General features: G+C 69.1%; 40 protein-coding genes (1 of these 40 running past the window's edge). 25 read left to right on the top strand and 15 right to left on the bottom strand.

Translation table 11 applies throughout. The features are described 5' to 3' along the window. The 3 genes in view from DBV14_RS07945 to DBV14_RS33800 are tightly spaced (at most 41 nt apart) and all read left to right on the top strand, a layout consistent with a single transcriptional unit that may run on beyond the window. A protein-coding gene (locus tag DBV14_RS07945) for a hypothetical protein (RefSeq protein ID WP_124458644.1) crosses the window boundary here: on the top strand, positions 1–278 show its final stretch. Its footprint begins 367 nt before the window's first position; only the last 278 of its 645 coding nucleotides appear in the window; the start codon falls outside the window, past its left edge; its stop codon occupies positions 276–278. 41 nt (positions 279–319) lie between these two features. Next, positions 320–832 carry a tyrosine-protein phosphatase gene (locus DBV14_RS07940; protein WP_124458643.1) on the top strand — a complete coding sequence of 171 codons (513 nt, stop codon included), beginning with the start codon at positions 320–322 and terminating at the stop codon, positions 830–832. Continuing rightward, entirely contained in the window at positions 829–1,521 is a 693-nt protein-coding gene (locus DBV14_RS33800) for a VOC family protein (protein WP_260396871.1), read from the top strand. The genes DBV14_RS07940 and DBV14_RS33800 overlap by 4 nt, the downstream gene beginning before the upstream one ends. Here DBV14_RS33800 and DBV14_RS07930 read toward each other — a convergent pair. Next, positions 1,501–2,199 carry a TetR/AcrR family transcriptional regulator gene (locus DBV14_RS07930; RefSeq protein ID WP_124458642.1) on the bottom strand — a complete coding sequence of 233 codons (699 nt, stop codon included), beginning with the start codon at positions 2,197–2,199 and terminating at the stop codon, positions 1,501–1,503. The two genes, DBV14_RS33800 and DBV14_RS07930, sit on opposite strands and share 21 nt — an antisense overlap. 51 nt (positions 2,200–2,250) lie before the next feature. Here DBV14_RS07930 and DBV14_RS07925 point away from each other — a divergent pair, with 51 nt between their 5' ends. The 4 genes from DBV14_RS07925 to DBV14_RS07910 all read left to right on the top strand — a co-directional run bounded on the left by DBV14_RS07925 (position 2,251) and on the right by DBV14_RS07910 (position 4,182). Next, positions 2,251–2,709: a VOC family protein gene (locus tag DBV14_RS07925; protein WP_124458641.1), complete on the top strand. Its 459-nt coding sequence runs from the start codon at positions 2,251–2,253 to the stop codon at positions 2,707–2,709. Between the two features lie 61 nt (positions 2,710–2,770). Beyond that, on the top strand, positions 2,771–3,331 hold the full coding sequence (locus DBV14_RS07920) for a hypothetical protein (protein ID WP_124458640.1): 561 nt from the start codon (positions 2,771–2,773) through the stop codon (positions 3,329–3,331). Positions 3,332–3,345: 14 nt separating this feature from the next. Continuing rightward, entirely contained in the window at positions 3,346–3,693 is a 348-nt protein-coding gene (locus tag DBV14_RS07915) for an NIPSNAP family protein (RefSeq protein WP_124458639.1), read from the top strand. 120 nt (positions 3,694–3,813) lie between these two features. After that, a complete protein-coding gene (locus tag DBV14_RS07910; RefSeq protein WP_124458638.1) occupies positions 3,814–4,182 on the top strand; it encodes a nuclear transport factor 2 family protein in 369 nt (122 codons plus the stop codon). A gap of 33 nt (positions 4,183–4,215) precedes the next feature. Here DBV14_RS07910 and DBV14_RS07905 read toward each other — a convergent pair whose 3' ends face one another. Next, complete coding sequence (locus DBV14_RS07905; RefSeq protein WP_124458637.1) at positions 4,216–4,884, bottom strand: MSMEG_1061 family FMN-dependent PPOX-type flavoprotein; 669 nt, start codon at positions 4,882–4,884, stop codon at positions 4,216–4,218. Positions 4,885–4,995: 111 nt separating this feature from the next. Between DBV14_RS07905 and DBV14_RS07900 the strand changes: the two genes are divergently transcribed. Next, the gene (locus DBV14_RS07900; protein ID WP_124458636.1) at positions 4,996–5,772 is read left to right on the top strand and encodes a helix-turn-helix transcriptional regulator; all 777 of its coding nucleotides are present in this window, start codon (positions 4,996–4,998) and stop codon (positions 5,770–5,772) included. Here DBV14_RS07900 and DBV14_RS07895 read toward each other — a convergent pair. Beyond that, complete coding sequence (locus DBV14_RS07895) at positions 5,769–6,770, bottom strand: PHB depolymerase family esterase (protein WP_185545962.1); 1,002 nt, start codon at positions 6,768–6,770, stop codon at positions 5,769–5,771. The two genes, DBV14_RS07900 and DBV14_RS07895, sit on opposite strands and share 4 nt — an antisense overlap. Before the next feature lie 277 nt (positions 6,771–7,047). Here DBV14_RS07895 and blaOXA point away from each other — a divergent pair, with 277 nt between their 5' ends. From blaOXA to DBV14_RS33795, 11 genes are all read left to right on the top strand, one after another. Further along, on the top strand, positions 7,048–7,929 hold the full coding sequence (gene blaOXA, locus DBV14_RS07890) for a class D beta-lactamase (protein ID WP_124458634.1): 882 nt from the start codon (positions 7,048–7,050) through the stop codon (positions 7,927–7,929). After that, complete coding sequence (locus tag DBV14_RS07885; RefSeq protein ID WP_124458633.1) at positions 7,926–9,092, top strand: serine hydrolase; 1,167 nt, start codon at positions 7,926–7,928, stop codon at positions 9,090–9,092. The genes blaOXA and DBV14_RS07885 overlap by 4 nt, the downstream gene beginning before the upstream one ends. A 76-nt stretch (positions 9,093–9,168) precedes the next feature. Beyond that, positions 9,169–10,086 carry a LysR family transcriptional regulator gene (locus tag DBV14_RS07880; protein ID WP_124458632.1) on the top strand — a complete coding sequence of 306 codons (918 nt, stop codon included), beginning with the start codon at positions 9,169–9,171 and terminating at the stop codon, positions 10,084–10,086. A 144-nt stretch (positions 10,087–10,230) separates the two neighbouring features. Further along, positions 10,231–10,920, top strand: a complete 690-nt coding sequence (locus tag DBV14_RS07875; RefSeq protein WP_124458631.1) for a DUF4286 family protein — start codon at positions 10,231–10,233, stop codon at positions 10,918–10,920. 45 nt (positions 10,921–10,965) lie between these two features. Then, on the top strand, positions 10,966–12,282 hold the full coding sequence (locus DBV14_RS07870; RefSeq protein ID WP_124458630.1) for an MFS transporter: 1,317 nt from the start codon (positions 10,966–10,968) through the stop codon (positions 12,280–12,282). A gap of 7 nt (positions 12,283–12,289) precedes the next feature. Further along, positions 12,290–13,003 (top strand): DUF2848 domain-containing protein, encoded by a 714-nt coding sequence (locus DBV14_RS07865; protein WP_124458629.1) that lies wholly within the window; start codon positions 12,290–12,292, stop codon positions 13,001–13,003. Beyond that, positions 13,000–14,364, top strand: coding sequence for an amidase (locus tag DBV14_RS07860; protein WP_260396870.1), 1,365 nt, complete (start codon positions 13,000–13,002; stop codon positions 14,362–14,364). Before DBV14_RS07865 ends, DBV14_RS07860 begins: the two co-directional genes overlap by 4 nt. A 76-nt stretch (positions 14,365–14,440) precedes the next feature. Next, positions 14,441–15,043, top strand: a complete 603-nt coding sequence (locus DBV14_RS07855; RefSeq protein WP_124458628.1) for a GNAT family N-acetyltransferase — start codon at positions 14,441–14,443, stop codon at positions 15,041–15,043. Continuing rightward, positions 15,040–15,546: a GNAT family N-acetyltransferase gene (locus DBV14_RS07850; RefSeq protein WP_124458627.1), complete on the top strand. Its 507-nt coding sequence runs from the start codon at positions 15,040–15,042 to the stop codon at positions 15,544–15,546. Before DBV14_RS07855 ends, DBV14_RS07850 begins: the two co-directional genes overlap by 4 nt. Positions 15,547–15,581: 35 nt before the next feature. After that, positions 15,582–15,857 carry a DUF2277 domain-containing protein gene (locus DBV14_RS07845; RefSeq protein WP_124458626.1) on the top strand — a complete coding sequence of 92 codons (276 nt, stop codon included), beginning with the start codon at positions 15,582–15,584 and terminating at the stop codon, positions 15,855–15,857. After that, complete coding sequence (locus DBV14_RS33795) at positions 15,854–15,988, top strand: hypothetical protein (protein ID WP_260396869.1); 135 nt, start codon at positions 15,854–15,856, stop codon at positions 15,986–15,988. The genes DBV14_RS07845 and DBV14_RS33795 overlap by 4 nt, the downstream gene beginning before the upstream one ends. 21 nt (positions 15,989–16,009) lie before the next feature. On the opposite strand, the gene DBV14_RS07840 is transcribed toward DBV14_RS33795, so the two are convergent. From DBV14_RS07840 to DBV14_RS07820, 5 genes are all read right to left on the bottom strand, one after another. After that, entirely contained in the window at positions 16,010–16,552 is a 543-nt protein-coding gene (locus tag DBV14_RS07840) for a sigma-70 family RNA polymerase sigma factor (RefSeq protein ID WP_185545961.1), read from the bottom strand. A 139-nt stretch (positions 16,553–16,691) separates the two neighbouring features. Then, positions 16,692–28,031: a filamentous haemagglutinin family protein gene (locus DBV14_RS07835; RefSeq protein WP_124458624.1), complete on the bottom strand. Its 11,340-nt coding sequence runs from the start codon at positions 28,029–28,031 to the stop codon at positions 16,692–16,694. A 249-nt stretch (positions 28,032–28,280) separates the two neighbouring features. After that, the gene (locus DBV14_RS07830) at positions 28,281–29,333 is read right to left on the bottom strand and encodes a FecR domain-containing protein (protein ID WP_124458623.1); all 1,053 of its coding nucleotides are present in this window, start codon (positions 29,331–29,333) and stop codon (positions 28,281–28,283) included. 78 nt (positions 29,334–29,411) lie between these two features. After that, positions 29,412–29,921 carry an RNA polymerase sigma factor gene (locus DBV14_RS07825; protein WP_124458622.1) on the bottom strand — a complete coding sequence of 170 codons (510 nt, stop codon included), beginning with the start codon at positions 29,919–29,921 and terminating at the stop codon, positions 29,412–29,414. A 2-nt stretch (positions 29,922–29,923) separates the two neighbouring features. Continuing rightward, complete coding sequence (locus tag DBV14_RS07820) at positions 29,924–30,703, bottom strand: secretin and TonB N-terminal domain-containing protein (RefSeq protein ID WP_124458621.1); 780 nt, start codon at positions 30,701–30,703, stop codon at positions 29,924–29,926. Between the two features lie 274 nt (positions 30,704–30,977). Between DBV14_RS07820 and DBV14_RS07815 the strand changes: the two genes are divergently transcribed. Continuing rightward, positions 30,978–31,379 carry a GFA family protein gene (locus DBV14_RS07815; RefSeq protein ID WP_124458620.1) on the top strand — a complete coding sequence of 134 codons (402 nt, stop codon included), beginning with the start codon at positions 30,978–30,980 and terminating at the stop codon, positions 31,377–31,379. Positions 31,380–31,447: 68 nt separating this feature from the next. Further along, positions 31,448–32,074: a LysE family translocator gene (locus DBV14_RS07810; RefSeq protein ID WP_124458619.1), complete on the top strand. Its 627-nt coding sequence runs from the start codon at positions 31,448–31,450 to the stop codon at positions 32,072–32,074. Positions 32,075–32,180: 106 nt separating this feature from the next. On the opposite strand, the gene DBV14_RS07805 is transcribed toward DBV14_RS07810, so the two are convergent. Then, on the bottom strand, positions 32,181–32,393 hold the full coding sequence (locus tag DBV14_RS07805) for a hypothetical protein (RefSeq protein ID WP_124458618.1): 213 nt from the start codon (positions 32,391–32,393) through the stop codon (positions 32,181–32,183). A gap of 315 nt (positions 32,394–32,708) precedes the next feature. Here DBV14_RS07805 and pbpC point away from each other — a divergent pair, with 315 nt between their 5' ends. After that, positions 32,709–34,997 (top strand): penicillin-binding protein 1C, encoded by a 2,289-nt coding sequence (pbpC, locus tag DBV14_RS07800; RefSeq protein WP_260396868.1) that lies wholly within the window; start codon positions 32,709–32,711, stop codon positions 34,995–34,997. A gap of 62 nt (positions 34,998–35,059) precedes the next feature. Continuing rightward, a complete protein-coding gene (locus DBV14_RS33600; RefSeq protein WP_124458649.1) occupies positions 35,060–36,526 on the top strand; it encodes a TPM domain-containing protein in 1,467 nt (488 codons plus the stop codon). A gap of 18 nt (positions 36,527–36,544) precedes the next feature. On the opposite strand, the gene DBV14_RS07790 is transcribed toward DBV14_RS33600, so the two are convergent. The 5 genes from DBV14_RS07790 to DBV14_RS07765 all read right to left on the bottom strand — a co-directional run bounded on the left by DBV14_RS07790 (position 36,545) and on the right by DBV14_RS07765 (position 54,536). Beyond that, positions 36,545–41,860 (bottom strand): Ig-like domain-containing protein, encoded by a 5,316-nt coding sequence (locus DBV14_RS07790; RefSeq protein ID WP_311732744.1) that lies wholly within the window; start codon positions 41,858–41,860, stop codon positions 36,545–36,547. Positions 41,861–41,882: 22 nt separating this feature from the next. Beyond that, positions 41,883–49,076 carry a DUF11 domain-containing protein gene (locus DBV14_RS07780; RefSeq protein ID WP_124458648.1) on the bottom strand — a complete coding sequence of 2,398 codons (7,194 nt, stop codon included), beginning with the start codon at positions 49,074–49,076 and terminating at the stop codon, positions 41,883–41,885. Between the two features lie 365 nt (positions 49,077–49,441). Beyond that, positions 49,442–52,348 (bottom strand): DUF11 domain-containing protein, encoded by a 2,907-nt coding sequence (locus DBV14_RS07775; RefSeq protein WP_124458617.1) that lies wholly within the window; start codon positions 52,346–52,348, stop codon positions 49,442–49,444. Between the two features lie 95 nt (positions 52,349–52,443). Next, positions 52,444–53,046 carry a hypothetical protein gene (locus DBV14_RS07770; RefSeq protein ID WP_260396867.1) on the bottom strand — a complete coding sequence of 201 codons (603 nt, stop codon included), beginning with the start codon at positions 53,044–53,046 and terminating at the stop codon, positions 52,444–52,446. Positions 53,047–53,543: 497 nt separating this feature from the next. Continuing rightward, entirely contained in the window at positions 53,544–54,536 is a 993-nt protein-coding gene (locus tag DBV14_RS07765; RefSeq protein ID WP_260396866.1) for a LysR family transcriptional regulator, read from the bottom strand. 243 nt (positions 54,537–54,779) lie between these two features. Between DBV14_RS07765 and DBV14_RS07760 the strand changes: the two genes are divergently transcribed. Both DBV14_RS07760 and DBV14_RS07755 read left to right on the top strand, forming a co-directional pair. Beyond that, positions 54,780–55,460: a FadR/GntR family transcriptional regulator gene (locus DBV14_RS07760; RefSeq protein WP_124458615.1), complete on the top strand. Its 681-nt coding sequence runs from the start codon at positions 54,780–54,782 to the stop codon at positions 55,458–55,460. After that, positions 55,457–56,803, top strand: a complete 1,347-nt coding sequence (locus tag DBV14_RS07755) for an MFS transporter (RefSeq protein ID WP_260396865.1) — start codon at positions 55,457–55,459, stop codon at positions 56,801–56,803. The genes DBV14_RS07760 and DBV14_RS07755 overlap by 4 nt, the downstream gene beginning before the upstream one ends. 42 nt (positions 56,804–56,845) lie before the next feature. Here DBV14_RS07755 and DBV14_RS07750 read toward each other — a convergent pair whose 3' ends face one another. Next, positions 56,846–57,283, bottom strand: coding sequence for a hypothetical protein (locus tag DBV14_RS07750; RefSeq protein ID WP_124458614.1), 438 nt, complete (start codon positions 57,281–57,283; stop codon positions 56,846–56,848). Between the last annotated feature and the right edge of the window lie 388 nt (positions 57,284–57,671).

Below are 57,671 nucleotides of genomic sequence, written 5' to 3'. Positions count from 1 at the left end.
TCGAATTCGACGAGGTGCTGTTCTCCGACTCGGACGACGAAGAACTGAGCGGCGGCATGCTCGGCTCTTCGTACCGCCTGCGCGACGAACTGGTGCTGGTCGCGCCCGCGCTCGGCATCGCCCTCACCGACGGCCAGTTGTCGGACGAGGAAGCCGAACGCATCGACGGCCTGATCGACGACGACGAAGGCCTCTACCGCGAACATGCGTCGTGGCTGCTGCTGTACGAATCGGCGCGGCTGAGCATCGCGCACAAGACGGTCATTGTTTTTTCCTGAAGGCGATCCGCCCAATCGACCGGTTGTGAGGTCCGCAGACCATGTTCGAGACAACCATTCACTGGGTTCGCGACATACCGCCGCACCGGCTGGGGCTGATGGCGCGCCCACGCGGCGGTGATTCGCTTCGCGAAGAAGTTGCTGCCTGGCAGCGTGCGTCGCTGAACATCGTTGTCTCCTTGCTCGAGGCAAAGGAAATCAGGGAGCTTGAACTCCAGGAAGAACCTGCGCTCTGTGCCGAACATGGCATCGTGTTCCGGCATTTCCCGATTCCGGACAGAGGCACGCCGGCATCGCAACGGGACGCAGCCACCCTGATTGCCGAACTGGGCTCCGAACTTGCGGCTGGAAAGGCCGTCGCCATTCACTGTCGTGCAGGCATCGGCCGAACAGGCCTTATCGCGGGCAGTCTGCTCCATGGGCTCGGGGTTCCGGGCCCAAACATCTTCCGCCTGCTGAGTCGCTCACGTGGGGTCGCCATGCCCGACACATCGGAACAGGCGGACTGGGTCGTGCAATACGCAATTGGCGCACGCCGCACGCCGCCACGATGAAGAAATCCATCCGCATCGGTCGCGCGCCGGGCGCTCCGCAAGAGCAATCGAAAAGCGATCACGACGAATCGCTCTCGTGCTCCAAGCCCTGGGACGCGCTCGAAAAAACATCCACGCCCGGCGTGCGCTACTGCGGCGATTGCCGCAAGAACGTGCTCTGGGTCGACACCCGGGAGCAGATGCATGCCGCCGCCGAGCAGGCCCGTTGCATCGCCATCACGGACGACAACGCCCGTCTGAAAGACGCCGATGCGTCCCCAACCTCTTCGCCCATGACCCGCCAACTCGCCACCGTCACCCTCCTCGTTCGCGATTACGACGAAGCCATCCGCTTCTTCACCGAGGCGCTGCGCTTCGAGCTGGTCGAAGACACGCCGCGCGGGCCGGGCAAGCGCTGGGTGGTGGTGGCGCCGGCACGCAATGCAGGCGCCGCGCTGCTGCTGGCCAAGGCCGTGACCGACGAGCAGGCCGCCAGCATCGGCAAGCAGGCGGGCGGGCGCGTTTTCCTGTTCCTGCACACCACCGACTTCGCGTCCGACCACGCGCACATGACATCCCACGGCGTGCGCTTTCTCGAAGCACCGCGCCAAGAGGCTCACGGCATGGTGGCCGTGTTTCTCGACCTGTGCGGGAACCGGTGGGACCTGCTTCAGCCCGCCGGCACCGATTCAGGCGGCCTTGCTCCGTGACGCGCGAACTGCGGCGGTAGGCGCGACGGCCTTCCTCTTTTTCTCGGGGTCCGTGCGAAGCCCCGCAAGCAGACTCCCGATCAGTCCTTCGACAAAGCCCTCGTCGAGCGGCGCATGCCCCATCAGGAGCCGGAAGAACAGCGGGCCATAGATCTGGTCGAGCACGATCTCCAGGTCGGCATCCGCGCGGATCTCGCCCGCCTCGGCGGCCTGCTGCAACAGCACCCTCCCTTCGTCACGGCGCGACAGGATGAAGTGATTGCGAAAGGCCTTCGACAGCTCTGTGTCGGGGTCGGCCGCCGCGATGATCGTCGTGACGTTGCGCCCCATGTGCGACGACAGCGTGCGCACCACCATGTTCAGCTGCAGCGACAGCGCACGCAGCGGCGAGGCCGATGCGGCGGGCGCCTTTTTTCTCTTCTTCTGGCTCTCTTGCTCGCTCGATGCCATCAGCGCGTCCATCGTCACGGCGTGCCGGTTCGGCCACCACCGGTAGACCGTGGGCTTGCCGACACCGGCCCTTGCCGCCACCGCCTCCATCGTGACGCCCGACGGACCAAGCTGCGCCAGCAGTTCGCGCGCCGCATCGAGCACGGCGTGCCGCAGTTGCAGGTTGCGCGGCCGGCCACGCGCGGCGGGAGGCGGTGCCTCCACAGCGTCTTTGACAAGGGGATTCATTTATGGAACGATGCGTAACGTAATTAAATTCTAAACCCGCAAGGACAAGCCATGCGCACTCTCCACCCCATCCCGGCGCAATGCCTTGCGCCCTACCTCATTGTTGCCGACGCCTCCCGCGCGATCGACTTCTACGTCCACGCGTTCGGCGCCGAAGAACTGTTCCGGCTCGCGGAACCCAGCGGCAAGGTCGGGCACGCCGAGTTGCGCATCGGCGATGCCAAGCTGCTGCTGGCCGACGAGTACCCCGACTTCGGCGCGCTGGGTCCGGCGCGCGTCGGCGGCACGCCGGTGTCGATCCACCTGTATGTGGCGGACGTCGACGCCACCATGGCACTGGCCGAGGAAGCCGGTGCCACGGTGTTGCGCGGCGCCAAGGACGAATTTTTCGGCGACAGGGCGGGCTTGCTGCTCGACCCTTTCGGGCACCGCTGGCACCTGGCCACGCGCATCGAGGAAGTCAGCCCCCAGGAGATGCAGCGCCGCTGGAGCGCCGCCATGCAGGGGTAGCCGACGCGCGAGTTGTCGCGGACACTGTGCGGCGTTCATTGCACCGAATCACGCCCACCCCATGACGACGCCTCGCGACCGAATTCATTTCTCCGGCAACCCCTGGCCCGAAGGCCACCCCATCAAGGAGTTCCGCTGGACGGCTTCCGTCAGGAACAACGAGGTGTGGTTCGACCTGCACCTGCGCAGCGAAGACTACGACGCCGAGCGTGAGATCGACGAGCCCGAAGACGAGGACGTCGACCACCCCTCCGACTGGGACGCGCCCGGGGTCTGGAACAACTACCACCGCTGCACGCTGTCATCGACCGCCTGGGGAGACGGCGGCGGCTTCGCGGTCTGCGCGCTGCCCGACTTCAGCCTGGCGCGGATCGATGGCATGGAGGCCAGCATCGACACGCCGGCGCCCGAAGATATGGAAGACAACGTCTTCCACATCTACCTGCTCGGACACGACGCCGCGGCCCAGCACCGCATCCGCTTCGACCGCATCGCGGGCACCGACCGCTTCAACATCACCTGGACCGGAAAGATCGCGCTGGCCTATGCGGGCGACTGCGAATACAGGTACGACTTCAGCGCGCGGCTGCACGACGTCGAAGCGCCGCGCATCGCCACCTGACGAAAGCCACGCCCATGAAGCGCCTCATCGAAATCCGCACCTACAGGCTGAAGCCCGGCACCCTGTCCGCCTTTCATGAAGCGGTGCACACGCAGGCAGTGCCGATGCTGCGGCGCAAGGGCGTGGACGTGGTCACCTACGGTCGTTGCGACCACGAAGAAGAAACGTATCACCTGGTGCGCGCCTACGACAGCCGCGAGGCCCTGGAGGCCCAGCAGTCCGCGTTCTACGGCTCCGCCGAATGGCGCGAGGGCCCGCGCAGCGCGCTGGTCGACCGCATCGAGACCTACCTGAACACGCTGCTGTGGGTGTCGCCGGAAGGCATCGACAGCATGCGACTGTCCGACGCGCCGGACGCGTAACGGACGGCATCCAACGGGCTCTGGCAGCCCCTGACACGCGTTTTTCATGCGCCGGGTGGCGCGCGGGCCTACACTCGCCCTCCCGCCCATTCCCCATCTTTCCTCTCCAGGAGAAAACGCATGAACACAACGGAAATCGCCAGCAAGCTCGTGGCGCTGTGCAAGCAAGGGAAATTCGAGGACGCGAAGGTGCTCTACGCACCCGAAGCCGTCAGCGTCGAGGCCAGCGCCCCACCAGGCGGGCAGCGTGAATCGGTGGGCCTGGCGGCCATCCAGGCCAAGAGCGAATGGTGGACCGCCAACCACGAAGTGCACTCGATGCAGGTCGTGGGCCCGTGGCCGCACGACGACCGCTTCATCGTCGGCTTTCGCTTCGACGTGACGATGAAGCCCACCGGCCAGCGCCTCACGATGGAAGAGATGGCCCTCTACACCGTCAAGGACGGCAAGATCGTGCGCGAAGAGTTTTTCTATTCGGGCGGCGCATAGGCCACACAGGGCGTTGAGCGCAGAGCAGCCCTTTCAATACAGGTCGTTGCGCACCCCCTGCGCATAGTGCGCATCGACCTGTGCAATCTGCGCCTCGTCCATCCGCGCTTGCGCGTCGGCGAGCTTCGCCAGCTCGGCCATCATCCTCCCCACCGAGGGCAGCGTGTCGCGGTCGATGCGCGCATCGTCCTGCCAGAGCCGGGCCCGGTTGATGGCCTTGCCGCAATGCAGCAGCACTTCGTCGATCAGCACCACGGTCGCCGTCTTGGGCACGCGCTCGCCTTCCCGCAGTTCCGACAGCAGGCCGGGGTCGGTCGAGATCCGGCCGCGGCCGTTGATGCGCATGAAGATCTCCAGCCCGGGAAAGAGAAACACCATGCCCAGGCGCTCGTCGCTCTGCAGGTTGCGCATGGACTCGATGCGGTTGTTGCCGGGCCAGTCGGCATAGGCCACGGTGTGTGGGTCGAGCACGTGGACAAAGCCCGGCGGGCCGCCGCGCGGTGAGGCGTCGAGCCCGCGTTGGCTGCCTGTCGCCAGGCAGAAGAAGGTGGCGGCTTTCAGGTATTCCTCGTGAAACCCGACCAGGTGATCGAGCACGGCCTTCTGGATTTTTTCTGGCGGCGGATCGTAGAGCGCGTCCAGGTCCGGCGGCACGGAAGCACCACGGCCCTGGCTGTCTTGAGGTTGTCTGTTGGCACCCATCTGTCGATCTCCTGGCATTTCCTGGTGGTTCCTGAATCAATGCCAGGGACGATAGGGGCAATCGCTTGGCGGCTATAAACCACACCCGACAACCAATATCAAGATTCCGCCATGGCCGACCTCACCCTGGACGTCGCGGCAAGGGACCGCGCGGACGGCCCCGTTCTGTTCGTCATGACCGCGAACACCGACGAAGAACATTCGTCGGAACCGCACCGGCACGCGCGCGGGCAGTTGTTCGGGTCGCTGCGCGGCCTGTTGACGGTGGTGCTCGACGAAGGCATGTGGGTGGTTCCCGCCATCCACGCCGTCTGGCTTCCGCCGCGCTACCTGCACGCCGGCACCACGCACGGCCCCTTCCACGGATGGAGCGCCTATGTCGCCGAGCATGCGTGCGAAAGCCTGCCCCAGCGCCCTTGCACGCTGCGCACGTCCGGCCTGCTGCGCGAGGCGGTGCTGCGCGCGAGCACGTGGAACCTGGAGCCGCTCGACGAGCCCCGGACACGGCTTGCCGAAGTCATCCTGGATGAAATCCGCACGCTGCCCGTCGAGCCGTTCGGCCTGCCCCTGCCGCGCGATCCGCGCCTGCAGAAGATCGCCAGGGCCATGCTCGCCGACCCGGCCGACGACTGCGACCTGGAGGGCTGGGCAAGCCGCGCCTCGATGAGTTCGCGCACCCTGAGCCGCCGCTTCGTGACGGAGACGGGGTTCAACTTCACGGCCTGGCGCCAGCGTGCGCGCCTGATGCGTTCGCTGGAAATGCTGGCAGCGGGCGTGCCGGTCACGGCAATTGCCATCGACCTGGGCTATTCCACGGCAAGCGCGTTCATCGGGCTCTTCAAGCGCATGTTCGGTGCAACGCCGGCCGCGTACCGGTCGCGCCTCTAGCAGCGAAGGGACCGCGAGGCCGCGCGCTGCTTCGGGCAGGGCTTGGCGTGCGCCTTGAAAAATGCGACGACCGTTTCGCTCGCATCGAGTTGCCGCGACACGCGGTTGTCCGGCGTCGAGGCCAGTGCGCTGCCGGGCCAGGTGTGGCCTCCACCTTCGATGCGGTACAGCACCACGGCCTGCGGGTCGCTGGCCGTGGCGTGGCGCACGCGCGTGACCGAGGTGCCGTCGTCGCCCGCTGGCGAGCGCAGTTTTTCCGCGCCCTGCGCACGCGCATCCATTGCGGCGGCCCAACGCGCGACGGCCGCCTCCACCGCGAGGCGCGGTGCGCCTGTGCTGGCCTTGCGGCCGATACCGCCGGCATAGGGCACGTACGGATCGTCGGTGCCGTGGATGTGCAGCACCGGCAGCCCCTCGCGCACCAGCGCCGGATCGATGTCGAGCGTGGCGGACACCGCGGCCACCGCGCGCAAGGTGCCCGGTGCCTGCGCCGCCCAGCGGTAGGCCATCATTCCGCCGTTCGAAAAGCCGACGGCGAACACGCGCGCCGGATCCGCACGGCCCTGGCTCACGAGCCGCGCGACCAGGGCTTGCAGATGCGCCACGTCGTCCACGTTGCGCGCCTTCGCGTAGCCGCAGCAGGCGCCGGAGTTCCATGTGTAGGCGTCCGCCGCCGCCCCGCTGCCATTCGGATAGGCCACGAGAAATCCCGCGTCGCGCGCGGCCTTCGACAGGCCCGTGGCCGCCGCCAGCAACGCCGCATTGGAGCCACCGCCGTGCAGCGCGACGATCAGCGGACGAGGCTGCTTCGGCTTGTCGTCGTCGGACAGGAAGTAGCTGCGCGACGCACCACCACCACCGGCCGTCCATGTCTGGACGACAGGCGGCGGCGCTTCCGCCCGCGCGGCGATGGCACCGAGAAATGCGATGGCGGCCACGACGCGCAGCGCGGCTGCGCGCATCGCCCTCGCACGGGGAATGAATGAGATCGAAGACATGAGAAAGGATTTGATGAACGAACGGCGGCGCGCATCGTAGGCAGGCACCGGGCACCGCGTCGCGGCACTCGCGCGGCGCATCCGTCCCGTCCGTAACAGGCGTCACCGTTACGGGCGTTACGGCCGTGACGAAGCGCCCCGCCGCCCGGCTTGTTGCCGTGCGCCGTGCCCCGGATGATTCCCGGCAACCGCCCCTGCACTGCTTGCTCTGCTTGCACCGCTTGCTTGTTCAGCGCCTCGGGCATCGCGCCACAACAATCACCAGGACACAGATCGAATGATCCACCCCCAGCGCCGACGCGCCTTTCTTGCCGCGAGCAGCAGCGGCATGCTGGCCGCACTGCTCGGCCCCCGGTTCGCCGACGCGGCCACGCCCAAGCCCACGCTCCCGGTCACCACCGCGGCCATCGAGGAACGCCCCGACCTCGCCAGCTACTTCAAGCAGGCGGGCACCACGGGGACCTGGGCGGTGCTCGACAGCGCCACGTCGAAGCTCACGGTGGTCGACCGCCGCCGTGCCGAACGCCGCTACAGCCCCGCATCGACTTTCAAGATTCCGAACAGCCTGATCGCGCTGGAGACAGGCGCGGTGAAAGACATCGACGAAGTGCTGCCCTACGGTGGCAAGCCCCAGCGCCGCAAGGAATGGGAGCGCGACATGAACCTGCGCGACGCCATTCGCGTCTCCCACCTTCCGATCTACCGCGAGGTGGCACGCCGCATCGGCCTTGCGCGCATGAACGAATGGATCGAGAAGCTGCACTACGGCAACGAGATGCTGGGCCCGCAGGTCGATGAGTTCTGGGTCAACGACACGCTGAAGATCTCGGCCGTCGAACAGGTTCGATTCCTGTCGCGGCTGGCGCAGCGCGCGCTGCCGATGTCCGCGCGCAGCCAGGACATGGTGCACGACATCACGCTGATCGAGAAGACGCCCGCCTATGCCCTGCATGCGAAGACCGGCTGGTACTACGAGCCCAGGCTGTCGATCGGCTGGTGGGTGGGCTGGGTGGCTTTGGCCGACGGCGGCGTGAAGAGCTTTGCGCTGAACATCGACATGCACGGCGAAGCCGACGTGGCCAAGCGCATTCCGCTGGGCCGCGCGCTGCTGGCGCGGATGGACATTCTTCCGGCGGAAGCCGGCAAGGCGCGCTCGTGAAGAAGACCCGGTTCCGCCGCGCGGCTTCATCACGCTTCACGGCATGGCCGTTGGCCGCGCTGGTGCTGGCCACGTCCGCGCTGCATGCCGCGTACGCCACACCCGCCGCACCACCCGATGCGCCCCTGGGCTTTGCCACGCCCCCTGCGGAAATCGCGGCCCGCGTGATGAACAACGCACCGGGCAGCATCGTGGTGGGTGTCTCGCGCCAGGGCCGCACGCAGTTCGCGATGCAGCGCAACACCACGGCGCAGGCCGGCCCGGTGCAGGAAATTACAGCCGACGGGCAGCCGATCTTCGAGGTCGGCTCCATCAGCAAGCTCTTCACCGGCGTGCTGCTGGCGCAGGCGGTCGAGCGCGGCGACCTCTCGCTCGACGACACGGTGGGCCAGTTGCTGGCGGGCCAGGTCACGCTGCCGCCGGACATCGCGGCCATCACGCTGCGCCGGCTGGTCACGCACACGGCCTGCCTGCCCGGCATGCTGCCGGGCTCACCATCTTCATCCCTGAGCGGCGGCAACCCTTTTGCGCGCACCGACCGCGCGCAGCTGCTGGCCGGCCTCTCGACACTGAAGCTCGACCGCGTGCCGCCCTGCAAGGGGCCGTACAGCAGCCTCGGGCTGGGCCTGCTCGGCCAGTTGCTCGCCGACCGCTACGGCAAGCCCTGGGACATGCTGGTGCACGAGAACATCGCCGCGCCGCTGGGCATGAAAGACACCCTGCAGTACCTTACCGGCGCCGACGCCCAGCGGCTCCCTCCGGGCTACGAAGACCAGTCGCCGCGCACGCCGTGGGAGTTCGGTGCGCTGGCCGGTGCCGGTGCGCTGCGCTCCACGGCGGCCGACCTGCTGGTGTTCGCCCGCGCGCTGATGGCGGGGCGCAAGGGCCCGCTGGGCGCCGCGGCCGAGCGCGCGCTGGCGCCGCTGGGCCATGACGACAAGTACGAGCTGGGCTATGCCGTGCGCATGCGCGGACCGGCGGACCACCGCACCTACTTCCACACCGGCCAGACCGGCGGCTACCGCGCGCTGCTGGTGTTCGACCCCACGACGCAGGAGGCGGCGGTGATGGTGGCCAGCAATGCCTCGGCCGCGGCGGTGCGCATGGTCGACGACATCACGGTCGTGCCACCGCCGCCCAAGGCAGCGCGCAGGCACAGGTAGGCAGTAACAGCGAGGCCAACCAAGGCACCCGGGCCGGCGCCGTCGATTACCGGCAAAATGCCCCGCAGGTGCCCTCATGAATACAAGATTTGTCGAAGCCTTTCTCTGGGCCGCGCGACTCGGCAGCTTCCGCGCGGCGAGCGACCGGCTCCACATCACGCAGGCGGCGGTGTCCAACCGCGTCGCGTCGCTCGAAGAAGACATCGGCGCGCGGCTGTTCGAGCGCGACGCCCGCGAGCTGCGGCTCACGCCCGTCGGCGTGCGGCTGATGGACTACGGCGAGCGCCTGCTGGAGCTGCGCCGCGAGATCGTTTCGCTGGGCCGCCCGCGCGGCGACATCCTGGGGCTGGTGCGCATCGGCGCCATCGAGACGGTGGTCCACACCTGGCTGCTGGGCTTCCTGACCAACCTGCGCTCGACCTACCCCGGCATCGAGGTGCAGCTCACCTCCGAGACCACGCGCGCTCTGCACCGCGGCCTGCGCGAAGGCGCGCTCGACATCGCCCTGCAGACCGACCACATCGCCGGCGCGGGCATAGTCAGCACGCCCTGCCTGCCGATGCCGATGGGCTGGGTCGGCCCGACGGGCGCCGAAGGCACGCAGACCGTCGAGCAGTTGCTGCGCCAGCCGGTGCTGACCATGAGCCCCGGCTCGCAGCCGCACGAGGCGCTGAAGAACCTGTACCGCGCGGCCGGCATTCCGCTGGGCAAGGTGCACTGCGTCAGCTCGATCTCGGCGCTGGCGCGGCTGGTGAAGGCGGGCTTCGGCAATGCGCTGGTGCCGCTGCCGCCCTGCTATGAATACGTGGCCAGCGGCGACGTGCGCATCATCGAGTGCGACGCGCTCATCTCGCCGCAGCGCATCGTGGTGAGCCACCTGGAAGCGGCCGACTCCGACGCGATCCGGCTGGTGGCCGAACTGGCCTGCCGCGCATCCGACCAGTTCACGGCCTCTGCAATCGCACCAACCTGGAGCGCGACAGCAGAGGGATAACCCTCGAAAAAGCGCATTCAGGCCCCACAAAGGGGCCAGTAATTCTTGTGGCTGTCGCCCAGAAAAACTCGTTTGTGACAGCACCACCCTGCGACGGAAGATCGCGCCTTCATTTTTCGAAGGCCCGCCCGCTCTTCCGCCGCCATGCAAACCACCGCCCCTTCTTTTCCTGAAACCGCCGCAGCGAACGATGCGAACGGCCTGCTGTTCGTCGCCGCCGACGTGGCACCGGCCGACGAGGCCGACTTCAACCGCTGGTACGACAAGGAGCACGTCGAAGAGCGCGTGCGCATTCCCGGCTTCCTGTCGGGTGCGCGCTATACCTCGCTCGAAGGCGGCCGCAAATACCTCGGCCTGTACCGCACCGAATCGCTGGCCGTGTTCGGCACCGCCGGCTACCGCGCCGCATTCGAGAAGCAGACGCCGTGGTCCATTGCCAACCTCGACCGCATGCGCCAGCCGGTGCGCCGCGTCTGCGCCGTGCGTGCCGTCACGGGCTTCGGCAGCGGCAGCCACGTGGTCGTGCTGCCGTTGCCAGTGGCCGCCGATGCACAAGCGCTGATTGCACAGGCGGCCGGCGTCGGTCTGCAGTTGTCGGAGCAGGCAGGCTTCGTGCAGTCGTACCTGCTGATGCCCGACCCCACGCTCAGCACGCCGCTGCCGCGCGAAACCACCGAAGGCCGCGTGCTGCAGCCGATGCTGGTGGTGGAAACCAGCGGCGCCGACGCCGCGCGCACCGCACGCGCATCGGCCGCCGCGGCCTTCGACGCCGACCCCGCCAGCGGCTGGCTGCTCGCCCTCGGCTGGAAGCTGACGGCGGCCGAGCTGAACTGACACCACCGCGCCCATTTCAACGTCTTCACCGAACAAGGTAATTCCATGACCGAACACGTGCTTCCCGCAACAGCGGCCGCCCCCGCCGGCGCCCCGGCCAAGATGGGCCGGCTGGCCATGGCCAGCTCCGTCGGCACCACGCTCGAGTGGTACGACTTCACCGTCTACAACATCATGGCCGCGCTGGTCTTCAACGCGGTGTTCTTCCCGTCGTTCGACCCGCTGACCGGCACCATCCTCGCCTTCTCGACCTATGCGGTCGGCTACATCTCGCGGCCCCTGGGCGGCGTGGTGTTCGGGCACCTGGGCGACCGGCTCGGCCGGCGCTTCGTGCTGGTGGCCACGCTGGTCATCATGGGCGTGTCCACCGGGCTGATGGGCCTGCTGCCGACCTACGCCACCTGGGGCATCTGGGCGCCGGTGGCACTGGTCGCGCTGCGCTTCGTGCAGGGCGTGGCGCTGGGCGGCGAATGGGCCGGCGCGGTGCTGCTGTCGATGGAACACGGCAAGCCCGACGAGCGCGGCCGCAACGCCTCGTTCACGCAGGTCGGCCCGTCGTGCGGCACGCTCATCGGCACCGGCTTCATCGCCATCGTGTCGGCCTGGCTGACGCCGGAAGACTTCCAGACCTGGGGCTGGCGCATTCCGTTCATCTCCAGCGTGGCGCTGGTGATCTTCGGCCTGTGGCTGCGCAGCGGCGTGGAAGAAACGCCGGTGTTCCGCGAGATGGAAGAAAAGAAGGCCACGGCCAAGACGCCCATCAAGGAAGTGCTCACGCAGCACTGGCGCCGCCTGCTGGTGGCCGGCGGTTCGCGCATCGGCTCCGACGTTCTGTATGCGCTGGTCGTGGTGTTCACGCTCACCTACGTGACGACGGTGCTGCACCTGTCGCGTCCGCTGGCGCTCACCGCCACGATGATCGGCGCGGCCTGCAACGCCATCGCCGTGCCGTGGTTCGGCAGCCTGTCGGACCGCATCGGCCGCCGGCCGGTGTACATGGCCGGCGCGTTGCTGGGCATCGTCTGGGCCTTCGTGTTCTTCGTGCTCATGAACAGCGCGCACCCCATTGCCATCTGCGTGGCGGTGGTGGTCGGCCTGATCATCCACGCGATGATGTACGGCCCGCAGGCCGCCTTCGTGACCGAGCAGTTCCCGGGCCGCGTGCGCTACGCCGGTTCGTCGCTGGCCTACACGCTGGCCGGCATCCTGGGCGGGGGCTTCGCGCCGCTCATCATCGCCAGCCTGTTCAAGTCGTGGGGCAGCACGGTGGCCGTGTCGCTGTATGTGGCGGGCGCGCTGTGCGTCACGCTGGTCGCGCTCTTCGTGGCCCGCGAGACCGCCAAGAAACCGCTGGAAGCCTGAGACCGCCATGCCATTGCGTTTTGCCTGCGAAACCGTGAGCGCCGACGGCGCCCGGTCCATCGAATTGCGTTCCATCGAACCCACCGCGCTGGTGGTGGCCGGATGGACCGGCCGCGACACCGCGGCCATCGAACACCACATCGAGGAACTGGCGGCGCTCGGCGTGCCGCGCCCTTCGAGCGTGCCGCTGTACTACCGTGTCGCGGCCCAGTTGCTGACGCAATCGCCGGCCATCGAGGCACTGGGCGACCAGAGCTCCGGCGAGGCCGAGCCCGTGCTCTTCTTCTCGCAGGGCGAGTGGTGGCTGAGCGTGGCCTCCGACCACACCGACCGCCACGTCGAAAGCTACTCGGTCGCCGTCTCCAAGCAGATGTGCGCCAAGCCCGTCGCCCAGGTGGCCTGGCGCTGGCGCGACGTGCAGGCGCATCAGGACGAGATCGAACTGCACTCGCGCATTCACGAAGACGGCCGCTGGGTGGACTACCAGCGCGGCACGCTGGCATCGATCCGGCCGCTGGCCGCGCTGCGCGACGGCATGCCCGACGCCCATGCCGCGCCCGAAGGCCTGTTCATGACCTGCGGCACGCTGGGCGCGCTGCCCAATGCCAGGGGCGAGGGCATCCGCCCCGCCGCGCAAATGGAAATCGAGCTGCACGATGCGCGGCTGCAGCGGCGCATCGTGCACCGCTATGCGGTCGAGGCACTGCCGGTGGTGGCATGACGATGGCGAATGACACCTTCACCCTCACCATCGCCGCCCTGCGCGAGCGCATCGCGCGCGGCACGCTGTCGCATGAAGCGCTCGTCGAGCAGGTGCTCGAAGCGGCCACGCTGCCCGCCGCGCAGCATGTGTTCACGCGCCTGTACGCCGACGCCGCGCGCGCCGCGGCCCGGCATGCCGATGCGGCGCACAAGGCCGGCGTGCAGCTCGGCCCGCTCGCCGGCCTGCCGGTGTCCATCAAGGACCTGTACGACGTTGCCGGCGAAACCACCATGGCCGGTTCCGCCGTGTGCGCGGGCGAGCCGCCCGCCGAGCGCGACGCGGTGGCCGTGGCGCGGCTGCGCACGCAGGGCGCGGCCATCGTCGGCAAGACCAACATGACCGAGTTCGCGTTCTCCGGCGTGGGCATCAACCCGCACTACGGCACGCCACGCAACCCGGCGGATGCGGGCACTGCGCGCATTCCGGGCGGCTCTTCTTCAGGGGCCGCGGTGTCTGTGGCGCTCGGCCTCGCGGTGGCCGGCCTCGGGTCGGACACCGGCGGCTCCATCCGCATCCCGGCCGCGCTGTGCGGGCTCGTCGGTTTCAAGAGCACGCAGTCGCGCGTGCCGCGCACGGGTGCCTTCGAACTGGCACGTTCGCTCGACACCGTTTGCGCCATGGCGCGCAGCGTGGAAGACTGCCTGGCCGTGGATGCAGCGATTGCCGATGTGCCGCTGGCCGTGCGCAGGCGCCCGCTGCAAGGCCTGCGCCTCGCGGTGCCGGCCACGCTGATGTTCGACGGCATCGAGCCGGCTGTGGCGCGCGCCTTCGAGCGCGCCGTGCAAACGCTGTCGGCAGCGGGTGCGCAGGTGGTGGACATCACGCTGGCCGAGCTCGGCGAGATCGGCACGGTCAATGCGCCCGGCGGCTTCTCGCCGGTCGAGGCCTCGGCCGTGCACCGCGAACGCTTCGCCGCGCGCCGCGAAGGTTTCGATTCGCGCGTGGCCGCGCGCATTGCGCTGGGCACCGAGGTGCGCGCCGCCGACTACATCGCCATGCAGGACCGCCGGCGCGACTGGATCGTTCGCGTCGAACGCGCACTCGAAGGCTTCGACGCGCTGCTCTGCCCGACCGTGCCCATCGTTGCGCCGCCCATCGACGCGCTGGCCGAAGACGCCGCCTTCTTCCGGGCCAACGGCCTGCTGCTGCGCAACACCTTCGCCATCAACCTGCTCGACGGTTGCGCCTTCAGCCTGCCCTGCCATGCACCGGGCGAACTGCCGGTGGGGCTGATGCTGTCATCGGTGCGGGGTGACGATGCGCGGCTGGCGGCCGTGGCGCTGGCGGTGGAGTCGGCGCTGCAATTACGCTCGAGCTAGCGCTTGCGCTGACCACGGCGATATCCGGCGGGGCCGTGCTGGCGGTGCGGCTCCCGGTTCGGCTATCGTCTTGCGCATGCCGCGCCAACAACCCTCCCTGACCGGTCCCCGGATTCTTCTTCGCCCGCTGCTCGCGTCCGACGCGGCGGCACTCGTGGAGGCCGCCGCCGACGGCGAACTCTGGAACCTGCCGTTCACCGTGGTGCCCTCGGCCGCCACGGTCGATGCCTACCTGCGCACAGCCCTCGACGGCCGCGCGGTGGGCACCGTCATGCCCTTCGCGACGGTGATCCGCGACACCGGCCGCGTGATCGGCTCGACACGCTTCTGGAAGATCGACCGCAACAACCGCAAGCTGGAAATCGGCAGCACCTGGATTGCCGCCTCGTGGCAGAAGACCTTCGTCAACACCGAGGCCAAGTACCTGATGCTGCGGCATGCCTTCGAAGAAATGGCCTGCGTGCGCGTGCAGCTCACCACCGACGAGATCAATGCAAAGTCTCGCGCGGCCATCTTGCGGCTGGGCGCCAGGCAGGAAGGCATCGTGCGCCACGAACGGATCATGCCGGACGGCCGCAAGCGCAACTCGGTGCGCTTCAGCATCATCGACGACGAGTGGCCGGGAGTGAAGGCGCAACTCGAAGCAAGGCTTCGCGCATCGGAGGAATCCCGGCCATGAGCCACAACGCCACCATCGCTGTCGTGCCCACGGACGAATCGCATTTCGAGAGCCTGCACCGCGCGCTCGACGTTGTCGCGCGCGAACTGAAATACCTCGCCCTCACCGAAGCGCCGCCGCTGGCGCGGTCGATTGCCTTCTACCGCGACGTGATCGCCAACGACTTCCCGCATTTCGTGGCGGTGGACGACAGCGGCAAGGTGGTGGGCTGGTGCGACGTGGCACCGGCCTTCGGGCATTCGCGGGCGCACATCGGCATCCTGGGCATTGCCCTGCTGCCCGAGGCACGCGGACAAGGGCTCGGCGCCAGGCTGCTGCAGGCCGCCATCGACAAGTCGTGGTCGCGCGGGCTGACGCGCATCGCGCTGAACGTTCGCGCGGACAACCTCAATGCCAAGGCCCTGTACGAGCGGCTCGGCTTCGAACACGAAGGCCTCGTGCGCCGCGCCAGCCTGATCGATGGCATTTACCACGATGCCTATGCGATGGCGCTGCTTCGCTAGACTGGCGCAAGACAGTCATCGAACGGAGAGCGCCCATGTGCCGGAGCATCAAGACCCTCTACAACTTCGAGCCCCCCGCCACTGAGCAGGAAATACGCGCCGCCGCCTTGCAGTTCGTGCGCAAGCTCAGCGGCTTCAGCGTGCCATCGAAGGCCAACGAGCAGGCCTTCGAACGCGCGGTCGATGAAGTGGCCGCCACGGCGGCGCGCCTGATCGAATCGCTGGTGACCACGGCCGAGCCGAAAGACCGCGCGGTCGAGGCCGAGCGAGCCAGGGCCCGCTCGGCCGCCCGCTTCGGTAGCGCCGCGTGATCGAGGTCACCCTCGACGGCACGCCCCAGGCCATCGCCACCACGGAGGCCTTTCATCGCGCCCTGGCGCACCTGGAAACCGAGCCCCGGTTCGAACTCTGGCTCTCGGTGCCCGACGGCCCGACGCCGTGACCTGGCGCGAGAGCTGAAGCCTCAGCGCAACGACTGCGCGCAATGCGCCAGTGCCTGGCGCAAGGTGGTGTCCACGCGCCGCAGCGAAAGCCCGTGCCGGGCGGCCACCTCGTCCCGCGTCAGCTCGTGAACGCGAAGGCCCATGAAGACGGCCTGGTGGCGCTGCGGCAGGCCACGCATGGCGCGCTCCACGGCCAGCAGGCCCGAGCGGGCCTCGGCAATGGGCTCGGGGCCGGGCGACGGGTCCGCAAAGCTTTCCAGCTCGATGGCCGTGTCGCCGCTGTACTGCCAGGGCCGGTCGGCGCGCAGGCGGTCCACCGCCACGTTGCAGGCCACGCGGAACACATAGGCTTCGGGGCTCTCCACCGCATCGGGAACAGCGCCGTCGCCCAGCCGCAGCCATGCATCGTGCAGGCAGTCGCTGGCCCGGTCGGCACAGCCCAGGCGGCGCAGCAGGCGCCGGTGAAGCCGCTGGTAGTTGGCCACCAGGCAGTCGCGCAGCAGCGCAACGCCCTGGCCAGCGTCGCCTTCTTCGGAAGACGCCAGGCAAAGTTGAATGCTCATGTCCATGACGGATGTGCCTTCGTGACTGCATCTGCAAGAAAGGTCCGGGGCCGGCGCAGCGGCCGAAGAGCACCCCTTCCCTCGCGCGCAAGCACGCGAGGAAAGGAGAGCCGCACCCCGTGGCGCCCCGGTGGCGGTCCTAGTCGGGCTGCTGCAGGCGGCGGCGCTCGCCTTCGGTCAGGCGCGCGAGCTGTTCCGGCTTGAGGTTCTGCCCATGGCCGATGACCTGCACGCGGTGGTTCGGATCGTGGCTCGCCACGCCCGGCGGCCGTGCATCCGGCCCGGCGGGCGGCGACAGCGCGCCACCTCGCTCGGCCGCGTCGTTGCCGAAGCCGAGCACCCGCACGGTGAAGACCGAGGGCAGCGACTGGCGGCTCGCGGCGCGATCGCGCTGCACCGCGTCCTGCGCGGCCATCGCCGCCTGCGAGGCCGCGGCGCTGGCGTTGGCGAGCGCGCCCACGTTCACCGCCGCCACCACCGGAATGCCCTTCGACTCGCCCTTGACCTGGATGTTGTCGGCATTGAGCACCTGCAGCGCCGCGATGTTCAGGTTGCCCGCCACGCGCACGCCCGCGTCGCCGGCGTTGACGGTGCCGCGCGGTGCCACCAGGTCGACGTCGCCGTCGCCCACGGTGCCGATGCCGCTGCCGCTCATGTCGGACTTCTCGCGCACGATGGTGTTGCCGTCCAGGTCGGTCACCACCTCGGGCGCCGAAGGCACGCGCACGGTCTTGGAGCCGCGGCCCGCATCGATGTCGCCCTTGCTCGACCAGATGATCTGGTCGCTGCCGCGCGAGGTGGCTTCGGGCACGAACGACAGGATGCGCGAGCGGTTCACCGTCACGTCGTCGCGCACGAACACGTTGATGTGGCCCGAGCCCAGCGTCACCAGCCCGTGGCCGTCGGGCACCGTGGTGCCCAGCGCCGCCACCTGCAGGCCACCGCCGGGCGAGAGCACGTCGATGTCGCCGCCGGCCATGGTGCGCAGCATCATCTGGTTGGCCGCGACGTTGCCCTTCCACTGCTCGCCCGGGAACAGCGTCTCGATGGCGGCATAGCCGCGGTTGTAGCCGCCGTTGCGCGGCAGGCCGCCAGCGCCCGGCTCGTTCTGGTCGCGGCCGGCATCGCGCAGCTCCAGCAGCAATATCTGGCGCAGGAACTGCTGCTGCGCGAGCTGCGGCAGCGCCTGGAAGCGCTGCCATGCCGCCAGGGGCGCCAGCGTCTCGCCGGTCATGTCCTTCATGTACGACACGAGGCCGCGGCGCGTGACCTTCTCGCGCCCGGCGCGCATCTCGGTGCCGTCGACCAGGTACAGCGGCAGCGTGTTGCCGTCGGGGCCGCGGGTCTTCAGGTGGTCGGGCATGGCCGAGACCTTCGACGGGTCGAGGTAGGCCCCGGCAAAGGCGTCGTAGGCCGGCGCGCCGTTCATGCCCGCCATCACGGTGATGGTGGCGCCCTGCTCGGGCAGGCCCTTGACCTGCGTCTTCGGGATCGGCCGGTTGTCGGTGGCGTTGTACTGCTGGTTGCCCAGCGTCGTGATCCGCAGGTCGTTGGCGTACACATCGCGCCCCGCCGACAGCACCAGCGAACCCGGGCCCTCCACCAGGATGCTGCCGGAGCCGTGGATCGTCCCGTTCAGCCCGCTGCGCACACGCGTCACCGCGAGGATGTCGTTGCCGGCTTCCAGCAACGTCGTGTCGTCGGCATGCACGTTGCGCGCGCTCATCTGGATGCCGCGGATGTCGGTGCCGGCACGCAGCCAGGTCTGCTCGTTGGTGGCGATGTTGGCGCCCAGGATGGAACCCCGCGCGGCATAGATGCGGCTCGGCGCATGGTCGTCGGCCAGGGTCAGTACATCCGGATTGCTCATGTCGGTGAAGTACTCCCCGCCAAGGTAGACATTCGGCGACATCGCGTTGCGCAGCACCGGGTCCATGCGGATCTGGTGCGAATAGCCGGAGGCACCCGCCGGAAGGAACGGCGACGGCACCATCAGCGGCGTGCCCCGGGCCATGATGATCTCCGCGTCGTTGTCGTGGCGTGCCCAGGTCTTCAGCAGCGCGGCATCCTGGCTGTTGAAGCGCACGTCGCGCTGCGCCATCAACTGCACGTCGTTGGTGGCGGCGGGCATGACGTACAGCGCGCCCTGTATCTGCAGGCCGCCATTCATGGCCGTGGCATGCAGGCGGGCCGGGTAGCGGTTGCCGCCATTGCCCACGAGATTGTCCTCGGCCGTCACGCTGTTGCGCAGCACCACGTCGCGGAAGATGAAGTCGGCCTGGTTGACCAGCGTGATGTCGCCGCCGGTCGAGACCAGGCTCAGGCCGCTGCGCCCGGTGTAGCCGGTCATGTAGGCGCCGTGATCGACCACACGCCCGTCGGGTGTCGTGCCGTTGCCGTAGCGCACCAGCAATGGATCGACCACCGACTGCAGGCGCAGGTCGCCTGCCGTGCGCAGGCTGAGCGTGGCGTCGCCCAGCGCCAGCACGGGCGCCACCATGAAGGTCTTCGAAGTGGAGGTGGTGTCGCCCGTCATCGTCGCGGTCACCGAATGGCCGGTGGTGGTTTCGCCGGCGCGTATGTCGCCGGTGCCGCGCCCGATGTAGTACTGGCCGCCGCGGATCGCACCGCCGGCCTCGACCGTCATCGCGCCGCCGTTGCGCACCTCCATGTTCATGGCCTCGCCGACGCTGCGCCCGCCACGCATGCGCATGTTGCTGGTCAGCGCCACCACCAGGTTGCCGAGGTCGCCACCGGCGCTGACGTTCACGTTGCCGCCGCCTAAGGCCGCCACGCCCTGCCTGAACTCGCCATGGTTGACCCACCAGCTCGCCTGCTCGGTCGGGCGAAAGTTCGGCACGCAAACGCCGCTGTCGCAGGTGCTGGTGGTGTCCTGGTACGGGCCGAACACGCGGTCGCCGTTGACGTTGCCCTGCCGGTTGAGCCACTCGGTGAAGCGCTGTCCCGAGGGTTGGGCTTCGATGCCGCCCTGCGCGGCGATGTCCAGGTTGCCGCCGGCCACGCCGTAGGCGGCATTGGCCGGGGCGCTGCTGAAGTCGCTCCAGGTGGTGGTGTCCTTGCGGCCCGCGGTGTAGATCGCCGAGTCCTTGTGCGCCAGCTTCAGGTCGCGCCCCGCGCGCACTTCGAGGTCGCCGGTGCCGGTGCGCACCAGCTTGCCGGCGCCGTTGTCGACTGCCGCATCGGGGTCGGTGTCGGCGGTCCCGATGCGGACCGTGCCGCTGCCCGCGGCCTGGCCCGCCAGCGGCTTGAGCGCCAGCGCATTGGCCGAGTCCATGTCGCCACCGGCAACCAGCCGCAGGTTCCACGACGCGGACTCCTGCAGCGTGCCGGTGCGGCCGGCCATGTTGAATCCATCGCTCAGGTGGCCGTCGATCAGCAGGTTGCCTGCCGCGCGCAGCGTCAGGCTGCCTTCGCGGGCGTTGGCGAAATCGGTGAACAGGTTCCAGTCGCTGTTCATCGCAAGGTCGCCGGTGCTGCTGATCTCTATGCCGGGCATCACGCGCAGGCCCGGCGCCAGGCCCAGCCGGCCGGCGATGGCGCCACCGTTGCCAGCGAAGGTGGTTGCATCGGCAATTGCCGTGGCCTTGATGGCATCGACCGAGGTCTGGTTTTCGTAGACGGCCATGCCTTCGAGCACGGCCGAACGCGCACCGACGATGCCGGCCTTCACGGCCACGGCGGCCAGGTCGTCGTGGCTCGCGTTCTGGCGCGCGCGCAGGCGCACCTTGCCGCCGTCGGCACCGGCCACGTCGATGGTGCCGCCGCGCAGGTCGAGCGAGCCGCCCGCCGCTTCGAGCATGACGCGGCCGCTGCCCAGCGCGCCGGTGGCGCCGGCCAGCAGTTGCGCACCGTCCTGCATCGACACGCCGTTGCCGCCGGTGACGCGGATGGCGCCGCCGTAGGCCGCGCGCGCATCGACACGGCCGGTGATGTTCACGCTGCCGCGGTCGGCGGCAAGGCCGAAGTCTTCCACCGTGGTGGTGCCATCGAGCGTCACGTCGCCCTGGCGGATGCGGAACTGGCGCGAACGGTAGAAGCCCGCGTCGTTCAGCCGTCGGTTGAAGCCCGCGAAGTCGCCCAGCGCGGCGATGTCCAGCGAGAAGGCACCGGCCTTGCCGCCGTTGCCCGCCTGCGCCGCGATGCGGCCGTCGAGCACCACCGTGCCGCCGTTCGATGCTGCCAGCGCCAGCGTGCCGGCGTTGCCGCCGTCCGCGTGCGCGGCAAGGTGGAGCACGCTGCCGGCATCCAGCCGCACGTCGCCGCCCACGGCCGACAGGTTGATGCGGCCCGCATCGGCGTACGCGGCCATGTCGAAGAAGTTCTTGGCGAAGCCGCCCACGTCGACCTGCGCCCCGCTGGCCAGCACCACGCTGCCGGCGGAAGCCGTCATGTCCACGCTGCCGCCCAATGCCACGGCGCGGCTGCCGAACAGCACGCTGCCGCCGCCCAGGCTCAGGCGCGTGCCCAGGCTGTCCTGCAGGCCCGGGTCCGATGCGCCGTTGCCGCCGGCGCCCAGCACCTGCAGCGCGCCCCGCGTGACGATCGATTGCGCGGCACCGCCGCGGCCGGTCAGCAGCGGCGTGGTCAGCGTCAGTGCCGAGCCGCCGGCATCGATGCCGCCGTTGCCTTCGCCGATGGTGCGGTCGCGGCCATGCATCGCGATCGTGCCGAAGCCCGAGAGGGTCTTTCGCCCCGCGCCCAGCACCAGCGTGCCGGCGTCCAGCGTCAGGCCACCGGTGCCCGTGCCGTCCACGCCCGTGGCGGCGGCGCCGCTGTTCATCAAGGTGATGGTGTCGCCGCGCAGCACGACGTCGCCGTTGCCCGTGCCGGACAGCCGCGCGCCATCGAGCGTCAGCGAGGCCATGCCCGCGGCACCGAGGTCGAGCGACTTGTAGAAGTCGAAGCTCGAATAGCTGCGCAGCGTCAGGCGCTGCGAGTTCGCCAGCTGCGCCAGCGCGCCTTCGTCCAGCACCATGCCTTCGGTGCCACCACCGAAGCCGATGCGGCCCGAGGCCACTGAAAGGTCGGTGCCGGCAATGCGCGCCGAGGCGGCCAGCTCGGTGTTGCGCGTGGCGTCCAGCAACAGTGCCGCGCCGCCGTTCACGTCGGCGCCGGCACCGATGCGCACCATGCCGCCGGTCGTGGTGTCGACGTTCTGGCGCAGCACCTTCGCCACGCTGCCGTTGGCCACGCGCACCAGCGCACCCCAGTCGCGGGCTGGCGTCACGAGCACGTCGTCGTCGGTGGTGGCCGTGCCCTTGGTGTCGTATACCTCGCGCTGTTGCGGCGCCACGATCAGGTCGCCCACGGTGCTGGCGCCGGTACCGTGGGCGCTCACCACGCTGCCCGCGTCGATGGCCACCTGGCCGCTGGCGGCCAGGATGATCTCGGGGCCGTACAGCGCCGAGCCCGCATCGTTGCGCACCACGATGTCGCTGGCCGTCACGTTCAGCCCCACGCCCAGCGGGTCGCCCTTGCGTGTGCCGCCCACCAGCAGACTGCCGGCGCCGAAGCTCGACAACGCCGCCGCATCGATCACCAGGTAGCCGTCGCCGCGCAGCGTGCCGGCGTCCTGCCCGGCGCCGACGATGGCGATCTTCTTGCCCGCGATGTCGACCAGCCCGCCACGCCCCCCACGATCGGGCTGCGAGCGCAGCGTGCCGTCCAGCACCAGGCTGCGGGTGGCGTCGAACACCACCGCGCCGCCGTCGCGTGCCAGGCGCGGCGTGACCACGCGCTGGCCCGTCAGGCGGTACTGCGTGAGCTTGAAGGCTTCCGACGCGAAGAAGTCGTTGGCAAAGGCTTCGTTGTATTCGCTGTAGCGGCGCAGCGTGTCGCCGGACATCACGCGCCACACCGAGGCGGTGGCCTGCTGCGTGCCGCCGTAGGCATTGCCGGTCTTGCCCTGCATGACGATGCCGCCGTCGGGGGCCTTGAAGCCGGCCTTCGCCGGCCCGGTCCACGCCGTGCCGGTGGACTGCACCGTCATCGCGCCGGGCAGCAGCGCGTAGCGCGCGGGCAGCAGGTCGTACCAGCCGGCGGCAAGGCCGGGACCGCCGGACAGCCAGATGCGCTGGCCGGCCTCGATGGCGCTGGCCGGCGCCGTGCCGCTGCGGCCCGGCAGGATGGCGTAGGTGCCGGGCATCGACAGCACGTCGTGCGAGCCGCCGGGGCCGGGCACGAACTCCCAGGCATAAAGGTCGCCGCCGCCGGAGATGTCGACCACCGCGCCCTTGGCCAGCGCCACGTCGGGCGCCTTCATGGTGATGCGCTTCTCGGGTGGGGCCACCAGTGCGCTGTCGGAAGGGCTGCCGTCGTCGCGCCGGCGGGTCGGGTCGAGCCAGTGCTCGTTGTTCGACAGCGTGCCGTAGGGAATGGCCATGCCGCTGCCGGTGACCGAGGTGATGCTGTCGCTGCCCAGCGCCAGGCTCTTGCCGGCGTTGAGCTCGATCTGGCCCAGCGGCGCGCGCAGCACGCCGTTCTGCGCAATCACCGGTGCCTCAAGGCGCAGCGTGCCGCCGGCCGACAACGCGGGCGGGCCCGCATCGCCCAGTCGCTCGATGGCGATCGACTCGCCGGCCCGCACCACCGCCGTCATCGCGGTGGACGGGTAGACCTGGCCGGCCTTCATGACCAGCTGGCCGTCGACGTCGAGGTTGACCTGCAGCGACGTGGCGGCCGTCATCGTCGCCGGCAGTGCGCCGCCAAGCCGGACGTCGTCGGCCTGCAGCACGGTGCGCCCGAACCCGGTGATGCGCATGCCGCCCGTGCCTTCGGGCACGGCCCTGCGCAGGTCGATCAGCGAGCCCGACAGGGTCAGTTGCCCGCCGAGCGCCGCGGGGTTGGCCCAACCGGTCGATGCGAAGAGCGGCAGCGCATCGAGCGAGATGTGCGCGGCCGACAACTGCGCGCTGCCCCGCCCACCGCCGTTGCCCAGCTTCGAGGTGGCAAGCGACAGGCTGCGGCCGGCTTTCACGTGCACGCCGTCGGCCAGCGAAATACCCTTGGCAGCATTCAGCGTCACCGCATCGAAGCCGCCTTGTGAGATGGAGGCGGCCTGGATGCGCGAGGTCGACTGCACCTTCACGTCGGGCACCACGACATGCGTGGTCAGCGCCGCGCTCGTGTAGAAGTGGCGCGCCAGCAGGTCGAGCACGACCGGGCTGATGGCGGTGTTGGCCTCCCACGGCCGGACCACGGCCGAGAGCCCGGGTGCATCGAGGTCGTTGACGATCTCCATGCCGCCGCCCACCACGCCCGGCAAGCCGGCAATGGCCGAGCGCATCTGCAACGTGAACTTCAGCGGCGCGGTGCCGTATTCGTCGTACAGGTCGAGGTCGGGCACCTGGCTGTAGATCTTGCTCATGACCTTGCTGGTGACCGGATCGCGCCAGTACAGCGTGGTGGGCACCGTCACGCCGCCCGGCGTGGCGGGCGGGCCTTCGCTGGAATCGACGATGCTCAGCGAGCCACCCGATGCGCCCGCGCCGCCGCTGCGGCCCTGCAGGTCGGCGGCCACGCGCATCGTGCCGCGGCTGCCGCCCTTGAGCAGAATCGTGCCGCCATCGCTGGACAGCGCCACGTTCTCCCAACCCACCGAACCCAGCCGCGCACCGGCGACGGGAACCTGCACCTCGCCCGAGGCGCCGGACACATCGATGCGCGCACCGGCCTGCAACTGAAGGGCGCTGCTGCCGACCAGCGAAACGTCGCCGCCGGCCAGCACCTGGCCCGTCAGCGTGCCGCGCGAATCGGCCTGGATGACCGGCACGCCGCGCGCCAGCAATTGCGACCCGGCCTCCAGCGTGAGGTCGGCTGCGCTGAGTTCGATGCGCCCCGCCGGCGCCTCCAGCGTGCCCTTGATGCTCATCTTGCCGGTAGCACCGCCCGCGGACATGGCCAGCTTGCCGCCGGTGTCGGCACGCACCACCGCACCGGCGCCCACGTCGATCGGACCGTCGACGGTGCCGAGCTCGAGCGATGCGGGCTTGCGCGCCAGCCGCTCCTGCGGACGCAGCACGCCTACCGGCGCGACCTGCGCCAGCGTTGCACCGGTGGCCACATCGCGGTAGGGGAAGGTTGCCAGGTCGATGCTCGCCGCGGGACGCATCACGCTGGCGCCTTCGGCAATCGCAATGCCCGCCTTGTCGCCCACGTTCACCGCCACCGCGCCGAAGCCGCGCTCGCTGTAAAGGGCTTCCGGCAGCACCACGGTCTTGGCGTCGGGTGCCGTGCCGCCGATCTGCACCGGAGACAAGGTGGCCAGCTCGAAGCGCGCGGCCGAGCCGGCCGCGTAGCCGCGAATGTCGAGTGCCGCCAGGTCGGCCTGCGGCGTCACGCCGCCCAGCGACACGGTGCCGCCATTGCCCACGCGCAGCTTCGGCAGGCCCTGCTTGCCGGCATCGACCCGTCCGCCGCCCGACACGTCGAGCACCACGCCGGGATCGATCGCGAACTTGGCCGCGCTCAGGGCCAGCGTGCCGCCGTCCATGGCCCACTGCGCGGGTGCCGTGCCGTCGCGCCAGGCATTGATCCACTGGCCGCGCACGTCGAGTGCGCTGGCCGCGCCGATGGCGAGCGTGCCGTTGAACGAGTCGAGCGCTATCTTGCCGCCGGGCGCGCGAATGGTGCCGTCCACCTTGAGGTTGATGGTCGCGGCCTCCCCGCCGCTCGCCATGAAGGTGCTGCCCGGCGCCAGGTTCAGCACCGCGCCGGGTTCGAGAATGAAGTCGCCCGAGACATTGAACAACAGGCGCCCCATGCCCGAGCGGTTGAGCACTTCGTCGGACAGATAGGTCAGCTTGCCGGGCTCCTTGACGCCCGAGTCGGGCACGGGCGGCACGCGGAAGTCGTCACCCAGCGCCGACTGCGCGTTGAAGCCCGCGGCCAGGCGGTGCGGGTCGCGGCTCACCACAAGTTGGCCGGCCCACCAGGGGCGGTCGTCCTTGATGCCGTTGCCCAGTTGCAGCTCGCCGCCCAGGTTTTTCGTGGGCTGCATCTGCTGGCGTTCGCCGACCAGGCTGCCGCCCCAGTAGTCGCCTTCGAGCACCATCGCGCCGCCCGCGAAGATCTGGATCGCACCGGCCTTGCGGCCCTCGGTGTAGCCGGCCTCGGGCATGTCGGCGCCAATCAGCGGATTGCGCCACGTGGTCTTCACGCCCCAGCGCGCGTGGTTCTGCAGGTACTGGCCGGCAATGCCCACGTAGTCCATGTCGGGCATGGCCTGCTGCATGCCGTAGACGCGGCCGTCCGCGCCCATCAGCTTGGTGCTGGTGTTGCGGCCATCGGCATAGCGCACCGAGCCGCCCGCCACGTCGAGCAGCGAACCGGCCCGCGTGATGACGGCGCCGCCCGCGCGCAGCGTGATCTTTCCGGCCTCGGCCGACAGCTCCTGCAGGTCGGTCTTGCCGACGCCGATCCAGCCCGTCATGTCGCCCAGCGGCGTGCCGACCCAGGCACCTGGGATGTAGGTCTTGCCGTCGCTGCCCAGCACCCATTCCACGCCGCCCATGGGGCCACCCGCGAACACGCCGTTGGCACGGCGGTCGACGATCACCTTCTTGCCGCGCACCCACGAGTTCGCCAGCAGCGGAGAGTCGCGCAGTTCGTTGATGCGCAGGTCGGCCTCGATGAAGTTGCGCGACATCGGCAGCAGGATGTCCTGCACGCCCGCCACGCTCAGGAAGGCCTCGCTGTCCAGGTAGATGCGGCTCTCGTCGCGCAGGCTGCCCTTGTAGTAGGGCAACTGCGTGAAGATGGGGTTGACGGCCGACTCCACGTTGATGGTGCCCGAGGGCACGATCACGCCCGCGCGCGGCTGCACGTCGATGAGCTTGCCGTACATCTCGACGCGCCCCGGCATGTAGCGCGTGGCAAGCGCCGCGGCCTCGATCTGCGACCTGTCGCTGGCGTCGGGCAGCACCTGCGTCACGCTGTTCGGCGCCAGCGTGAGCGTGCCGGCCGACCAGTTCAGTATCTCCTCGAGGTCCCCGGTGCGGGCATCCACGCCCTGGCCCCAGGCACGCAGCACGATCGAGCCGCTGCGGTTGTTCAGCGCCGTGGTCGCGGTGAGCACGCCGCCCTGGCGCACGTCGCGGGCCTGCAGCGTGATGTTGCCGCGGTCGGACTGCACGATGCCGGTGTTGGCCACCTCGTAGCCGACCTGCGCGGCGCGCGCGGCCATCTCGGGCAGCACCACGTCGCGCACCGACGCCACGTAGCTGGCGTCGGCATAGGCCGGCATCAGCCCGTGAGCACCGAGCACCTGGTTGAAGCTGAAGCCCCAGCCCGGCACGGCCGACACCGCCACGTCGAGCCCGCGCACGCCGTTCGGGTCGTTGCCGCGCGGCGTCTTCAGGTAGACGTTCTCTCCCGCCGCCATGATGACCTGGCCGTCGGGCGCCGACAGGTGGCCGGCGTTGCGCACCTTGGGCGCGAACAGCATGAGCTTGCCGCCCGGGTCCACCGCCAGCCGCGCGCCCGCATCGACCCGAACCTCGCCGGGCGGCGCGCCCGGATCGAAGCGGTCCAGGCCTCCCATCTTGTCGGGCGCGCCGCCGACGCCGGCCTTGAACCCCGCATCGCCATAGACCTCGGGCTTGGTCGCATTGAATTCGCCGAACTGCGGAATGCCGAAGTCGTTGCCCGGGTTGAGCGTGATCTGCCGGTTGTTGATGCCGAGCTTGAACTGCTTGTCCGACAGCGCGAGGCTCGACGCCACCAGCGTGCGCGTGTTGACCTGGCTGCTGCCGGTGAAGACGATGCCGTTGCGGTTGACCAGGTACACCGCGCCGTCGGCCTTGATCTGCCCCGCGATCTGGCTGGGTTTGCCGCTCGGATCGTTGATGCGGTTCAGCGCGATCCAGGGGTTGGTGCCGTCGGGCCTGGCGCCCGCGCGCTGGTCGAACTGCACGACGGTGTTGCGCCCGACGTTGAAGGTCTCCCAGTTCAGGATGGCCTTCTCGGCCGTCTGCTCGATCTTCACTTCGGTCTTGCCGCCGGCCGCGCTCTGCACCGGCGCATTGGCGTTGGCCCAGCCGGCGCTGAGGCTGTTGCTATCGACCTTCAGGCCGCCGTCGGCCAGGCCGTCGGGCACCGAGCCGTCGTTCTGCGCCGCCTGCCTTGCCGCGGCTTGCGCGGCCTGCTGCGCCGCGATGGTCTGCGCGGCCAGGTTCAGGTTGTTGATGGAGCGTTGCCACTGCGGGTTGTCGGCCTTCTGGCGCGCCACCGGGTTGGTGAGGCTGGACGCGGGCTGGCCATTGGGCAGGTAGCCCGTGAGCGCGGCGGTGCTCTGCGCCGTGCCCTTGGCGTTGAACCACGCACCACTGAAGGCGCGCTGCGCCTGTGCATGGCCGGCCATGCCGCTGGCCACCAGCATCAGCGCCATGGCGCGCGCCACCGGCGCCAGCCTGAAGTTCCCCTGTCGTCGATCCCCGTTCCCGCGCATGCCCGTGTTCATGTGAAGTTCCCGCCAATGATTGGTTCGATGTTCTTGAAGGGCTTCGCATCGCTGGCCACGTTGCAGAGCAATGCAAGGTGGCACGACGAAAACCCGTTACTGCCAAGACACCGGACGCCGCCGGATTCCGCCAACATTTTTTGAACACCGCGCAGGGGGCGATGCGTGGTTTTGCGAGAGTCACACGGTGGTCATGCGGCCGTCACGCGAGTGCCATGCCGATGCCGCGCTCTGGAAAAAAAAGCGCTCTCAGCTCAAGACGAGCAAGCCGCCCGGCAACGCGCGCGCACGCAGATCGAAGCTGTGCTGGATCTGCAGCAACGCCTCGTCGAGCACGGCAATGGAGAAGCGCCCGCTCACGGCACTGTCGCGCCGCGCATCGGCCATCAGCACCACGCGGCCGGGCCGGTAGCGGTTGATTTCGTCGAGCACCTGCGCAAGCGGCGTCTGCCTGAACACCAGTTCGCCCTTGCGCCAGGCCGACAGGTCCGCCGGCTCGACGGCTTGCACGCCACCGAGCGAGGTGGCGTCGTACACCGTCTGCTGCCGCGCCTGCAGCAGCTTGTGCCCCGCGGCATGCGCCACTCGCACCGAGCCTTCGATGCAGGTCACGCACACCTTGCTGCCCTGCAGGTGCCGCACCTGGAAGCGCGAGGCGCCTTGCGCGCTGCTGCGGCCCGCGCCCGCGGTCACGACGAAGGGCCGGCCGCCGGTCTCGGGCACCGGTTGCAGGTCGATGGCGGCTTCGCCCGCGAGCAGGTCGATGCCGATGGTGTCGCCGTTGGCCGACGTCTCGCGGCGAACGCTGGTCTGCGTGTTCAGCGTCACGCGGACGTGGCCGGCCAGGCCCAGCGTTCGCTGCTCGCCAGTGGCGGTGCGCTCGTCCGCGCCCCATGCGCCGGGTGCGGGCCACAGGCCGAGCGGCGGATAGGCCACCACCGCCACGCCGGCCACCGCGGCCGCGCTCATGGCCGCACCCAGGAAGGCACGGCGGCCCGGCTGCGCGGCGCGCGGATTGCCCCGCGCCAGTTGCCGGTAGCGCGCCGCCGCTTTCGGGTCGGCGCGAAGGCCGCCGTCGATGGCCAGCTTCATCGCATGCCACTGGCGCTTCGCCTCGTCGAAGGCCACTTCGTGCGCGGGGCTGGTGCGCTGCCAGCGCTTGAAGGCCTGCACGTCCATCTGCGTCACTTCGGCCAGTGCCAGACGGCCGAGCCAGATGCGCGCCTCTTCCCGCAGCACTTCGGGCACTGCGTGGCGGGGGTCGGCGGCGGACGGCGGCGCTATCGGAGGCTTGGAAGACATGGTGTTCACGAGGCCGCGCCGCACCGGGGTGCGGAACTCCTCCTGTTCAAGACAACTGGCACGGCGCGAATCCTCCAACTATTTTTTCCGGCCCATGTGGGCCGCGCAGAAATCGTGCGCCCGCTTCAGCTCGTGCTCGACCGTGTTCAGCGAAACGCCCAGGCGCTCGGCCACCTCTTTCTGCGGCAGGCCCTGCCAGCGCACCAGCACCAGGATGTCGCGGCGGCGCTTCGGCATGCGGGCGATCACCTTGTAGAGCGCCTCCATTTCCGAGCGCGCCTCGGCAATCTCGGCCGGGCCCGGCGCGGTGTCGGCCACGTCCAGCAGCGCATCGACCTCGCTGCGCGGCACGATGCGGCTCTGGCTGCGCAGGTTGTTCACGGCAATGTTGACGGCCATGCGCAGCAGGAAGGCGCGCGGGTGCTGCACCGGCCCCTGGTCTTCCAGCCGGCGCAGTCGCAGCCAGGTGTCTTGCAGGGCATCGCCCGCCAGGTCGTCGCTGCCCAGCAGGCGCGTCAGGCGGCGCTTCAGCTCGCCGTAGCGCTGCGACAGGAAGTCGAGCAAAACCAGTCGGACTTCTTCGGACACGGCTAGGGCCTTGCTGCGGCGTCTTCGCAGGAGGGCCCGCCCGCCTGCGCCGGCAGGATGAGCATGGCCAGCGGCTGCTTCATGTCGGGCGGCGGTGGCCGGCCGATGCGCACGCGCTCCAGCGTGGCCACCAGCAAGGCATCGCGCCGGCTGTCGCCGGTGCTGCCGAGCAGTTGCGCACGGTGCACGCGGCCCGCCGGGTCGACGCGAAAGCGCAGCAGCGAGCGGTAGTTGCCTTGCGCCGTGCGCGGATCGGCGCACAGTGCATCCCACACGCGGGCCTGCACCTGGCCGTCGTAGGACTCCAGCCGCGCGCGTGCGCTCGCTGCCGCCTCGGCTTGCGCGTCGAGCGGCTTCAGCACAAAGGCATTGACGCGTCCCGCACTCACTTCCTGCATTGCCAGGCCGGTGCCTTCGAGCAGGCGCTGCAGCGCTTCGCGTGGCGTGAACTGCCCCTGCGCCGGCGACGCCGTGCGGCCCGCCACCAGCGTGCTGCTGAACAGCGCCGCGCGGCCCGACACATCGGCGAAGCGGTTCAGCGCGGACGCGAGCGGCTGGGCCGCCAGGTCGAAGTCGAACCGTGGCTCCGCGGAGCTGGAGGAAGAGGAAGAAAGTGTCACGCGCGGATCGTCGGGTGGCGGCGGGCTGCCGATGTCATCGGCGGCAAGGGCGGCAAGGGCTGCATGCACGGGAAAGATCGACGTCCATGCCGCCAGGCCGCACAGCCCCCAGCGTGCAGGGCGCTGGCACGTCAACACGCCACGCGCACGAAACAACGCCATGGCCGCTCGTCGCACCCTGCTGCATTCCCGCGCACGCCGTCACGCCCGCAGCCAGGCTGCGGAAAATGGAGTGGAAGGGGAAACGCGTCGAGCCGGCAAAGACTTGCACCTTTAGGTAACAGTGCATGGTCGCATCGGCCAGTGACGCTTTTGTTACGCCCATCGCACCCGCCGCGCAAAGGGTTTGCGGCGGCGCGCCCGGCGCCTCGCGACAGCCTTTGGTATGGTGACCGGCGACGGCCTGACAGCGGCCCAACACCGTGACATCCAGCGTATGAAAAAGACCTATACCGGCGGCTGCCACTGCGGCGCCGTGCGATTCGAAGCCGACATCGACCTGAGCCTGGGCACCCTGCGGTGCAACTGCGCCATCTGCACCCAGACGCGCTTCTGGCCGGCCATCGTCGCGACGGATTCCTTCCGCCTGCTCGAAGGCGAGTCCGAGCTCAGCGAGCAGATGCTCGACACCCGCAACAGCCACTACATCGTGTGCCGGCACTGCCGCGTGCGCTCCTTCGGCGTGGGCCATTCACCCGAGACCGGCGCGAGCGCGTACGGCGTGAACGTGATCTGCCTGGACGACGCGGACCTCGACGACCTGGCCAACTCGCCGATCAGCTACGTGGACGGGCACCGCGGCACCTGGCACGTCGCGCGCACCGCCATCGGGCACTGACGACGAGAATCGCTTCCACAACGATACCCAACGATCCCCAACGACAAACACCCTCTGGAGACAACCGCATGCCCTTCGAACTCTGGCTCGCCTTCGTCGCGGCCTCGGCCGTCCTGCTGATCATTCCGGGGCCGACGATCCTCACGGTCATCAGCTATTCCATGTCGCACGGCAGGCGCGCCAACGTGCCGTTGGTAGCAGCGGTGGCGCTGGGCGACTCGACCGCGCTGGTGGTGTCGCTGCTGGGCCTGGGCGCGCTGCTGGCCACCTCGGCGTTCTGGTTCACGGTGGTGAAGTGGGTCGGCGGGCTGTACCTGCTGTACCTGGGCATCAAGCTGCTGCGTGCCGGCATCTCGTCCACCGAGATGGCCGCGCCGGCCGCGCCCGCCTCGCACTGGCGCCTGTTCGCCAACACCTACCTGGTGACGGCGCTCAACCCCAAGGGCATCGTGTTCTTCGTGGCCTTCCTGCCGCAGTTCATCAGCCCGGCAGCCGACGTGACGCACCAGATGTGGGTGCTGGCCATGACCTTCGTGGCGCTGGCCGCGACCAACGCCACGCTCTATGCGGTGTTTGCCGGCTCGGCGCGCAAGCTGCTGTCGTCGCCGCGCGCGCAGCGGCGCTTCAACTTCGCGGGTGGCTCGCTGCTGAGCGTGGCGGGCATCTGGGCGCTGATGGCGCGCCGGCCGGGTTGAAGCAACACGCCAACCTGCTTACGCGGTTGAACCGCGCATCAAAGAAAAACGGCCGCGAAGCATCGAGCTTCGCGGCCGTTTTCTTTGATCCGTCGATCAGTTGCGATCAGTTGCGGTACGGGTTGTTCGGGTTGCGGTCGTAGCGGTTGGGCACGCCGTCGCCATCGCGGTCCCGGTCGACGCGGTTCGGCACGCCGTCACGGTCGCGGTCGCCGCCGTACTGGTGGCCGCGCGGCGGTGGCGGACGGTCGTAGGGTGCGACGACGCAGCCGGCCAGGATGGCCGATGCGGCCAGCAAGAGCGCCAATGTCTTCTTCATGATGCGTTTCTCCTTGGAGTGGTTGTGGAACCGGGCCCGCCTCCAGCGGGCCGGTGATGCATTGAAGGCCACGCCGGTAGCGCGCAGGTTGCTTCATTGAAGCGCGCACGTGAAGTTCGTTACCGGATGTGGACCTTTCCCGCACCGCATGAAAGCCACTCTGGCCGCCGGCCCGGCAACGACGCGGCGGCCACGGCCCCGTTCGCGGGTAGGTGCAAATCCCGTCGTGCATCAGCCCGGCCGGTGCGCACTTCGCATCGCAGAGAATGCCGAGGGTCGCCTTTCGCGCTTTAGAGATATCCCGCAGTGCCCTTCATGCCGTTCGCGTCCTTCATGTTCCGCCGCAAGGCCCTTGCCGCAGCCGCGCTGCTGGCAACCGCCTGCGCACACCCGGCCTGGGCTCTCGGAGGTGTCGTCAGCTTCGACGAGGTGAAGCGCGACTTCCGCTCTTCCGACACCGCGGTGCTCGACCGCAATGGCGAGCTGCTGCAACGCGTGCGCACCGACGCCACCGTGCGGCGCGGCCAATGGACCGCGCTGGCCGATGTGTCGCCCGCCCTGCGCACGGCCATGGTGCTGAGCGAAGACAAGCGCTTCTACGAACACAGCGGCATCGACTGGCGTGCCGTGTCGGCCGCGGCCTGGGGCAACCTGTGGAACACGCGCACGCGCGGCGCATCGACCATCACGATGCAGCTGTCGGGCCTGCTCGACGACGACCTGCGTCGCGCCGCCGGCGGACGCAGCTTCACGCAGAAGATCGGCCAGACGGTGGCGGCCGCACAGCTGGAGCGCAGCTGGCGCAAGGACCAGATCCTCGAGGCGTACCTGAACACCGTGCCCTTCCGCGGCGAGATCGTCGGCATCGACGCGCTGTCGCGCACGCTGTTCAGCAAGGCGCCGAGCGGACTCGATGCACGCGAAGCCGCCGTGGCCGCCGCGCTGGTGCGCGCGCCCAATGCAAAGCCTGCCGTGGTGGCGCAGCGCGCCTGCGAAGTGCTGCGCGTGATGGAGCCCGAGCAGAAGGTCGATTGCGAGGCGCTCGACATGTTCACCAGCGCGGCAGTGCAGCGGCGTGCGTTCGAGGCCAATGAGGGGATTGCGCCGCATGCGGCTCGGCGTGTGCTGCGGGAGATGCGGGATGCGGGTGGGGCTGCGAATTCGGGGGCAGCCCCCACCCCGGCCCTCCCCCAGAGGGGGAGGGAGAAAGACAAAGAGGTGGGTGTGCGCACGACCTTGCGCGCGCCGCTGCAGCGCTTTGCGCTCGACACCTTGCAGCGGCATCTGCGCGAACTGCGTGGCCGCCATGTCGAGGACGGCGCGCTGGTGGTGCTCGACAACGCCAGCGGCGAAGTGCTGGCCTGGGTCGGTTCTTCCGGCCCGCTGAGCCAGGCGGCCGAGGTCGATGGGGTGGTCGCGCTGCGCCAGCCGGGCTCCACGCTCAAGCCGCTGCTGTATGGCCAGGCGATTGCCGAGCGCAGGCTCACCGCGGCCTCGCTGATCGACGACTCATCGGCGCAGATCAACACCGCCAACGGTCTCTACATTCCGCAGAACTACGACCGCCAGTTCAAAGGCCCGGTGTCGGCGCGCACCGCGCTGGCCGCTTCGCTCAATGTGCCGGCGGTGCGCACGCTGGTGATGGTGTCGCCCGAATCCTTCGCGCGCGAGCTGCGCGCCGCCGGCCTGCCGCTGCGCGAAAGCGGCGACTATTACGGCTACAGCCTCGCGCTGGGCAGCGCCGAAGTGTCGCTGCTGTCGCTCACCAACGCCTACCGCATGATGGCCAACGGCGGGCGCTACGGCACCCCCACACTCACCGCGCGACCGCCCGCGACTGCCGCCGAGAAGAACAAGCCGGCCGCCCCGCCGCTGCTCGATGCGCGCGCCGCCTTCATCGTCGGCGACATCCTCTCCGACCCGAATGCGCGCACGCGCACCTTCGGCCTCGACAGCATTCTCTCGACCCGCTTCTGGACCGCCGTGAAGACCGGCACCAGCAAGGACATGCGCGACAACTGGGCGGTGGGCTGGTCGCAGCGCTACACGGTGGGCGTGTGGGTCGGCAACGCCAGCGGCGCGTCGATGTGGGACGTGAGCGGCACCAGCGGCGCCGCGCCCATCTGGGCTGAGGTGATGCGCTTCCTGCATGCGCGCGAGCCGAGCCGCGCGCCCGTGCCGCCCGCCGGGCTGGTCGAGGCGCGCGTGAGCTTCGGCCCCGGCGCCGACGGCAACGCGCTCGAAGCGCCGCGCAGCGAATGGTTTTTGCAGGGCACGGAGCAGCCGCTGTTTGCGCTCGACACCGGCGCGGGCACGTCGTCGGATGGGCCTTCGGCGCGCATCACCTCGCCGGCCGACGGCACCATCCTCGCGCTCGACCCCGACATTCCGCCGCTGCGCCAGCGCGTGCGTTTCGAATCCGAAGGCCGCGGCGTGCAATGGCGCATCGACGGCAAGCCCTTTGCACGCGGCAACACCGCGCAGTGGCTGCCATGGCCGGGACGCCATGTGATCGAGCTGGTGGACGCCAGCGGCAAGGTGGTCGACCAGCGCCGGCTCGAAGTGCGCGGCGCGGGCGTGGTGACGAAAAGCGCGCGCCGATGAGGATGCACGGCGCCGCGACAACGACAGCAACAACAAGAGCTGCAACTGGGAGATCGATTCCGATGCAATGTCGCAAGGGGGTGAAGGCTGCCTGGCCATCTCAGTGGCTGTGGCTGTGGTGGGTGGGCATCCTGTTCATCGCGATGCTGGCCTGGCATGGCAGCGCGCAAGCAAAACCAGTCCCCGTGCCAACCATGGATTCGCGCGTGGTGGACCTCACCAAGACGCTGGGCACGGCCGAGGCGGACGCGATTCGCAGCGACATCCGCAGCCTCGAGCAGAACACGCAGGCCCAGCTGGCGGTGCTGATCGTGCCGACCACGGGCGACGATTCCATCGAGCAGTACGCCACCCGTGTCTTTGCGCAATGGAAGCTCGGCCGCAAGGACGAGGACGACGGCGTGCTGCTGCTGGTGGCCCTGAAAGACCGCAAGATGCGCATCGAGGTCGGCACCGGCCTTGAAGGCACGATCACCGACATCCAGGCCGCCCGCATCATCGACCAGCAGATGACGCCGCGCTTTCGCGACAACGACTACGCGGGCGGCATCCAGCTGGCCGTGCGGTCGCTGTCGCGAATGATCGATCCGCCGGGTGCCATGGAGGCCGCCGGGCCCGAAGCGGAGGAGCCGCGCAAGAAGCACCCGCTGGCGGCGGTGCTTCAGCCGATCGAAGACTCGCAGATGCGCTGGTCGCTCATCGGCGTGATGCTCTGGACGCTGGCCGTCGGCGCCTGGTACGGGCGCTCCGCGCCGGCTTCCGGCACCGGCCCCCGCGTGGTGGCACGCGGCTCCGGCAAGCGGGGCCGCAAGGTGCGTCGCGCCGCCGGGCGCGATGCCGCGCTGTGGGCCGACCTGCAGACCGAAATGCCCGCGCCGCGCAAGCGGCCCGGCAAGCTGACGGTGCTGGGGCTGGTGCTCGCCGGCCATGCCGCCGCTTCGGTGGCGGTGATGAACCTCGCCTTGCCGATGTTCCTGCTCATGCCCGCCAGCCTGGTGTACGGCATCGGCTACCTGAGCGGCCGGTTCAAGGGAGTGCGCACTTTCTTCATCGGCCTCGCGGTGCTGGTCGTCGGCCTGGTCGCGCTCATCGTCTACCTGGGAAGCGACCGCTTTTTCTGGGGCCTGCTGTGGTTCATGTGCGGCGGCGGCGTGCTGCTGTTCGCCAGCCTCATCGTCATCGGCATCCGCAAGAGCTGGCAACGCAGCCTGCTCGGCTTCTTCATCCGCTGGGTCATCGTGCTCGGTGTGCTCGGCTTCATGCTGATGGAAACGAACCCGGGCCCAGTGCCCGACGAGAGCTGGATTCCCGCAGCGCTGGCGACCTTCCTTGCGATGCTGTTCGCGTTCCTGCCGTTCGGGGGAAACCGCGGCGGACCTGACGACGACGACAGATACAGCGATGGCAACGACAGTGGCTGGAGCAGCAGTTCGTCGAGCAGCAGCAGTTCATCAAGCAGCAGCTCGTCGTCGTCCGACAGCGGCGGTGGCGGCTCCAGCAGCGGCGGCGGCGCTTCGGGAAGCTGGTAGTCCAGCCGCCTTTGCCGTTCAGTCCACCTTCACGCTGAACAACACCGTGCCCGTGCCGCCCGGTGCGAGCGAACCGGTGAAGGCCCAGCGCAGGCCGCCGGTGCCACCGGCCGCCTGCGCGACGGCGCAGGCCACCGCCGGCGCGGGGGCCGCATTGGCGGGCGTGTTCTTGCTGCAGGCCGTCAGCGAAGCCGGCGTGGTGCCGGCCTGCGCCGCAACGAAGCTGGTGTACTGCGGCGTTGCGTCGTTCACCGTCATGCCGGTGATGGGCGTCATGCCGTTGTTGGTGTAGGTGACGCGGTACTCCAGCGTCTCGCCCGACTTGGCCTGGTTGTTGACGCCGAAGCTGTCGCCCTTCGTCACGTTGCGCACTTCCTTCTTCAGCTCCAGCGCGCTGTTCGACACCGTCGTGATGTCGAGCAACGTGTAGGTCGCGTTCAGCGCGGGGCCGGCGTTGGTGAAGTCGAAGCTGGCCTGCACGGTGCTGCGGTTGGTGCTGCCATTGGCCGCGTTGGCCGGAATGAATTCCTGCATGACCAGGCACACGTTCTGCCCCGCCACCACCGTGACGGGCACGGCCGGCGGATACAGCTGCGCGGCGCCGGGCTGCAACGCGCCGGTGCAGCCGGTGTCGGCAAAGATCTTGCCGCTCCAGCCGCCGATGGCCGGCGTATCGACCGACGCAGAAATGCTGAAGCTCACGCTGCCGCCGGTGCGCGCGATGAAGGTGTGCGCATAGCTCACGGTGCTGCCCGGCAGGCCGCTCTTGGCGCCGTCCGCGGCCAGCGTGTTGGGCTCCACGTCGCCGAAGTTCAGGCCCGCATGGCCGCTGCCGTTCCACGTGAATGCGATGCGGTCGGGCGTACTGGCGCGCGTGTAGGTGTAGGTGGTGCCGCCGCTGGCCACGGCCGAACCCGAGGGCAGCTTCACGTTGCCGAACGAGGCACCGGTCGACAGGCGCGACGCGGTGTTGGCCTGCTCCACGCACAGCGGCGCGTTGGCGGCGGTGGCAAAGGGCACGTCGAGCGCGTAGTTGCCGGCGCCGTCGGTGGTGGCGGTGGAAATCACCGTGGCGCCGCAGTTGGTCAGCCGCACGGCCGCGCCGGCAATGCCGCCTTCGCCGCCGTTGACCAGCCCGTCGTTCGCGATGCCCGTGCCGATGCCGTTGTCGAGAAACACGCGCCCCGTCACGCTGTAGCCGAAACCGTTGACGAACGTGCAACTGATGTCGGCGCCCGCCACCATGCGCGCCGCGGGCAGCGTCAGCTGGTTGCCCACGAGCGTGCCGAAGGGCGTGGTGGGCGTGGCGCTGGCGGCATCGACGCAGCTCGCGCTGATCGGGTTGGCGGGCCAACCGGCGGGCACGCTTTCCTTGATGGTCGCTTCAAGGCCGGCCGTGCCTGTCAGGTTGGTGGCGCCGCTCACGGTGTCGGCCCCGGTGACGGTGATGCTGTCGGTCGATGCCGACAGGCCGCTGAGCGCGAAGGTGAACACGTTGGCGCCGCTGCCGCCGGTGGTGGTCTTCACGATGCGCACCTTGGGGTACGGCGGCGTGTAAGTGTTGGTGAAGGTGCAGGCAATGTTGCTGCCCGCCGCAGTGGCCGCCGCGTCGAGCGTGACCTTGCGGTTGGGCAGGTCGGGCGTGGCGGTGCCGCCCGCGCCCAGGCCGGTGCAGCTCACGCCGGTGAGCGCGTAGTTGGCGGGCGGCGCGTCTTCGGTGATGGTGGTGGCCACGCCCGGCGCGGCGAGCGTCTGGATCGCCCCGGCGACCGCGGTGCCGGCGGTGGCCGTGGTGATGGTCTGCGCGGCCAGGCCGTTGCTGCCCGTGAAGCCGAAGGCGCCGGTGCCGCCGTTGCTCACCTTGCTGATCGTCACCGTGGCGGACGCCGCGTTGGTGAACACGCATTGCAGCGGCTTGCCGTACTGCACGCTTTCGGCGGGGATGGTGTAGGTGCGTGCATTGGCGCCGCTGCCCAGGCTGCCGATCGGCGTGCCGGCATCGGTGCACAGGGCGCTCGCCAGGTTCCAGCCCGGCACCGCCGGCTCGGTGATGGTGATGGGCGTGGCCGCGGCCGTGGCCGAGAAGGGCTGCGTGCCCGCCGCCGTCGTGTTGCCATCGACCTGCACCGCCGTGCCGGCCGCCATGGTGCTGACCACGCCGTTGGTCTGGGTGGTGTTGCTCAGCGTGAAGTTGAAGGGCCCGCCCGCGCCGCCGGTGGTGGTCTTCGACAGCGCCACGGTCGGCGCCACGCAGACGGCGGCGGTAGTGGCCTGTGCCAGGAAGCCTTCGTTGGGCAGCCCGCTCTTGACGTGCACGACGACCGTGTTGCTGCCGGTGCGCCAGTTGCTCGACAGCGTGGCGCTGGCCTGCCGGCCGGCCTGGTAGCCGGTGTAGTTGTAGGGGTCCGAGCCGCCTTGCGGCACGCCCGGCACGCTTTGCAGCACGCCGTTGACGAACACCTCGGCCACCGAGTTGTCCGAGTAGAAATCCAGCTTCAGCGAGAACGTTGCGGGGTTCACCGTTCCGTCCATGTTGAAGGTGAAGCGGTGGTACACGTCCACGTTGCCCGCATGGCTGGGGTCGTAGTTGGAGTTCCAGTTGGCGTTGCTGAAGGGCGAGTTGATCCACGCGCCGGGCGCCTTGTTGCCCACGTACGAGCGCTGCCACGCGCCCACGCTGCCGGGGCCGCCGGTGGCTGTGCCTTCGCCCGATTCCCACACGCTGTCGCGGCCGCTGGACAGCGGCGGTCCGTTGGGGCCGGCGTAAGCGGTGTTGAAGACGGCCGCGTTGGTGGCACAGCTCACCGTCGGCGGAATCGGCGGCGAAGTGGGGCCGGTGGCGCCGGTGTTGGTGAAAGTACAGACGATGTTGCTGCCCGGCGCGGTGGCCGCCGCATTGAGCGTGAGCACGCGGCCCGACAGCGTGGCCGTGCCGCCCGCGGCCATGCCGGTGCAGGTGGCCGTGGTCAGCGAAAAACCTGCCGGCGGCGCGCCCTCGGTGATGGTGGTGGCGGTGCTGGCCGCCGTAAGCGTCTGCGTCGGCGCGCTCGTCACCGTGTTGGGGGCCGGCGTGGTGATGCTCTGCGCCGCCAGGCCGTTGCTGCCGGTGAAGTCGAAGGTGCCGGTGCCGTTGAGCGAGTTCACCTGGACCGTCACCGTCGGCATTGCGCCGAACCTGTAGGGCTGCGGGCTGGGCTGGTAGGCGTTGCCGCCGGCCGTGAAGCTGCCGGCCAGCTCATCGCCGGCAACGGTCACCGTCGTGTTGGCGTAGCTGCCGGGCACCGAACTGGCGGCCGTCATGTCGCACAGGCTTGCGCTGGTGGTGGTGCAACTGCCGGCCGCGCCCACGGCGCCGGTGCCGAAGGCCACGTTGGGCGTGGCGCCGAAAGTGACGACCACGCCCGCGCCCACTGGGTTGCCGCTGGCGTCGCGCACGTAGGCCTGCAACACGTCCTTGGCGATGCCGTTGGCAAGCTGGTTGTCGGTGACGACGCGCAGGCCCGACTGCGCGGCGCTCGGCGTGCCGACCACGAATGCGTAGCTGGCCGGGCTCGGGCCGTAGCTGTTTGCGCCTATGGTGAAGCTGCCCGTCAGGGCGCCGGTCGAGGTGCTGACGACGGTGCTCTTGTTGCCCGCGATGGTGCTGGTCGCCATCACGCTGCACAGGCCGTTGGCGTCGGTGGTGCAGGTGCCCGCCGCGCCGACGGCGCCGCCGTTGAATGCCACGCCCGACGTCGCGGCGAAGGTCACCACGATGCCCGGCAATGGGTTGCTGGACGCATCGCGCACCATGGCTTCGAGCACGTCCTGGTCGGTGCCGTTGGCCGTCATGTTGTTGACGACGGTGCGTTCGCCCGAGCGAGCCGGCGCGGCCGGTCCGACCACGAGGGTGGCCGCGCTGTCGCAACTGATCGTGGCGCTCGATGTGCAGCCGCTGGTGGGGATCGTGGGGGGCGTTCCGTTGCCGTCGACTTCGGCACTCGCGTAGTTGGTGACCACGGTGTTCGCGGTCGCTGGCGCCGTGGCGGTGAGCGTGAAGCTGCGCGTCTCGCCGATCGGTATGCCGCTGGCGGGCAGTGTCATCGTGCAGGTCAGCGCAACACCTGTCCCGCTGGGCATCGTGCCGCAATTCACGGACGAAACACCGGCTCCCGCGGCGGCCGCGGTGGCCCTCACCCCCGTCGGCAGCCGGTCGCGAACGACCACCGTGGTGCCCGTGGCGGCCGTGCCGTTGTTGGTCAGGCTCAGGGTGTAGACGATGGACCCGCTCTGCGTCACCGTCGGCGGTGCCGTCTTGCTCAGGGCGAGCTCGGGCATCGGCGCGTTGTACTGGATCACCACGAGCCCGCTGCCGCCGCTGGCATTGCCGCCACCGCCCACGGCGATGCCGGACGTGTAGTGCGGGTCGCCCGTATTGGCCGCCGCGCCGCCGGTGTTGTCGGCCGCGGAGTTCGACCCGCTGAGGATGTTCGTGCCGGTGAGCGATGACCACAGGTAGCCGGAGCCGCCGCCGCCCATGCCGTTGGGATCGGTGCCCTGGCAGATGCCGCCCCCGCCGCCGTAGTAGCCGCCGCCGCCGCCGCCGCCGCCTTCGTTCTGGTTCTGGTTGGTCGAAGCGCCCTGCCCGCCCTTCAGTGCGGTGCCCCCGGTGGCATTGGCGACGTTGCAGGAGCCGCCGCTGCCCGCCACGCCGCCCGCGGACTGCGTGCCGCCCTTGCCGCTGCCGGTCGTTCCGTCGCTGCCGCCGGTGAGCCCGCCGCCACCGGCGCCGCTCGGCGTGTTCACGTCCGCCCCGGGCGACGAACCACCGCCCGCGCCGGCAATGAGCCGGGCATTGCCCTGCGTGAGCGTCGTGCTCGCGAACACGCCCGACAGGCCGCCGCCGCTGGCGCCGCGGCTGATGGTGGCGCCGTTGCCGCCCGCGCCGCCGCCGCCGTAGACACCCACGATGTCGTTCATGCGGCCGCCCTGGCCGACGACGACGCCCAGCGTCGAGCCGGCCGTCACCGCCAGCGTGCCGGAGGCGAAGCCGCCGCCACCGCCGCCGCGTTGCGTTGTGTAGTAGCTGGTGTTGGGCCCGCCGCCGCCCGCGCCCCATGCCTTCAGGAACACGGCGCTCACGCCGGCCGGCACGGTGAAGGTCTGGTCCGCACCGCTGTAGGTGATCTGGAAGCAGGTGTTGTAGCCCGTCTGCGGCGTGCAGGTCACCTGGGCGGCGCCGGCGGGTGCCGAAAGAAACAGGGCCGGCAATGCAAGCGCACCGGCCCACAGCCATCGAAGGCGGCGAAGGCCTTGCGCCAGCCGGGCGCGATGCGAGGTTGAAATTTGAGTCATCTGTTCCGCCTTCGAGGCCGAATCATTTCTTGTCATCCGCGTTCGCCGATGTCGATGCAGCCTTGGCCGCACCGGCCGAGGGGAAGCCCAGCCCCGTCTCGTCGAACTTGAAGCGCAGGCGGATGTACGCGCCCTTGCTGGTGTATTCGTTGGCCGTCAGGTCGCGGTCCTTCAGCCCCACGAAGTTGTAGCCCGCCGAGATCCACAGGTCCTTCATGACCTGGTAGCCCAGCTCCACGCCCATCGTCTTCTGCAGCGCGCCGCCCTTGCCGTACAGCAGCCCGGCCTGCACGCCGAAGTCCCAGTCCTTGTTGATGTCCTGCGTGTAGCGCGCCTGCAGCAGGTGCGCCCAGTAGGTGCTCTTGAGCAGGCCGTCGTCGGCGCGCGACCACTTGGCCGCGTAGCGCCCGTTGATCACCGTGCCGGGGCGCGGGTTGTAGTTCAGGTGCGCCGACACGATGTCGGCGCTGGTGGCGCCCGGCAGGCTCGCATTGCCGTAACCGCTGCCGAACACGCTGCCGCCATCGAGCGCACCGGTCGAGCTGCCCGTGCCCACCACGCGCTCGCTGCGCCGCTCGTAGCGCATCAGCGCATTCCATGTGTCGGTGTCCACCGGGCGGTAGGCCAGCCCGATCTGGTGGCGCGACAGGTGGCGCTCGTTGCCGGCGTTGGTGCCCTGCCCTTCGCTGTCGCTGATCACGCTGCGCGCCAGCAGGCTCCAGGAGCGGTCGAGCTTGTAGCCGAAGCCGGCGCTGAACAGGCGCGTGTTGGCGTCGTCGCCGCGCCGCGCTTCGAGCACGCCGCTGGTCTTCATGCGCTCGGTGAGGTATTCCACGCCGCCGGTGATGGCGGTCGACTGGCCCAGGCCGCTGCCGTTCGCGTAGCCGGTGCCGTTGTTGCCGCTGTTGCGGTAGCCGCCGAGCTGCCGCGTGTGCTCGATACCGCCGGTCACGCTCAGGCCTTCGCTGATCTTGAAGGTGTTGCGCACGCCCGTGGCCGCCTGCGCGGCGCGGCCGTCGAGGCTGTCGGCCAGGCGGTACTCGCTGTACACGCGACCGCCCTCCATGTAGCTGCTCTCGATGCCCAGGATGCCGACGTTGTTGGAGCTGCTCGCCGTGAGTTCGTCCGGGCCGTAGAGGCTGGAGACCAGCTCGTAGCGGCCGTAGATGCGGGTCTTGTCGGTCACCGCGTAGTTGCCGCCCACGGCCAGCACGTGCCGGTCGGACTTGCGGATGTCCTGCTCGCCTTCGACGAACACGTTGGCCTGCGGCAGGCCCGGCACCTGTGCCGAGATGCGCGCGCGAAGGGTGGTCAGGTCTTCGGCATGCGCGTTGGCATTGGCATTGGCCGCCCCGCCCAGCGAGGTGACGTTGTTCGCGCCGACGCTGCCGCCCAGGTTGCCGTTGTAGGTCGAGATCTGCCCGTAGTCGAAGCCCGAGCTGGTGCCCATCGCGGCGCCGCTCTGGCCGTGGCGCAGGCCCACTTCGCCCACCAGCTGTTCGCCGAACTTCTTCTGCACGCTGGCCGTGAAGCCGCGGCGGCTGCCTTCGAGCAATGCGTCCTGGCTGTAGACGGCTTCACCGCGCAACGCGGTGCTGGCGTCCAGCCGGTACTCGGCGCGTGCCGAGGCTTCGGTGCGCCCGGCCGAGAAGCTCGCGCCGGGGTTGTCGAAGCCGGTGCTGGTCTTGCTGGCCAGCGCCACCACGGCCAGGTCGGCGGTCTGGTGGCGCAACTCGACGCGCCCGGCGTTGCCCTTGCCATTCTTGTCGGACTCGGTGCGCACCCACTCGCCGGCCATGGTGGTGTTGTCGCCCACGCGCGCCACCGCCGTGAGGGCGCCCAGCTTGCGGCGGTTCTCGGGGTTCTCGTCGGTGCTGGCGACCACGCCCAGCTGCAGGTTGTCGGTCACCTTCACCTGCACGTCGGTGCCGGCCACGTTGAACTTGGGCCCGCCTGCATCGACTTCGTAGGTCACGCGAATCGACTGTGGATTGAGGTTCGCATCGGCCGAGGCAATGGCATGCGTGAACAGCAGGCGGCGCGTGAGCGGCTCGATGGTGTAGTCGACGAAGCGCGCCACGGTCGTGCGCTGCAACACCAGGTTGGGTTGGTTGCGGTCGCGCACCACGATCTCGACCTGCTCGCTGTTGTCGACGAACTCGCCGCCCTTGGCGCTCAGGTAGTACGGGCCCGAGGTGCCCACCGCGCGGAACTCTTCCACCTGCTGCGTCTGCGCGGTGCGCGAGAAGAAGCTGGTGGCCCGCACATTGCCGTCGTCGTACACGTGCTTCAGGCCCGTGAGCGCGCGGTTGTTCTGGCTCAGGTTGCGCACCTCGGTGCTGCTGGCGGTGGTGAAGTCGCCGTACAGCAGGTAGGAGCGGTTCTTGTCGATGCGCACGTAGAGCTTCTGCGTGCTCTGCGCGTCGAAACCCTTGACCGACGAGTCGCCGTACACGGGGTAGAACTCGTCGGGGCGGATGTCGCGGAACAGGCGGTCGTTGCGCGTCTTGTTGGAGTCGTAGGCGGCCGTGAGCAGGTACTCGCCCTTGACGGTGCCCTTCAGGAAGAAGGCGGTGCGCGCCGAGGTGCGACGGTTGTTGCCGTGGCCCTCGTCGGCCAGGCCGGTCAGCTCGGCCTCGAAGGCGGCGCCGGCGGGCATGGCGCCCAGCGGCACGCCGCCGCGCTTGGTGAGGTCGAGCACGCCTTCGACGATGCCCACGGCGATCATCGGGCGCATCTCCGGCATCAGTGCCAGGCGCACTTCCTTCACGAAGGTGCCGGCGCTCACGCGGATGCGCGCGTCGCCGGGCTCGCCGGGCGGCAGCAGGCGGAACTCGGCCACGCCGCCGTCCATGAAGACCTGTGTGCCCGGCTCGGCGGGGTTCAGGTCTTCGTCGAGCCAGCGGCCACGGTCGGTCTCCAGCGTGAGCTGGGTGCGCGCGGTAACGGGCACGCCGGCCGCATCGGTCAGGCGCACCTTGACGACGACGGGAGTGCGCAGGTCGGCCTGGGCCGATGCGGGCACGTCCAGGTGAATGGCGCCGAGCTTGTCGGGAGCGACGACGGTGATCGGCTGCGCGGTGCCGCGCACGTTGCCGAAGGGGTCCACCGCTTCGAGCTGCAGGCGGTTGGCGCCGGGCTGCAGCACCACGCCGATGTATTCCCAGGCGCCAAGCTTCTTCGCATCGAGCTGCGTCTTCTTGCCGACGCGGCGCTCTTCGATGGCCTTGCCGTTGACGCTCAGGCGCAGCGACAGGCCGGCCTCGCCCTTGACGCGCACGTTGGCCAGCAGGCCGGGCAGCGTGTCGCCGTCTTTCAGGTCGATGAAGCCCAGCGCGTTGCCGTCGATTTGCGGCAGCAGCGCTTCGAGGTCGATGGGGCTGGGCACGGCCTGCACCAGCAGCGGCGCGCTGCGCGGCTCGAGCATGGCGGTGCTGGTGTTGACCGGACGGCTGGCGAAGGCGCCCACGCCGGCCGCCGTGCCGCCCGTGGCGGAAGCGCCCTGCGCGTTGGTGGGCAGGCCGTTCAACGCGGCGAACAGGCTGCCCGCGGGCGTGGGTGCCGGCGCGGAACCCGCGCCCAGCGTGCCGCCCATGGTTCCCGATGCGCCGTTGACGAAGCTGCTCGCGCTCGCGTTTGCATTCGCGGGCGCGCTCGGCATCGCGATCAGCGGGGCCGAGGTGGCCTGCGTGGAACTGCCGGTGCTGCCCGAGGCCAGCGCCTGGCCGCTGGCGGGCAGCGAGCGCACGTCGCCCACGGGCACGATGCGGCCTTCGGGGTCCAGCCGCATGCGCACCTGCGCCTCGGCTTCGGTGTCGGGAATGGCGGCAATGGCCGCGCGCCGCGCGATCACGTCCTTCATCACGCCGGGCGCCTCGCAGTTGGCGACGACGAAGTTGGCCTTGTGGAACTCGCCCTTCTTCAGGTCGACGAAGCGGCTCTCGGGGCGGCCGGCATTGCGGTTGTCGAGCACTTCGAGCCGCGCACCCGCGGGCAGCGTGGTCTGGTCCACGCGCAGCACGTGTGTGATGGGCTTCAGGCCGTACAGGCTCCACTTGCCTTCGACGTCGGTGACGACGTGGGTGCCGTCCTCCATGTACAGGCGCACGCCGGGCACGCCGATCTCGTCGGAGCCCTCCTGGCGGCCGTCGCGCTTGCAGTCCATGTAGACCTTGCCGAACAGGAAGGCGTCGTCGGAGAACACGCCACCGGTCACGCGCACGGTCCAGTTGGCCAGGTTCGACTGCATGCGGCCCGAGCTGGCGCGCGCGCGGTTGACGGCGTCGCCGTTGGTGGGCGCGCCCACGCCGACGCGCACGCGGTAGCGCAGCACCATCGACTGGTCGGCGCCCAGGGTGGTCGTGGGGTAGTTGAAGAACAGCTGCGGGCCCGCGCCACCCACCGGGTTGGCGGTGACGGCACCGTTCAGCCGCGCGCTGTTGGCCACGTAGGCAAAGCCCGGCGGCAGGCTGTCGGCCAGGCTCAGGCCCTTGATCGCGAAGCCGGTCTTGTTGGTGACGACCAGCGCGTAGTCCATGAAGTCGCCGAACTCGATCTCGCGCTTGCTGCCTTCCTTGCGCAGCACCAGCCCGAGCACGTTGCCACGGTCCAGCGGGATGTGGTTGTGCACCACGTCGCAGGCCGCGCCCGAGGCATCGAAGCCGGCGTTCAGCGAGAAGTAGTGGGTGGTCGGGTCCGAGCCCTGCGGCGGGCTGCCGCTGGGCACGATGGCGCCGCAGCGGTCGAAGGTGCCGGGGTTGGCGGTAATGAGTTGCGAGGGGAACGAATAGCCGCTGGCCGCCGGCGGCGTCACGTCCAGCGTGTAGGTGCACGAGCCGGTGACGGGCGGCGACTGCAGGAAGAACTGGTAGCCGCCGTCGGCGCCGGTGGTCATCGACACGCTGCCGTTGGCGTGGAAGGTGTACACGCCCGAGGAGCCGCCGAACAGGTCGTCGGGCGTGATGGTGGTCACCGGGCCGCTGCGGCACGACTGCCGCGCAAAGGTGACGACCGCACCGGCCACCGGCTCGCGCGTGAGCGAGTTGTAGATCGTTCCTTCCGGGTCGGCCACCAGCGACTGCGCCGTGCTCGCGCTCGCCACCACCAGCATGGCCGGCGTGACGTTCACGGTGTTGGTGTCGAACGCCGCGGCCCAGGCCTTGTTGGTGAGCGCAAGGCGGCTGCCTATCGCATCCGCCTTCTGCGTGATGCGCACGGTGAACGACAGCTCTTCGTTCTGCCCCGGCGCCAGCGCGCGGGCGCCGTCGGTCAGGCTCAGCGCGGCTTCGGTCGGCAGCTTGAAGGGGTCGCGGGCCACCTGCGTCTCGCGGTTGCAGGCGGCGCGGCCGGTGAAGCCCGCCGCCACGTCGAGCAGGCCGTTGCGCGCCTTTGGCGGCGCGGTGAGCTCCCAGCCCGCGATGTGGTTGTCGGGCTTGTCCATGTCGAAAGTGCAGTTGAGGTTGTCGATCAACCGCACGTTCGTTGCCGGGGCCACGCCCGTGTTGCTTACCTTGAGCACGTAGTCGAGCTCGAACACGCCCTGCGCGATGCGCCGCGGCGGCGACACCGTCTTGAGCAGCACCAGCGTGGGCAATTGCGTGGACACCGGCGTGGGCGAGGTGTCGTTGTTCGGGTTGCCGTCGCCGTCGGCATCGGGGTTGTTGCCGTTGACCGAATCGTCGAACACCGTCGGCGGCGCGCCTGGCGCCAGCCCGGCCTGCGCGCGCACCGTGTTGTACAGCGTGCCGGCGCGCCCGCTCACGTTGAAGCGCACGTCGAAGCGCACCGTGAACTGCCCGCCCGCAGGCAGCACCGCGCCGGATGCCAGCAGGTTCGCCGCGGCGGCGCTGCCGGTGAAGGCGTTGTTGACGGCCACCGCCGTGCCCGCCGCGCCGTTGCCCTGGTTGCCCGCAATGGCCAGCGAGCCGGGCACCAGCGTGTACTGGTTCGCGCCCGGCACGGCGGCCGGCGTGTAGCTGCCGAACTGCGTGGCGCCGCTGCCTTCCATCACGTCGGCCAGCTGCACGCCGTAGAGCCACACGGCGCCGTAGTTGCGCACGTTGACCTCGAAGCTCACCGTGGCCGTGCCGTCGGGCTGGCCGTCGCTGCCGCGGTTCATGCTCGGTGGCGATGCCGCCTTGGCCACGCCGATGCGGCTCAGGCTGGTGGTGATGAGCACCGTGTTCGACGGCGCCACCGCCGCTGCCGCGCCGTCGTTGTAGAAGCCCTGCGCGGTGTTGCGGATGTCGCCGCTCTGGTCGGCCTTGACCTGCACCCCGAACTGCATCGCGACCGAGGCATTGCGCGCCAGCCCGGCCGGCACGCCGATGGCCACCTCCACGGCCGAGGCGTCGTCCACCGTGCGGTAGCTGAACTCGGCATCGTTCTGCAAGCGGAACAGCCGCACCGCGCCGGCCGCCGTGCTTTGCAGCGAGCCCGCGATGTAGCGCGTGCCCGTGGGCACGACGTCGCGCAGCAGCAGCAAGGCCGTGGGCGTGCCGTTCACCAGCACCGGCGTGCCCGCGGGCGCTGCGGTGTTGCTCGGCTGTGCATCGCGTGCGCCGATGTTGGTGCCCGAAATGCTGAAGTCGATGCGCGTGGTGCCCGGCTCGACGATGCCCGGGTAGCTGGCCGACTTGGTCAGTGCCAACACCGCGAGGGCGCCGACGTTGACCGTGTCGCGGTTGACCGCGACGACGTTCTGCAGCGCCGTGGTGGCGCTCAACGCAATGCAGGCACTGCCGCTCGCCGTCGAGGGCACCACGCCCTGCACCAGCAACGCGACGCTCTGGCCCGGCTGCAGCACCAGCGCACCACCCGCGCCCAGCGGCAGCACCGCGTCGGCGGGATCGATCACGCCGTTGTTGTTGCCGTCGCGCACCACGCGCAGCGACGACAGGTCCAGCGTGTCGGCAGGGCAGCCGGCGCCATTGTTGGCCAGGCCCAGGGTGTAGCTCGACGGCACGTTGCCGGTGTTCGAGAGCACGTGGCTCAACGTGACGGTGGCCCCCGGCGGCCGGCTGACCGCCTGGTCCTGCGTGAGCAGCAGCGACTCCACCGCCAGCACGTTGGCGCTGACGCCGTTGGAGCTCGACGTCTCGGTCTGCAGCAGGCCCGCGGGCACGTAGGTCGCGGTGGCGACGTTGCGGATGATGGTGCCGCCGGGCGCGGGCTCCGCGTGCGCGGTGCCGCCAATGCCAACGCCGGTGCCCAGCATGAAGAACCCCAGCACACACGCTGCCACGGTCGCGACGGCCTTGCCGCCTCGCCACCGTTGCGAGCGAATGCTCGGAGATTCGACTACAGATTGCACGCGACACACCTTCCGTCGGTCCGCGTGCGCGCATGGCGCGAGCGGACCTTCATCACAAACTCGAAAAAGAAAGGGCTCTTTCCTCTGCCGCCTGACAGGCCAGCGCTGCAGGCGCGCTCGCTCGCTCATGGGCGCCATGGGTGCAACAGCAATGGCTGCTGCCGCCACTGGTGGAAGCGGCAAGGGAAAAAGGCGAGGCACACGCCAACAGCGGTGCCTCGCGAAAGCCGGCGGTCCCGCAGGTCCGCCGGCGACTCAAACCCTTGTCGTCACTGATTGATCTTCACTGCGAAGGTCAGCGTGGCCGTGCCGCTCGGGGCCACGGTGTTGGCCGTGCTGCCGCAGCTCACGGCAGTGGGGCTCTGCGCAAAGGCCAGCGCGGTGCCGGACACGCCGGTGGACGTGCAGCGCTCCGCGACGGGCGGTTGCGCTGCGCTCAGCGCGGTGTACGCGGGCACTGCATCGTTGATGGCGATGTTGGTGACCGGTGCCGTGCCTTCGTTGGTCGCGACGACCTTGTAGACGATGCACTGGCCGGGCTTCAACTGCAGCGGCGCCGGGCCGAAGGCGATGTCGGCCACGCCGTCGCAGTTGGCATCGGGAGCCTGCGTCTTGAGGACGCGGATCTGGCCCGTGATGATGGTGCTGACGTCGGTCGCGGACGGTGCGCCGCAGTTGGGCGCCGTGTCGGTGAAGGTCGCGGTGACCGTCACCGTGTCGGTCGCGCCGGCGGTGGCGCCGCCCGGTGCGAACACGCGCACCAGCAGCTTGCGCGATGCGCCCGGAGCCAGCGTGCCGGTCTGCGGACCCGTCACCAGCGTGTCGTTGGCGTCGATCTGGCCGTCACCGTTCACGTCGATGTAGATCGCGGTGGTCCAGCCGAGTGCGGCATCGGCCGACGGCACGGTGGCCGTCAGGGTGTAGGCGCCGCAGCTCTGCGAGCCGGTGTTGGTCAGCGTGTGCGGGTACACGACGGTGCCGCCGGGCGCGACCTGGCCGCTGTTGTTCGGCGAGAGCGTGGCGCTGTACGACACCGCGGTGGTGACGGTCACGGCATCGGTCTTGGTGTCCGACACGATGGCACCGGTCGAAGCCGTGGCGGTGGACTGCACCTGGAAGTAGATCTTCTGTGCGGTCACCGGCAATTGCGTCGCGGACGGCGTCACGCAGGCAAGGACCTGGCCCTGGGCACCCGCCGCAACGGTCACGGAAGTGACCGCCGGGGACGCGCAGGTACCACCGACGTCCACGAACTTCACCGTCCAGCCGGCCGGCAGCGAGCCGGGGAAGCTGGTCGACTGGCTGGCTGCCAGGCTGTAGGCGTTGTTCTTGGTGTCGTTGTTCTTCACGTACAGCGAGAACAGCGTGCCGGTGCCGGCCGCGGTCGAGTTGGTCGTGGTCGGGTTCGGGCTCGGGCCGGGGCCCAGGTCACCGCCACCGACCGAGCCGTTGCCCGTGCCCGCGGCGCTGTTGGTCAGGTCGACCAGCGAACCGATGACGATGGTGACCGTGTCGCGCGTGGCGTCGATCTTGGTGTTGTCGCCCGTGGAGCGACCCGTCACGACGGCCGAGAACGGACCCGCGCCCACCGTGGTGGCCGATGGCACGTTGGCCTGCAGCACGAAGTTGACGCTGCCGCCGGCCGCGATCGGGCCGGTGTCGGGCACGCCGTCGCCGGAGGTGTCGAGCAGCGGCGTGACGCCGTCGGCCGCGAAGAACACGAAGGTCGTGCCCGCCGGGAAGGTGCCCGCTGCGACCGTGAGGTTCACGGTATCGGTGCCAGTGCCCGTGTTGAACACGGTCTGCGGGAACTTGACGCTGCCGCCGGCAACGACCGAAGGCCGCGTGGTCAGGTCTTCTGCATTGCCGTTAGGCGTGCCGGGCGTGACGTCGACTGCGGTGGCCGCGGTCGACGGGTTGGTACCCACGGCGATGCTGTAGCTTGCCAGGACCGTGAAGGCCGACGGGTTGGTGCTGGAGCCCAGCGTGCCGATGGACGCCGCGGTGACCGTTCCCGGAACGATGGCCGGCGAGAACTTCGCCGTGTTGGTGGTGGTCGACGTGCCGATGGCGGCGGTGCTGTTCACCAGCACCACGAAGCTCACGGTCTGCGTGACGTTCTGGCCGAGCGATGCGACCACGGTGTTCAGCGTGTTGCCGCCGACCACCTGGAAGTCGATGCCGGTCGGGTCGCCGCCCGCGCCGTCACCCAGTGCCGTGCCGGGCACGCTGCTCCACACAGCCGAGCCGGTGACATAGGTCATGCCGCTGGGCAGCGTGTCGGACATCGCGAACCTGCCGGGCGCGCCGCCCGTGTTGTTGAAGGTCAGCGTATAGACCGTGTACTGGCAGGTCGCGCTGGAAGCCAGGGTGGACGACCATGCCGTCGCGCAACCCGTGGCCGCCGAGCGCGGACCGCCGGTGCTGGCCGTGGGCCACGAGCCGCTCGGTGGCGCCACCGAGGGCACGCCGATCGTCTTGGTGACGTTGAACGCCGCCGACGTCGTGAGCTGGACCAGGTCCTTGTCGGCCGCCGCGGTGTTGGGCGCGGTGTACAGCGCCGCGGTGCCGGGGGTGGCGGTGATGGTTGCCGTGTCGAAGTCGCCGGCGGTGTTGGCGGTGCCGGGGATCGTGTAGGCCACGACGAAGCGGAACACGCCGTTGTTGCCCGCCACGGTCTGTGCCGACACGGTACAGACGCCCGTGCCCGTTGCCGTGCAAAGCGGCGTGGTGCCGTCGGGCACGCCATCGCCGTTGACGTCGGGGTAGACCTCGACCTTGGAGAACTTGTCGGTGTCGGCATCGACCGTCACCGTGAACGTGTCGGAGCCGTTGCCGGTGTTGGTCAACGTGTGCGGTGCGTAGACCACCGAGCCGGCGGCGCCGAGCTTGGTGTTGACGACCGTGGTGGTGACGCTGCTGACCGAGTCCAGCGTGAACGACCCCACCTGCTGAACCGTGGTCTGCACCAGGTTCGACGTGGCCAGCTGCGTGGTGCCGGCCGAATCGGAATAGGTGGCGGACGCCTGGTTACCGATGACGGTATTGGCAGGCGGCGCGGCGGCAAATGCGGCCGGGCTTCCGAACAGGAAGCCCAGCGTCAAAGCGGCGGCGCCGGCCCACGACGCCGCGGGCTTGAAGCCGCTGCGGCGCCGGGTTGGCAGGTTGGGAATCACGTGGTTTCTCCTCGGTGGTCAACAAAGAACGGGAACTGGAAGCGCGAACTAACTGGCTGGCTGGCTGGCTTGGTGGCTACGGATGGCCGGATGAATCAGCGGGGGGCGTTGGCCGCGGCGGCCTGCGACACCTGTGCAGCGGGCGGCACGACGGTCTCGACACGGGCACGCGCACTCACGGCGGTGCTGCCGCTGGCGGGCAACTGGCCCAGGGTCCAGCGCAGCGCGCGGTAGTCGGCATAGGGCACGGGTTCGGGCTTCTGGCCGGCCGCGGCCTTGCGCATCAGCGGCTCGGGAGCGAACACGGCATCTTTGGTGGCGGCCTGCACGAGCGTGGCGCCTGGTTTGGCGCTGCGCGGCAGGTACTCCAGGCCTTCGGGAATCGGCAGGTCGGCGACCAGGCCGCTCACCGGCTTGCCGGTGTTGTTGGTGTAGGTGGCCCTGTATTCGACGACGTCGCCGGGCTTCACCGAACCGGCATCGAGCAGTTGCTCCTTGCCCTGCGCGTCCTTGACCACCTTGTGCTGGGTCAGCACGACGGCGACGGTTTTCTTCTGCGCGGCCTCGGTTGCAGAGGCGGCGGCGGGCTGGGCCATCGCGGTGCCGGCCATGCCGGCCAGCCCCGCGAGAACGATCGCGCCGGCGCCGATATGGGCAGCCAGGCGGGAAAGACGATGGCCGTACTTGATTTGAGTCATTTTTTTGATGGACATGGTTGCTCCGGATTCAAGACACACAAAAATCCACCCCCGACAAATTCCGGGCGTGAATAAGCGGCTCGGGCCGCAATGGGAAAAAATGCCTGCCTTGCACGGGCCGGGCATTGGGAGGAACTACAGAGGCCCGCGCCCGAATTGCTTCGAGCCGGGCCCCGGTTGCCGGCTTGCTGTGATTTCTCCGTCACAGCCACAAACCGTCAACAGTTGTTAACCTTTATTTCCAAGGTGACGGACTGTATATTTGAAGGTGCCGTTTCGCACCCCTCAGAACCGACAACTCACAATTCGGAATTAAGGTTCCAGTTTCGACAACCGGAGCCGCCGGGCGCGGCTTTTCCCTCTGGCGCGTGGCAGCGCGAAGAACGCACGCAGGGATGTTTTCACCGCGATACGGCGGCGAAAACGAGGAGAAAGCGGGAAGAAGGCGACGAAGAGACTGTCGCCCGCCTGTTACAAGTCGATGGCCGCAAGTGCGGTCATGACGATCTGAAAATGCTCAGCACGTAATCGACAAAGGTCTTTATCTTTGGAGAATTTCGGCGCGACGGCAAATAAACCAGGTTGATTTCCTGCGGTTTCAGATTCAGCAACGGCAATACCGGAACCAGCAAACCGCGTTCGATCTGCGGACTGGCCAACGACACCGGAAGCAATGCAATTCCCCGGGCCGAAACGGCCAATTGCAGGATCAATTCCAGGTCGTCCGATTGAAAGACGCTTTCAACCCGAACCCGGTGCGTCTTTTCAACAGCCGCAAGATTGATTTCGCGCTTGCGCCCCTCGGCATCGGTGGTCAGGAAGAAGTGCGACGCCAGGTCGGTCAGGCTTTCGATGGGCGGGAACGGCGCAAGGTAGGCCGGCGCGGCGCACAGCATCAGCGGCTCGTGCTTCAGGTGGCGCGCGACCAGTTCGTCGCAGCCTTCGCGGCCGCGCCGGATGGCGACGTCGGCCTCGTCGCGGAACAGGTCCGCGCGGTCCTTGCCGGTCTCGACCACCACGTCCAGCTGCGGGTAGGCGGTCATGAACGGCGGCAGGTGGCTCATCAGCAGCTCCCTGCCGTAGTAATGAGGCACGGCGATGCGCAGCCGCCCCGTGACGGCGGTGCCGCCCGAAGACAGGTTGAGCATCACGTCGTCGAGGATCGTCAGCACGTGCTGGGCGGCCACCAGGAACTGCCGGCCCTCTTCCGTCAGCGCAAAGCGGGTGGAGCCGCGATGCAGCAGCAGGTGCCCGACCGTGGCTTCCAGCCTCTGCAGCTGGCGCGACGCGGACGCCTTGGGCACGTTGAGTACGTCGGCGGCCGGGGTCAGGCCCCCGAGCTGTGCGGCTTTGGTGAAAAGCCGCACGTCCGACAAAGAAAAGTCCTTCATTTCAGTTCGACGAGATCCGTTTTTGTTTTCTCCCTGGGACGCTGCTGCCGATCCTGGCAGCACCGCCGACCGCATGACCAAGGCAATCTGCGGATTCAAAAGTGACCTTTAGTTTCATATTTGTTCCCAATGTTGACGCTTAGTAACATTTGGCGCAACGTTTTCTAAAACGCGGGAAAAGTTCACTGTTCCTGCGGATATCTGTGAAACCAGCTTGCAAAATCCTGCGAACAAAGGACGAAACCTTTGCAGGGTGACAGGACGGGCAACCACCGCGTGCGCGTCCGGGGCTTTGCTTTGGCGTCAAAATTCGTCCAATCATTGAATGAATAGGCTCAACCGATGCTTGCCCAAGCGCCTCGCACCTCCCTGGCGGACTCCGCCGCCAACAGCATCCGCGCCGAAATTTCCGCCGGCCGCTGGGCCGTAGGCAGCCGAATCCCGATCGAGCCGCAGCTCGCGCAGCTGCTCGGCGTGAGCCGCGGCACGGTGCGCGAAGCGGTGAAGACGCTGGTGTCGCGCGGCCTGCTCGAAGTGCGCCAGGGTTCGGGCACCTATGTGCGCTCGGGCTTCGACCCGTCGGCCAGCCTGCAGAAGATGCGGCGCGCCAGCCTGCTCGACCAGTTCGAGGTGCGCCGCGCGCTCGAAGTCGAGGCCGCGCGGCTTGCCGCGGTGCGCCACACCGCCAAGGACCTGCGCCGCCTGAACACCATGCTCGACAAGCGCGGCACGCCCGACGCCAGCGACAACGGGGCCGGCTTCATCGAACGCGACCTGGCGTTTCACCTGGCCATCGTCGACATGTCGGGCAACCTCGCGCTGGCCGAAACCTGCCGCTTCATTACCGGCTACATCAAGGAAACCATCGCAAGCACGATGGGCAGCACCCTGCCCGAGCCCGACGAGGCCGCGCACCGCGCCATCGTGCAAGGCATTGCCAGCGGCGACCCCGACACTGCCGCCGCCGCGGTGCGGGAGTTCATGGCGCCGATGATCAATGCGCTGACGCTGGGCTCGGCATGAGCAGTTCGATCACGCTGGCGCCGAACGCTTCAGGCACAACCTCCGACACGGCCCAGGTACTCCGCACGCAGGCCGCGCAGCCTGGTGCCGCAGCTGCCGAAGAATTGCTGATCGACGCCGAGGTCGACAGCCAGCCCGCGCCCCGCCCCACGCCCGCCCCCACCCGCGGCCGGCGCCTGCTGCTCGGTGCCAGCGTGGTGCTGATCGCCTTCAACCTGCGCCCGGTGTTCGCCAGCCTGTCGGTGGTGCTGCCCGAGATCATCAAGGCCACCGGCCTGTCGGCCACGGCCGCCAGCCTGCTGACCACGCTGCCGATTCTTTGCCTTGGCGTGTTCGCGCCCCTCGCACCGTGGCTGGGCCGCCGCTTCGGCACCGAGCGCACGCTGCTCGGCTGCATGGTGTTGATCCTGCTGGGCACGGTGCTGCGCGGCACCGGCAACATCCCGCTGCTGTTCCTGGCCTCGGCCATCGCCGGCAGCGGCATCGCGGTGTCGAACGTGCTGCTGTCGGGCCTAGTGAAGCGCGACTTCGCGAAGCAGGCGGCGTTGATGATGGGCCTGTACACCATGGCGGTGTGCGGCGGCGCGGCCAGCGCCGCCGGCCTGACGGTACCGATCGAACATGCGCTGGGCGGCGGCTGGACCATGGCGCTGGCCATGTGGGCGCTGCCGGCCGCGCTGGTCACGCTGATCTGGGCACCGCAGGCCTTGCCGCTGAAGCCGGTGGCGAGCGAGTCGGGCTTCACGGTGCGCGGGCTCTGGCGCGACAAGCTGGCCTGGCAGGTGACGTTCTTCATGGGCCTGCAATCGGCCCTGGCCTACATCGTGATGGGCTGGCTGGCGCCGATCCTGCGCGAGCGCGGGTTGGGCAGCGAGACGGCCGGTTACGTGGTGTCGCTGTCGGTCATGACGCAGGTGGTGACATGCCTGGTGGTGCCGGCGCTGGCCGTGAAGCTGCGCAACCAGCGCGGCCTGGGCGTGGTGCTGTCGATGCTGACGGTAACGGCCATGCTGGCGATGCTGTTCGCACCGCTGGGCGGCGTATGGCTGTGGGCGGTAATGCTGGGCATTGCCCAGGGCGGCACGTTTGCGCTGGCCCTGACGATGATCGTGCTGCGCTCCCCCGATTCACACGTGGCCGCGCACCTGTCGGGCATGGCCCAGGGCGTGGGCTACATGGTGGCGGCCTTCGGTCCGTTGCTGGCCGGCCTGCTGCACGGATGGACGGGAAGTTTTCGCGCGTCGGCCTGGCTGTTCGTCGGGCTCGGTGTGGCGCTGGTGATCGCGGGGCTGGGCGCGGGTCGCACGCTGCATGTGGGCGCGGTGACTGTGCCGAAGCACTGAGCCCCGGTTGCTCGCCACGGAGTCGATTGTCCTGTTGACCGTTCAGTGCTCAGGCTCGGCAACGATCTCGTCGGTCAGCACGTCCACAATCCATGCCGTCCAAGCGGTTTGCCCCGGCGTAGTCCGGGTGATCAGCACGTAGTCACGCCCGGCTTTCGCGTCGAATGCGAGCCGCACAGGCACCGAGGAGAAGCGCAAGAATCCAGTGGCTGCAGACATGAACTGGACGGCAAGGGTATGGCGACCCGGCAGAAATTCGTGCCTGTCCAGCGCTCCAATTCCTCGGAATCTTCCGTCAATTTCATTGATGACAGCACCAGAACCCCTTTGCAGTCTCAAGACCGAAACCTCGCTGGCAGCCCGCTCTGGCCCTTCGTACTGCCGCACGGAAGTACAGCCTGAAGCCACGACCGCGACCATCGCGAAGACGGTGATCGAACGTATGAAATTGACAACCGGCTGAGTAAAGCACCAAGACAAAATCCAGTCCTCCTCTTGTGACGCATTTGAAGACCGCCGAGTCGAAGCATGTTCGAGCCTGTTCGGCCGTTTTTTTGAGACTCGGAATTACACCGTCACAACGAGATAGAACTCAGGGAGCTACAGCCCGGAAATCCCCGGCTTTGATGCCAATGGCACGAAACCGCCGCCAAACTCAACCCTGACTCTCTGGATCGCGCACATCTCGCTTTGCTGTTCGTCGTGTTGTGCTGTTGGGGCGCGAAGTGCATCGTTCAGGGCGACGCCCACGCCGACGGTGTGCTCTGCTCCGCGAATGTCCCCCGCTTCGCTCCTCCTTTATTTCGCTGCGCAGAGCACACCATCCGCGTGAGCGTCATCAGAGTGGTCGTTGATCAGCGGTACACCA

Source organism: Variovorax sp. KBW07 (assembly GCF_003852515.1).
GTDB lineage: Bacteria > Pseudomonadota > Gammaproteobacteria > Burkholderiales > Burkholderiaceae_C > Variovorax.
The sequence above is the reverse complement of the archived record's forward strand: the minus strand, read 5'-3'. Positions and strand labels throughout refer to the sequence as shown.

What these genes read in the sequence shown, in the direction of transcription:
- DBV14_RS07870 (WP_124458630.1), top strand. Translation starts at nt 10,966, where the DNA reads ATGACCGAACACGTGCTTCCCGCAACAGCGGCCGCCCCCGCCGGCGCC.
- DBV14_RS07810 (WP_124458619.1), top strand. Translation starts at nt 31,448, where the DNA reads ATGCCCTTCGAACTCTGGCTCGCCTTCGTCGCGGCCTCGGCCGTCCTG.
- DBV14_RS07915 (WP_124458639.1), top strand. Translation starts at nt 3,346, where the DNA reads ATGAAGCGCCTCATCGAAATCCGCACCTACAGGCTGAAGCCCGGCACC.
- DBV14_RS07920 (WP_124458640.1), top strand. Translation starts at nt 2,771, where the DNA reads ATGACGACGCCTCGCGACCGAATTCATTTCTCCGGCAACCCCTGGCCC.
- blaOXA (WP_124458634.1), top strand. Translation starts at nt 7,048, where the DNA reads ATGATCCACCCCCAGCGCCGACGCGCCTTTCTTGCCGCGAGCAGCAGC.
- DBV14_RS33800 (WP_260396871.1), top strand. Translation starts at nt 829, where the DNA reads ATGAAGAAATCCATCCGCATCGGTCGCGCGCCGGGCGCTCCGCAAGAG.
- DBV14_RS07940 (WP_124458643.1), top strand. Translation starts at nt 320, where the DNA reads ATGTTCGAGACAACCATTCACTGGGTTCGCGACATACCGCCGCACCGG.
- DBV14_RS07900 (WP_124458636.1), top strand. Translation starts at nt 4,996, where the DNA reads ATGGCCGACCTCACCCTGGACGTCGCGGCAAGGGACCGCGCGGACGGC.
- DBV14_RS07830 (WP_124458623.1), bottom strand. Translation starts at nt 29,333, where the DNA reads ATGTCTTCCAAGCCTCCGATAGCGCCGCCGTCCGCCGCCGACCCCCGC.
- DBV14_RS07760 (WP_124458615.1), top strand. Translation starts at nt 54,780, where the DNA reads ATGCTTGCCCAAGCGCCTCGCACCTCCCTGGCGGACTCCGCCGCCAAC.
- DBV14_RS07930 (WP_124458642.1), bottom strand. Translation starts at nt 2,199, where the DNA reads ATGAATCCCCTTGTCAAAGACGCTGTGGAGGCACCGCCTCCCGCCGCG.
- DBV14_RS07820 (WP_124458621.1), bottom strand. Translation starts at nt 30,703, where the DNA reads ATGGCGTTGTTTCGTGCGCGTGGCGTGTTGACGTGCCAGCGCCCTGCA.
- DBV14_RS07880 (WP_124458632.1), top strand. Translation starts at nt 9,169, where the DNA reads ATGAATACAAGATTTGTCGAAGCCTTTCTCTGGGCCGCGCGACTCGGC.
- DBV14_RS07770 (WP_260396867.1), bottom strand. Translation starts at nt 53,046, where the DNA reads ATGACTCAAATCAAGTACGGCCATCGTCTTTCCCGCCTGGCTGCCCAT.
- DBV14_RS07905 (WP_124458637.1), bottom strand. Translation starts at nt 4,884, where the DNA reads ATGGGTGCCAACAGACAACCTCAAGACAGCCAGGGCCGTGGTGCTTCC.
- DBV14_RS07845 (WP_124458626.1), top strand. Translation starts at nt 15,582, where the DNA reads ATGTGCCGGAGCATCAAGACCCTCTACAACTTCGAGCCCCCCGCCACT.
- DBV14_RS07790 (WP_311732744.1), bottom strand. Translation starts at nt 41,860, where the DNA reads ATGACTCAAATTTCAACCTCGCATCGCGCCCGGCTGGCGCAAGGCCTT.
- DBV14_RS07910 (WP_124458638.1), top strand. Translation starts at nt 3,814, where the DNA reads ATGAACACAACGGAAATCGCCAGCAAGCTCGTGGCGCTGTGCAAGCAA.
- DBV14_RS07925 (WP_124458641.1), top strand. Translation starts at nt 2,251, where the DNA reads ATGCGCACTCTCCACCCCATCCCGGCGCAATGCCTTGCGCCCTACCTC.
- DBV14_RS07755 (WP_260396865.1), top strand. Translation starts at nt 55,457, where the DNA reads ATGAGCAGTTCGATCACGCTGGCGCCGAACGCTTCAGGCACAACCTCC.
- DBV14_RS07895 (WP_185545962.1), bottom strand. Translation starts at nt 6,770, where the DNA reads ATGTCTTCGATCTCATTCATTCCCCGTGCGAGGGCGATGCGCGCAGCC.
- DBV14_RS33600 (WP_124458649.1), top strand. Translation starts at nt 35,060, where the DNA reads ATGCAATGTCGCAAGGGGGTGAAGGCTGCCTGGCCATCTCAGTGGCTG.
- DBV14_RS07780 (WP_124458648.1), bottom strand. Translation starts at nt 49,076, where the DNA reads ATGCTGGGCACCGGCGTTGGCATTGGCGGCACCGCGCACGCGGAGCCC.
- DBV14_RS07860 (WP_260396870.1), top strand. Translation starts at nt 13,000, where the DNA reads ATGACGATGGCGAATGACACCTTCACCCTCACCATCGCCGCCCTGCGC.
- pbpC (WP_260396868.1), top strand. Translation starts at nt 32,709, where the DNA reads ATGCCGTTCGCGTCCTTCATGTTCCGCCGCAAGGCCCTTGCCGCAGCC.
- DBV14_RS07855 (WP_124458628.1), top strand. Translation starts at nt 14,441, where the DNA reads ATGCCGCGCCAACAACCCTCCCTGACCGGTCCCCGGATTCTTCTTCGC.
- DBV14_RS07815 (WP_124458620.1), top strand. Translation starts at nt 30,978, where the DNA reads ATGAAAAAGACCTATACCGGCGGCTGCCACTGCGGCGCCGTGCGATTC.
- DBV14_RS07840 (WP_185545961.1), bottom strand. Translation starts at nt 16,552, where the DNA reads ATGAGCATTCAACTTTGCCTGGCGTCTTCCGAAGAAGGCGACGCTGGC.
- DBV14_RS07875 (WP_124458631.1), top strand. Translation starts at nt 10,231, where the DNA reads ATGCAAACCACCGCCCCTTCTTTTCCTGAAACCGCCGCAGCGAACGAT.
- DBV14_RS07835 (WP_124458624.1), bottom strand. Translation starts at nt 28,031, where the DNA reads ATGAACACGGGCATGCGCGGGAACGGGGATCGACGACAGGGGAACTTC.
- DBV14_RS07850 (WP_124458627.1), top strand. Translation starts at nt 15,040, where the DNA reads ATGAGCCACAACGCCACCATCGCTGTCGTGCCCACGGACGAATCGCAT.
- DBV14_RS07865 (WP_124458629.1), top strand. Translation starts at nt 12,290, where the DNA reads ATGCCATTGCGTTTTGCCTGCGAAACCGTGAGCGCCGACGGCGCCCGG.
- DBV14_RS07805 (WP_124458618.1), bottom strand. Translation starts at nt 32,393, where the DNA reads ATGAAGAAGACATTGGCGCTCTTGCTGGCCGCATCGGCCATCCTGGCC.